Origin of the sequence: Actinacidiphila alni, assembly GCF_900112845.1 — a bacterium.
GTDB lineage: Bacteria > Actinomycetota > Actinomycetes > Streptomycetales > Streptomycetaceae > Actinacidiphila > Actinacidiphila alni.
The window spans coordinates 57672-114626 of sequence record NZ_FONG01000025.1; the positions used below are offsets into that span (position 1 = coordinate 57672).

The window sequence follows — 56955 nt, forward strand, 5'->3', positions numbered from 1 at the left end:
GCGCGCCGTCGCCGCCCGCGCGCTGGACGCCGCCGCCCGCTGGGCCTTCGCCGCGCCCGCCGACGGCGGCCTCGGCGTCCACCGGATCAGCCTCGACCACTCCCTGGCCAACCCCGGCTCCTGCCGTGTCGCCGCCCGCGCGGGCTTCCCGCAGGAAGGCGTGATGCGCGACTTCTTCCTCGACCCGGCGGGCGAGCGGCACGACTCGCATCTGCACGCGCGGCTGGCGACGGACGACGTCGTACGGCCGACATCCGCCTTGTAAGGGCGGCGCTCTTTTATAGAGGTCAGCTCTCCTCCAGCACCGCCAGTACGTTCCCCGCCGGGTCGGTGAACCAGGCGATCAACGGGCCGCCGCCCCGGAAGATCCCCCTGTCGTCCGCGGCGACACCCTCGTACCGCTCGAACCGCACGCCCCTGCGGGCCAGTTCGTCCACCGCGGCCTCGATGTCGGGCACGGGGAAGTTGAGGATCGTGTACGTCGCCGGGGTGTGCGCGTCGCCCTTGGGGTAGACCAGCACGTTCCGGTCGCCGGCGAGATGCAGCGTCAGCATCCCGTTCGCCTCGGACACCCGGATGCCGAGCGTCTCCTCGTAGAACGCGCGCGCCGCCGGGACGTCGTCCACCGAGAAGCCACTGAACGCCTTGGTCGCTCCGAACATGACCGCCTCCTGTTTCCTTGCGCCCCCCTTTTCGCGGGACCTCCTTACGACCGGCGGGAGCGCGGAAACTCATCGGCGTGCGGCGGGCCGGGGCGCGTCCGCCTCGTCGGCCTCGTCCGCGGGTCCTCACCTGCGCGTGCGCACCAGCAGATAGATGAAGTACGGGGCGCCGATCGCGGCGGTCATCAGGCCGGCACCGAGCTGCGCCGGGGCGATGACGGTACGGCCGAGGAGGTCGGCGGCGCAGACGAGGGACGCGCCGAGCAGGATCGCGGCGGGCACGACCCGGACGTGGCGGCGGCCGACGAGGGCGCGGGCGGCGTGCGGGGCGACCAGGCCGACGAAGCCGATGGTGCCGGCGGCGGCCACGGCGGTCGCGCTGAGCAGCACGGCCAGCACCAGCAGACCGAGGCGGGCGCGCCCGAGGCGCAGGCCGAGCAGCCGGGGCGTGTCGTCGTCCAGCGAGACGAGGTCCAGTTCGGCGCGGCGGGCGAGGGCGACGGCGGTGCCGAGGGCGAGGACGGCGGCGACCGGCAGCACATCGGGCATGGTCCGCCCGTACGTCGACCCCGACAGCCAGGTCAGCGCCTTGGTCGCGTTGAACGGGTCGGTGAGCACGATCAGCAGGCTGATCAGCGCCGACGTACCGGCGGCCGCGCCGACGCCGACCAGGACCAGGCGGTTCTGCTCGAAGCCGCCGCGGGCGGAGAGGCCGAAGACGACCGCGGCGGTGATCGCGGCGCCCGCGAAGGCCGCGCCGGCCACGCTCCAGGTGCCGGGCGAGGAGACCGTCGTGACCAGCAGCACCGCGCCGAGCCCCGCGCCGCCGGAGACGCCGAGCACGCCCGGCTCGGCGAGCGGATTGCGGGTGACGGCCTGCACGAGGGTGCCCGACAGGGCGAGCGCGCCGCCCGCGAGCAGCGCCGCGAGCACCCGCGGCACCCGGGTGTCCAGGACGAAGGTGACGGCGTGGTCGCCGCGCCCCTGCGCCCAGTTGACGACATCGCCGAGCAGCAGTTTCGTGTCGCCGAGCAGCACCGCCGCGATGACGACGCCGACGAGGGCCAGCGTGAGGACGGCCAGGACGGCGGCGACGGCCGCCCGGCCCGGCATCCGCAGCCGGTCCGGCGCCGCCACCGCGCCCGCGCCGCGGGTGCGCAGCGCCAGCACCACCAGGAAGACGGCGCCGACGACGCTGGTGATCACCCCGGTGGGCACCGCGACAGCCGACTCGGCGCCGGCCGTGGCCCGCAGCGCCACGTCCGAGCCGAGTACGAGCACCGCGCCCGTGAGTCCGGCCACCGGCAGCGCCGCCCGCGCCCGCAGCAGGCCGCGGAAGCGGCGCGCCAGCGGGCGGACGAGCGCGGGCGCGCACAGCCCGACGAAGCCGATCGGCCCGGCGAGCGTCACCGCCGCCGCGGCCAGCAGCGTCGTGAGCATGACGACGGCGATCCGCGTGGAGCGGACCGGGACGCCCAGGCCGCGAGCCGCGTCGTCGCCGAGCGCGAGCGCGTCGAGCCGGCGGGCGGCGAGCAGCAGCCCGACGAGGGCGGCCAGCGCGACCGGCGCCATCTGCCGTACGCCGTCGAAACCGTTCTGGGCGATGCTGCCCTGGCTCCACTGGTAGAGGCCGTTGGTCCGTTCCGGGAAGAGCAGCAGCAGCGCGTCGGTGACGGAACCGAGGCCGAGCGCGAGCGCGTTGCCCGCGAGCACCAGCCGTACGGTCCCGGCGCCGAGCCCGGACAGTGCCAGGACGACGGCCGCCGCCGCGAGGCCGCCCACGAAGGCGACGCCGGAGGAGGCGAGCAGCGGCAGCGAGACGCCGGTGACGGTGAGGACGCCGAGCGCCAGGTACGCGCCCGCGTTCACCGCGAGCGTGTCGGGCGCGGCCAGCACATTGCGGCTCACCGACTGGAGCGCGGCGCCCGCCGCGCCCAGCGCGGCACCCACGACGAGGCCCGCCGTCATCCGCGGCAGCCGCGAGGCGACGACGACGGAGGCGTCGCCCGGCTCCGCGCGGCCGGTGAGCGCCTTCCACACCTCGCCCGCGCCGACCGCGGCCGTGCCCTGCGTGATGTCCACGACGGCCAGGACGGCGACGACCGCGACGAGCGCGAGGACGACGACGGCGGTCACGGCGGGCGCTCCCGGCGGCGCCTCGGGCGCTTTCCTGACCGGGGTCGGGGCGGGCGGTGCCGTGACGCTCATTCCCGGGTCACTTCGTCTTCGTCAGCGCGGCGACGACGGCGTCGACGTACGCGGCCATCGACCGCGGGCCGCCGAACATCCAGATGCCGTCGGGGAGACGCTCGACATGACCGGCCTTGACGAAGGGCAGGCCCTTCCACACGGCGTTCTTGGCGAGGCCGTCGGCGAACGGGTCGCCGTCGACGGTGTTCGCGATGTAGCAGAAGCGGACGGCGTCGGGGAGGCCGGTGAGGCCCTCGACATCGGTGGTGGCCAGGCCGTAGTCCTTGTCGCCCTTGACCTTCCAGGCGTTGACGAGCCCGATCCGGTCGTTGACCTCGCCGATCAGCGAGCCGCTGGTGTACGGGCGGACCGAGACCTGGTTGGCCTGCTCGTAGCCGTCGCCGAACGCGTACGGCGTGCCGGCCAGGCCCGCGTCGGCGAGCGCCTTGCGGCCGGCGGTGAGCTTGGTGTCGAACGCCTTCTTGGCCGCGTCAGCCTGCGCCGTCGTGCCCGTGGCCTGCGCGATCAGGTCGAGGGTCTTGGTCATCAGGCCGATCTGGCCGGTGGCGTCGGCGGACCGCACTTCCAGCACCGGGGCGATCTTGCGCAGCTGCGTCACCGCGGCGGCGGACAGGTCGGTGGTGGCGACGATCAGGTCGGGGTCGAGGGCCGCGATCGTGTCCATGCTGGGTTCGCCGCGGGTGCCGATGTCCTTGGGGGAGTTCTTCAGCGGGGCGGCGGTGTCCCAGGCGGTGTAGCCCTTCACGTCGGCGACGCCGACCGGGTCGACGCCGAGCGTGACGAGGTCCTCGACCACGTTCCATTCGGTGCCGACGACTTTGGTGGCGGGCTTGTCGAGGCGTATGCGGGTGCCGGTGGCGTCGGTGAGGGTGATCGGGGCGGCTTTCCGGCTCGGCTTGTCGGCGGTTTCCTCCTTCGCGGAGTGGGTGGTGCCGCAGCCGGCGACAGCGAGGGCGAGTGCGGCGGCGGTGCAGCCGAGGACGAGGCGCTTCATGGGGACGGTGGTGCCTTTCACTTCAGTTCACTTCAGTGACTCGGACGACTGTGGTGATGTGGGGTGACGGTGGTGGTGGCGGCCGACGGCGCGGGTGCGCAGCCGGCCGGTGGAGGGGTCGGTGTCGACGTCGATCCGGATGCCGTAGACCGCCGAGAGGCGGTTCGGCGTGAGGACGTCCTGCGGCGGGCCGTCGGCGACGATCCGGCCGTCGGCGAGCAGGGCGACGCGGTCGGCGACGGCCGCGGCCTGGTCGAGGTCGTGCAGCACGACGCCCACGGCGATGCCGTGGTCGTCGGCGAGATCGCGGATCAGGTCGAGGAGTTCCACCTGATAGCGCAGGTCGAGATAGGTCGTCGGCTCGTCGAGCAGCAGGACGCCCGTCTCCTGGGCGAGGCAGCTCGCCAGCCACACGCGCTGCAACTGCCCGCCGGACAGCTGCTCGACGTTGCGCCCGGCCAGCTCCTCGACGCCGGTCAGCGCCAGCGCCCGGTCGACCGCCGCCGTCCCCCCGGGGTCCGGCCGCCCCCAGCGCCCGCGGTGCGGATACCGGCCGAACTCCACGACGTCGCGCACGCTCAGCCCGCCCGGTGTCGGCCGGCCCTGCGTCAGCAGCGCCACCTCCCGCGCGAACTCCCGGGCCCCGAGCGCGAAGCCGTCCCGCCCCCCGAGCTCCAGCGCTCCGGCGCGCGCCGGCTGCAACCGCGCCAGGGCCCGCAGCAGCGTCGACTTCCCGCTCCCGTTCGGCCCCACCAGCGCGGCCACTTCCCCCGCCCGCAGCGCCAGCCCCGCCTCCCGCACCACCACCGCGCCCCGCTCGTACGCGACGGTCACCCCCGAGGCGACCAACTCCCGCACGACGACGCTCTCCGCAGCTCCCATGCGGATTAGGTTAGCCTAACCTTATCCCCCCTCCGGGGCAGGGGTGCACCTCACCCGAGATCGACGGCACCGCCGAGATCGGCCCGACGCCTGCCGCGACCGCCCGCGCCGCGGGCATCGTGCTCAGCCGCTGAAGTCCGCCTTGCGGAGGCGGTCGGCGGCATCCGTGAGGACTTCGGGTTTTTTGCAGAAGGCGAAGCGGACTTGGGTGCGGCCGGCGGTGGGGTGGTCGTAGAAGACGGAGTTGGGGACGGCGACGACGCCGCACTTCGCCGGGAGGGTGCGGCAGAAGGTGAGGGCGTCGGTGCCGGGGGCGAGGGCGGAGATGTCGGTGGTGATGAAGTAGGTGCCCTGCGGGGTGTAGGTGGTGAAGCCCGCGTCGGTGAGGCCCGCGGACAGGAGGTCGCGCTTGGTGCGGAGGTCGTCGCGGAAGGCGGTGTAGTAGGTGTCGGGGAGGGCGAGGGCCTCGGCGACGGCGTACTGGAAGGGGCCGGAGGCGACGTAGGTCAGGAATTGCTTGGTGGTGCGGACGGCCGCGACCAGCTCTCGTGAGCCGGTGACCCAGCCGACCTTCCAGCCGGTGAAGGAGAAGGTCTTGCCGGCCGAGGAGATGGAGACGGTGCGGTCGCGCATGCCCGGCAGGGAGATCAGCGGGGTGTGGGCGCCGTCGAAGACGAGGTGTTCGTAGACCTCGTCGGTGACGACGAGCAGGTCGTGTTCGACGGCGATGGCGGCGATGGCGGCCAGTTCGGCGGGGGTGAGGACCATGCCGGTCGGATTGTGCGGGGAGTTGAGGAGCAGGACGCGGGTGCGGCGGGTGACGGCGGCGCGCAGGGCGTCCAGGTCGGGCCGGAAGTCGGGCGCGTGCAGGGTGAGCGGGACGCGCTTCGCGCCGGCCATCGCGATGCAGGCCGCGTAGGAGTCGTAGAAGGGCTCGAAGGCGATGACCTCGTCGCCGGGTTCGAGCAGCGCGAGCATCGCGGCGGCGATCGCCTCGGTGGCGCCCGCGGTGACGAGAACCTCGGTGTCGGGATCGAAGTCGAGCCCGTAGAAGCGGCGTTGGTGGTCGGCGACGGCGGCGCGCAGCTCGGGGACGCCCGGGCCCGGCGGATACTGATTGCCGCGCCCGTCGCGCAGCGCGCGGACGGCGGCCTCGCGTACGGACTCCGGCCCGTCGGTGTCGGGGAAGCCCTGCCCGAGATTGATCGCCCCGGTCGCGAGGGCCAGCGCCGACATCTCCGCGAAGATTGTCGTACCGAGCCCGTCGAGACCGCGGTTCAGCAGCGGCCTGCCCTCCATGCGCCCACCCTCTTCCTGTGCCGGCCCTCGTCCGTGTGCGGCCGAACTCCACCTGCGGGAACGGTACGGGAAGGGCGCGCGGTCCGGCGCGGCCGGCGTGCGCGGGCGCGCCCGGAAGCGGTGCGGGTACGGCGTGGTGAACACCTGAGCCCGTAAGCGCTCCATGGGATGGAAAGTACGCACAGAAGGGTAAAAACGCTGAGCGCTGCAGGTGTTTCATGATTCGGTTGCTCTTGGATCAACCGGACCCCACGTGGGCACGAGCCGACGCGCCACTCCGCCGGATGCGGGCGCGGGTCGGCCCATCACATCCACTGCGTGCTTGCGGAGCCGACCCATGCTCACCACCCTCCATACCGCCTACACCGACACCCGCGCCGGCGACCTCGCGTGGTGTCTCGGGAAGGACGCGCTGCCCGCGCTCGCCGTGCTCGACGTCGAGGTCGGCGACGCGCGCGGACTGCGGGCCAAGGTCGAGATGCGGCTGCTCGGCGCCTCCCATCAGGTGCTGGTGGACACCGGGCGCGACAGCGGCTGTTCGGAGACCGTCGCGTGCCTGCCGGGCAGTCAGGCGCCGCTGCCGTTCGGCGTCGCGCGCCGCGTAGGCGGCTGGGACTACGAGTTCGCGGCGCGGATCGAGACCCTGTCGCAGGGCTCCTTCGCTGGCCGCGCCCAGGAGTTGCTCGCGCTGGTCGCCGACCACCCCAACGGCCTGGCCGGGACCTTTCCCGGCGATCCGCACGCGTTCACGGCCATGCTCGTGCAGTGCGCCGAGGGCAGCGTGCGGTGGCGCACCTGGCACGCGTATCCGCAGGAGGGCCGGCTGGTGACGACACGGACCCGGGTCAACGCCCTGCCGTGAGGCGCCCGGACTCCAGCGACGGGAGGGTGGCGTGCCCGGACTCCCGCGACGGGACGGCGGAGCGTCCGATCCGTGCGCCGGGCCCGTACCTCCGTGCGCCGGTCCCGTCCGCGAAAGCGCCGTCAACCGCCCGTGATTACACCCCTGTGGGTGACTTGTGACGGCAGCGGACTGACATAGCGTGCACTCATGATCGACCAGCCAGGCCGCCCCGCGGCACCTTATGACCTGCGGCTTCCCGTGGCCGCGGGCGCGGCCCGCGCGCTGGTACTCGCCGCCGTCTTCGTCTGCGCCGCCTGCGGTCTGGTCTACGAACTCGAACTCGTCGCGCTCGCCTCCTATTTGGTGGGCGACTCCGTCACCCAGGCGTCGGTCATCCTCTCCGTGATGGTCTTCGCGATGGGCTGCGGCTCGCTGCTGGCCAAACGGCTGCGGGTGCGCGCCGCGGCCGGCTTCGCCGCCGTCGAGACGGCGCTCGCGCTGGTCGGCGGGCTGTCGGTGATGGCGCTGTACGCCTGCTTCGCCTGGGCCGGGCAGGCCCGGCTCGCGATGATCGGCTGCGCCTTCGCGATCGGTGTGCTGATCGGCGCGGAGGTCCCGCTGCTGATGACGCTCGTGCAGCGGATCAGGCGGCAGGACGCGGGCGGCGCCGTCGCCGACCTCTTCGCCGCCGACTACGTGGGCGCCCTGGTCGGCGGCCTGGCCTTCCCCTTCCTCCTGCTGCCGCACTTCGGGCAGTTGACGGGCGCGCTGGCCACGGGCGTGGTCAACGCGGCGGCCGGCGGCGCGACCGTGCTGTGGCTCTTCCGCGACGACCTGTCGGCCCGCACCCGGTGGTGGCTGCTGGCCGCGAACGTCTCGGTGCTCGCCGTCCTGGGCGCCGCCGCTGCCGCCGCGGGACCGTTCGAGGCGGCGGCGCGGCACGCGGTGTACGGCGGCCAGGTACGGGTCGCCGAGCAGACCGGGGTGCAGGAGATCGTGCTCACCGGGGGCGGCGGGACACGCGCGCCGCTGCAACTCTTTCTGGACGGCAGGCTCCGGGTGTGCGGCACCGACGAATTCCGCTACCACCAGGCGCTGGTGCACCCCGCGATGAACGGCCCGCACGGCCGCGTCCTGATCCTCGGCGGCGGCGACGGCCTCGCCCTGCGCGAGACGCTGCGCTACCGCGGGGTCCGCTCCGTCACCGTCGTCGACCTCGACGACGAACTCGTCCGCCTCGCCCGTACCGACCCGGGCCTCGCCGCCCTCAACAAGCACGCGTTCGAGGACCCGCGCGTCACCGCCGTCACGGCCGATGCCTTCGACTGGCTGCGCGGCCGGCGCCGCGGACCGTACGACGTGGTGATCGCCGACCTCCCCGACCCCGGGATATCGCGCAGCGCCAAGCTGTACTCGGAGGAGTTCTACGGGCTGGCCGCGCGCACCCTGGCGCCCGGCGGGCGGCTCGCGGTGCACGCGGGGACGCCCAGCGAGTCGACGCACACCTTCTGGACCATCGACGCGACGCTGCGGGCGGTCGGACTGCGGACGGCGCCGTACTGGATCGACGGCCGGGAGTGCGGGGAGCGGCCCGGGCCCGACCGCTGGTCGGGCGCGGCGTCGCCGTCCACCACGAACTGGGGTTTCGTCCTGGCCGGGCTCGACCGCCCCCAGGTCGCCCTTCCGGTGCACCCGCCGTCCGGGCTCTGGCTGACCCCGGCGCTGCTGCGCGAGGCCGCGCGGGCGCCGCTGCCGAGCCGCCCGGAGGAGTCGCTGCCCGCCTCGACGCTGCTGCGACCGCGCGTGTCGTGACGCGGGCCTCGTGATGCGGGGCCTCCATGAGGGGCCCGGGAGCCGTAAAAAGTTCCTCTCGTACGACTGCTTGCCGCGTCCCCGGTGGGTAGGCTCCGGCGCATGGAGCACGAGGTCTTCGTCCCGGTCAGCCCCGCCCGTATCGGTCACGCCCTGCGCGACCCCGCGCTCGTGACCGCGAGCCTGCCCGGCTGGCAGCCGGATTCCGGCTCCGGCTCCGGCTCCGACGCCGCCTCGGACGACGGGGCGGGCGCCGCGGGCCGGCTGCGGCTGCGCGTCGGCGGCTCGACGATCACCTACCGCGGTACGGTCCGCGTCTCCGGTACGGCCTCGCCCTTCGCGGCCGAGGCGAGCGGCACCGAGGTACGGGGTACGGGCGCGGTGAAGGCCACGCTGGAGATCGCGGTGGCCGAGGCCACCCGGCCGGAGCCGGGCGCGCTGCTGACCTTCCGCGGCGCGGCGCAGGCCGAGGGGCGCCTCGCGTCGTACGAGCCGGACGTCGTGGAGTCGGCCGTACGGCGGCTGCTGGACCGTTTCGCCGCGGAATTGGCGGAGCGCGCGCCGGGGGAGGCCGCTGACGCGGACGGAGACCCGGACGGCGGTCCCGTCGACGCGGCCGGGGCGACGGTGACGGGCGAGGCCGCGCTGGACCCGCGCGCGGGTGTGGCGGCCGTGGCGGCGGGCGAGGACGCGCAGGACGGTCCCGGGGCCCCGGACGGTGCCGAGGCCGCCGAGGACGTGGACCTCGCGGACGAGCCGCTCCCCGCCGAGGAGGCCGACCTGGTCGATCTGGCCGACCTGCCGGACGGCGGCACCCCTGACACGGACACGGACACCGCTCGCGTCTCCGACCTCGACCTCACCCCCGACGAGCGGGAGCCGGAGCCCGAGGCCGACGTCGTCGACGACCTAGGCGAGCCCGTACCGTCCGCCGAGATGGACGACTTCGACCTGGTCGAGGTGGAGGTGGAGGTCCCCGAGAGCGCCGCCGCGCTGGACGACCTCGTGCCGCCCGCCGAGGCCGCGCACGCCCGCCGCACGATGATCGGCCGCAGCGCCGAGGAGGTCGACCACGCGCCGCCGCGCGGCCGGTACGCCCCGGTGCCCGCGCCGGACTCGGCGTCCGCCGCGGCCACCCTGCGCTGGGCCGCGCCCGCCGCCGCCGCGCTCGTCGCGTCGGCCGTCGTCGTCGGGCGGGTCCTGCGCCGCCGCAGGTGACACGGCCCGGTTACCCTCGTGGGGTGTCCAACGAGACGAAGCTGACGGCGGGCGACGCCGAACTGACCTTGCGCCCCGACCAGGGCTGCCGGATCGCCTCGCTGAAGGTCGGCGGGACCGAACTCCTGCGCCAGGGCGACAAATTCGGCGCCTTCCTGATGGTGCCGTGGTGCGGCCGTACGGAGAACGGGGTGTTCCGCAACGGCGGCGTCACCCACCAACTCCCGGTCGACGCCCCGCCGCACGCCATCCACGGCACCGGCCGGCACACCGCCTGGCGGGAGGCCGCGCCCACGACCGGGACCACCGCCGCGTACTACTTCGACCTCGCCGAGCCCTGGCCTTACCCCGGCCGGGTCACCCACACCGTCGAGCTGGCCCCGCAGTCGGTGAAGCTGACGCTCAGCGTGGAGGCCGCCGCCGACGGCGACTCCTTCCCGGCGCAGGCCGGCTGGCACCCGTGGTGGCTGCGCAACCTCGGGCAGGGCGGCCAGGACGTCGAGTTGGCCTTCAGCGCCGCCTGGCAGGAGGAGCGCGGCGACAACCACCTGCCGAACGGCAACCGCATCGACCCCGTGCCCGGACCCTGGGACGACTGCTTCGGCATGCCGGACGGCGTGGACGTCACGCTGACCTGGCCGGCCGAGATGAAGGTCCGGGTGAACAGTGCCGCCGAGTGGGCGGTGGTCTACACCGAGCAGCCGGAGGCCGTCTGCGTCGAGCCGCAGTCCGGCCCGCCGAACGGCCTCAACACCCTGCCGCGCCTGGTCACGCCGATCGACCCGCTGGAGATCAGCACCGTGTGGTCGTGGGAGCGGATCGGCTGAGCGGCACCCACCCCCGGGAGGAGCGGCCCGGAGGTCCGGCCCGGCTCTGAGGTCCGGCCCGGAGGGACCGGGAGGGGCGGCACGCGATACTGGTCGGCATGAGTGACCAGACGCGTGACGCGCTGCTGCGGCAGATCAAGGACAAGGCCGTGGTGCACGGCAAGGTGACCCTTTCCTCCGGCCTGGAGGCCGACTTCTACGTCGATCTGCGCCGGATCACCCTGGACGGTGAGGCCGCGCCGCTCGCCGGTCAGGTGATGCTCGACCTGACCGCCGAGCTGGACTTCGACGCGGTGGGCGGGCTGACGCTCGGCGCCGACCCGGTCGCCACCTCGATGCTGCACGCCGCCGCGGCGCGCGGGCAGCGGCTGGACGCGTTCGTGGTCCGCAAGGCGAACAAGGCGCACGGGCTGCAGCGCCGTATCGAGGGCACCGAGGTCAAGGGCCGCCGGGTGCTGGTGGTCGAGGACACCTCGACCACCGGCGGGTCGCCGCTGACCGCGGTCGAGGCGGTCCGGGAGGCGGGCGGCGAGGTGGTGGCCGTCGCCGTCATCGTGGACCGCGGCGCCGCGGGCGCGGTCGCCGACGCCGGGCTGCCGTATCTGGCCGCGTACTCGCTGGACGACCTCGGCCTGGCGTGACCGGCATGACCGGTGCGACAGGCATGACCGGCGTGATCGGTGTGACAGGCACGACCGGCGTGACCGGGCGCTGACACCGCGTTCCGCGGCGGGTCCTGACCTGCGGTTTTCCGGCCTCCGGAGTGTTCCACGTGAAACACTCCGGAGGCCGTCGTACGTCCGGCGTCCACCCCTTGTACGCGGAGGTGGTGTATCCGTTCGAGTCTGGGAGGATGGGGGCGACGATGACGTCGCCACGCCAGTCAGGCCAGCACGGCCGCAGCAGGACCACCCGCAGATCATGAGGAGCGGACACGATGCCCATCGCAACCCCCGAGGTCTACAGCGAGATGCTCGACCGGGCGAAGGCAGGCAAGTTCGCCTACCCGGCCATCAACGTCACCTCGTCGCAGACCCTGCATGCCGCGCTGCGCGGCCTCGCCGAGGCGGAGAGCGACGGCATCATCCAGATCTCCACCGGTGGTGCGGAGTTCCTGGGCGGGCAGTACAACAAGGACATGGTGACGGGTGCGGTCGCGCTCGCCGAGTTCGCGCACATCGTGGCCGAGAAGTACCCGGTCACGGTCGCGCTGCACACCGACCACTGTCCGAAGGACAAGCTGGACGCGTATGTGCGCCCGCTGCTGAAGGTCTCGCAGGAGCGGGTGGCCGCGGGCCGCGACCCGCTGTTCCAGTCCCACATGTGGGACGGCTCCGCCGAGAACCTGGACGACAACCTCGCCATCGCCAAGGAACTGCTGGCCGAGGCAGTCAAGGCCAAGATCATCCTGGAGATGGAGATCACCCCGACCGGCGGTGAGGAGGACGGCGTCTCGCACGAGATCAACGACAACCTCTACACCACGGTGGACGACGCCTTCCGTACGGTCGAGGCCGTGGGCCTGGGCGAGCAGGGCCGCTACCTGCTGGCCGCCTCCTTCGGCAACGTCCACGGCGTCTACAAGCCGGGCAACGTGGTGCTGCGTCCGGCGATCCTCAAGGAGCTGCAGGACGCGGTCGCCCAGAAGTACGGCAAGGCCAACGCCTTCGACTTCGTCTTCCACGGCGGCTCCGGCTCCACGCTGGAGGAGATCAACGAGGCGCTGGAGAACGGCGTCGTCAAGATGAACATCGACACCGACCTGCAGTACGCCTTCACCCGGCCGGTCGCGGACCACATGTTCCGCAACTACGACGGTGTGCTGAAGGTCGACGGCGAGGTCGGCAACAAGAAGACCTACGACCCGCGCGTGTGGGGCAAGGCCGCCGAGGCGGGCATGGCCGCGCGCGTCGTCGTCGCCGCCGAGAACCTGCGGTCGGCGGGCAACAAGCGGAAGTAACGCGTCACGCGCCCCCGGGGCGTGTCACGGATGCGGCCCCCGGCAACTGCCGGGGGCCTTTCCCGTCCCGGCTCGGGCAGACTGGAACCCATGGCCATCAACGAGAACCTGCTCGGGGGACCCGCCCCGACCCATCTGCCCGACGACCCGGAGCCGCGCGAGCTGCTCGCCTCCGGCACCGCGCCCGCCGAGGTCGCGGCCAAGTACCCGGCCTCCTCGCTGGTCTGGGCGCAGCTCTCCGACGACGCCTTCGAGGCCGGCCGCGTCGTGGAGTCGTACGCCTACGCCCGTACCGGCTACCACCGCGGCCTGGACGCGCTGCGGCGCGCGGGCTGGAAGGGGCACGGGCCCGTGCCGTTCGAGCACGAGCCGAACCGCGGCTTCCTGCGGGCCCTGCACGCGCTGGCCCGCGCCGCCCAGGCGATCGGCGAGCAGGACGAGTACGAGCGCTGCACGGTCTTCCTGCGGGACAGCTCGCCGACGGCCGCCGACACGCTGAGCTGACCCGGACGCCCCTGGCCCGGGCGCCGGCGCCCTCCGGCCACCCGGCCGACATTCCGCGTTCACGCGCGTCCCACCAGCGGGAACGCGGAATGTCGCAGTCCTGCCACAACGGCGGCCCACCGTTCCTGCTCCCGTACTGGTGTGCGATTCTGCTCCGTGTTGTTCACACGCAGCACGGGCGCGACCGGCCGGGGGGCCGGGTCCCGGTGATCGCTGCACAGGCGCAGGGGGAGTCTTGGCACAGCGACGCCGTCAGCAGGGCCGACGCCGGGCGAAGAGGCGTGCGGCCTTCGCCGTACCGGTCATGGCCGTCACGCTGATCATGGTCACCGCGGGAGTCGGCCTCGCCGCCTGGCAGCACGGCAGGAACGCCGACTCCGCCGCCGCCATCGACCACGGCCTCACCGCGAGCACCGGCCCCGCGGGCGACCGCAATGGCGCCGGTGCCGACGGTACGAGCGACGGCAAAGGTGACGGCAAGGGCAGCGGCGACGGCAGCGGCGACCCGGCGGGCACCACCCCGCCCGCCTCGCCGTCCACCCCGCACCGCACACCCACCGCGACACCCACCGCGACGCCGACCACGACCCACAAGGCGGCCCCGGCCTCGGTCCCGGTCTCCGGCTCCGGCCGCTTCAGCACCGCCGACGCCAACGGCAAGGCGTCCGGGCACGGCACGATCCGCCGCTACAAGGTCGAGGTCGAGGGCGGTATCGACCTGTCCGCGAGCGACGCCGCCCACGAGATCGCCGACATCCTCGCCGACCCGCGCGGCTGGACCGCGGACGGGCACGACGGCTTCCAGCTCGTTTCCTCCGGCCGCGCCGACTTCGTGGTCAAGATCGCCACCCCGAACACCGTCGACGCCATCTGCGGCGCCGCGGGACTGCTCACCCGCGGCGAGGTCAACTGCGACGTCGGCTCCACCGTCGTCGTCAACCTCAAGCGCTGGATGCTCGGCTCGCCGGAATTCACGGGCCCGATCGAGGGCTACCGCGCCCTGATCATCAACCACGAGGTCGGCCACCGCATCGGTCACGGCCACGAGGCGTGCCCCGGTCCCGGCCGGTTCGCCCCCGTGATGATGCAGCAGATCAAGGGCCTCAACGGCTGCAAGGCCAACGAATGGCCCTACGACGGACGGGGCAGGTACGTCGGCGGCCCGCACGTCGCCTGACCCGCGCCGGACGGGACGGCGGCTCCCGACGGCCGCCGACAGCAGCCGCGTGTCACCTCCTTCGGGCCTTGCCGGATCCGGCCGCACCGCAGATGATCGCGGCGTAGCCCGGTGACCCCGGGTCCCTTCTGGAGGTAACACCATGTCCGACGCACCGACCGAAGAGGCGGCGACCCCGAACCTCTCGTTCGAGGGCAGCACACCGTACGAGGACTACGTCCAGGCGTCCGTCCTGACCCACTTGCAGCACCCGTTGTCCGACGAGCCCGGCGAAATGGCCTTCCTGGTCACCACACAGGTGATGGAGCTGTGGTTCACCCTGCTGGTCCACGAATGGACCACGGCGGCGGCCGCGCTCCGCGAGGACGACCTGCCCACGGCGATGGCGGCGCTCCGGCGCAGCCTGCCAGAGCTGGAGTCGCTGAACGCGTCCTGGAAGCCGATCGCGCACCTCACCCCCGCCCAGTTCAACGCCTACCGGTCCGCCCTCGGCGAGGGCTCCGGCTTCCAGTCGGCGATGTACCGGCGGCTGGAATTCCTGCTCGGCGACAAATCCGCCTCCATGCTCGTGCCGCACCGCGGCACGCCCGGCGCGCACGCCGAGCTGGAGAAGGCGCTCACCGAGCCCAGCCTCTACGACGAGGTGCTGCGGCTGCTCTCCCGCCGCGGCTACGCGGTGCCCGACGAGGTGCTGGACCGCGACCCGGCGCTGCGTTACGAGCCGCACCCGGAGGTCGAGAGCGCCTGGCAGCACGTCTACGCCGACGCCGACCAGGACTCGGACCTGATCCGCCTCGGCGAGGCCCTCACGGACGTCGCCGAACTCGTCTGGCGCTGGCGCAACGACCATCTCGTCGCCACCCGCCGCGCGATGGGCGCCAAGGCCGGCACCGGCGGCTCCGCGGGGGTGGCCTGGCTGGAGAAGCGGGCCACGAAGAACGTCTTTCCCGAGCTGTGGACGGCCCGCAGCCATGTCTGAGCCGACTTCCGCGCGGACCGCGCGGGCCCAGCCGGATTCCGGGACGCCGGATCCCGGGACCCCGGCCGCCGCGGACGACCTCGCCGCCCGCGCCGCCGCGCTGGACGCGGCCGACCCGCTGGCCGCCGTCCGCGACCGCTTCGTGCTCGACGACGCCGTCTACCTGGACGGCAATTCGCTCGGCGCGCTGTCCGCGGGCGTGCTGCCCCGGCTGGCCGACGTCGTCACCCGCGAGTGGGGCGAACTGCGCATCCGCTCCTGGGACGAGAGCGGCTGGTGGACGGCGCCGGAACGGATCGGCGACCGGATCGCCCCGCTGGTGGGCGCCGCGCCCGGACAGATCGTGGTCGGCGACTCGACCAGCGTGAACGTCTTCAAGGCCCTGGTCGCCGCCGTGCGGATGGCACCCGCCGACCGCACCGAGATCCTGGTGGACGCGGCCACCTTCCCCACCGACGGCTACATCGCCGCCTCCGCCGCCCGGCTGACCGGCCACACCGTCCGCGCCGTCCCGGCCGCCGGCATCGCCGAGGCGGCCGGTGAACGGACGGCGGTGGCGCTGGTCAACCACGTCGACTACCGCACCGGACGGCTGCACGACCTGCCCGCCGTCACCGCCGCGCTGCACGCCGCGGGCGCCCTCGCCGTCTGGGACCTGTGCCACAGCGCGGGCGCGCTGCCCGTCGGCCTGGACGCGGCCGGCGTGGACCTCGCGGTCGGCTGCACGTACAAGTACCTCAACGGCGGACCGGGCGCGCCCGCGTACCTCTATGTGCGGCGCGAACTCCAGCCGCGCTTCGACTCGCCGCTGCCGGGCTGGAATTCGCACGCCGACCCATTCGGCATGGCGCCGGACTACGCGCCGGCGGACGGCGCCCCGCGCGGGCGTGTCGGCACCCCCGAGATCCTCTCGCTGCTCGCGCTGGACGCTGCCCTCGACGTCTGGGACGGCGTAGCCGTCGCCGATGTGCGGGCCAAGAGCCTGGCGCTGACCGACTTCTTCCTGGACTGCGTGGCCGCGCTGCTGCCGCCGGGGCGGGCCGAGTCGGTCACCCCGGCCGCCCACCAGGAGCGCGGCAGCCAGGTCTCGCTGCGCTGCGCGGGGGCGGGCGAGGTGATGCGCGAACTGACGGCTCGCGGCATCGTCGGCGACTACCGTCGGCCCGACGTGCTGCGCTTCGGCTTCACCCCGCTCTACACCCGTTACGCGGACGCCCTGCGCGCCGTGCGTGTGCTGGCCGATGTCCTCGGCGCGGGCGCCTCCGGCGCGGATCCCGCGGGCTTGGGCGACGGTGCCTCCGCCCTGCCGCGCGCCCAGGCCGCCGCACCCGTGGACGTACCGTCGTCCTCCGTACGGCGGGAAGCCGTACCCCAGGAATCCGTACCGCAGGAAGCCGTACCGCGGGAATCCGAATCGCTCGACGCCTCCGAAGGGACCGCTTAACCGATGTCCGCTGCCGACCCCTCCACGTCCCCGCCCGCAGCCGATGCCGCCCCCGGGCGACGGGCGGCGGCCGAGGAGGCGTCGGCGTTCGGCCACGCTCCGGTGCCGCCGGACGCCACGGCGTCCTACGGCGACCACCCCGACCAGCTGATCGACTTCTACCGGCCCGCCCCCGCGCCCGGCGCCCCCGCCGGCCGGCCGGCGCCGCTGGTCGTGCTCTTCCACGGCGGCGCCTGGCGCGCCGCCCACGACCGGACCCATGTCTCGCCGCTCGCGGCGCACCTGGCCACGCACGGCTACGCCGTCGCCTCCGTCGAATACCGCCGCGGCCCCGCCCCCGGCACGGCGGACGGCCCGCGGGACCCGCGGGACCGCCTCCCGCAGCAGCCGTCCGAGCCGGCGCACGACGCCGCCGCACCCGCCCAGGCGGAGCCGCTGCCACCGGCCGGGCGGTGGCCCGAGACCTTCGACGACGTGGCCGCCGCCGTCGACGCCCTGCCCGCGCTCGCCGTGACGGCGCTGGGCGCCGAGGCCGTCGACCCCCGCCGCACCGTGCTGACCGGCCACAGCGCGGGTGGTCATCTCGCGCTGTGGGCCGCCGCCCGTCATGTCCTGTCCCCGGAATCCCCCTGGCATCGCGCCACTCCTTCCCCCGTGCGCGGCGTCGTGGCTCTCGCCCCGATCGCCGATTTCGCCTCGGCGATCCGGCTGGGTGTCTGCTCGGGCGCGGTCGTCGACCTGCTGGGCGGCGCCGACGAACTGACGGCACGCCTGCCGGACGCCGACCCCGCCGCGCTGCTGCCCACCGGAATCGCCACGACCATCGTGCACGGCACCACTGACAATGTGGTTCCGCCGCAGGTCAGCGAGGCTTTCGCGCGTGCGTCGGCGGTCGCGGGGGAGGAGGTCGTGGCCGCGTGGCTGCCCGGCACCGGGCACTTCCCGCTGATCGACCCCTCGACGGCGGCCTGCGCGGCCGTGGCGGACGAGATCGCCCAGCTGGCCTGGTAAGCGGCGCCGCCCGGGGCAGGGCGGACCTACGGCCGGAGAACGCGAAGGCCCCCGCCCGGACGGTGCCGGGCGGGGGCCTTCGAAGCGGTGTGCGGCGCGTGCCGGAGTGCGGCGGTACGGCCGCGGGTCAGCGGGAGCGCTTGGCCAGCCGCTCCACGTCCAGCAGGATCACCGCGCGGGCCTCCAGCCGGAGCCAGCCGCGCCCGGCGAAGTCCGCGAGGGCCTTGTTGACCGTCTCGCGGGAGGCGCCGACGAGCTGCGCCAGCTCTTCCTGCGTCAGGTCGTGCACCACATGGATGCCCTCCTCCGACTGCACGCCGAAGCGCCGCGAGAGGTCGAGCAGGGCCTTGGCGACGCGGCCGGGCACGTCGGAGAAGACCAGGTCGGACATGACGTCGTTGGTGCGGCGCAGGCGGCGCGCGACGGCGCGCAGCAGCGCGGTGGAGACCTCGGGCCGGACGTTCAGCCAGGGCTGGAGGTCGCCGTGGCCCAGCCCGAGCAGCTTCAGCTCGGTCAGCGCGGTGGCGGTGGCGGTACGCGGTCCGGGGTCGAAGAGCGACAGCTCACCGATCAGTTCGCCGGGGCCGACGACGGCCAGCATGTTCTCCCGGCCGTCGGGCGAGGTGCGGTGCAGCTTGACCTTGCCTTCGGTGACGACGTACAGCCGGTCCCCGGGGTCACCCTCGTGGAACAGCGAGTCGCCACGCGCGAGCGTGACCTCCGTCATGGAGGCGCGCAGTTCAGCGGCCTGCTCGTCGTCGAGCGCCGCGAAAAGCGGGGCACGGCGCAGAACGTCGTCCACGAGCTCTCTCCTTGTCGACATCGCTGGGATGTCCCCATGATGCATGACGTCTCAAACAGTGCGATCAATCACAAGGATGTCTTATCCAGGCCCGTAGCCGTGCTCCGGGGGTCCGATCGGTGGTCTGTTCGGGGTGCGGAAACGGCTCAGGAACGGCCGAATGGGTGGCCGTGGAGCCGGATTCCGCTATGAGCGAACAACATAGCCGCTGTCGCGTCGGAGCGAGCCTCCCGCGTACGGCCGTACGGACCCCGTATGAAATCTCCCCGTCGCCGAATTGCCGGGTTATCGGGTTACCGAGTTACCGGGTCATCGGGCTCCGGCCGGCTCGGGTGCGGGCGCCGCGGTCAGGAAGCGCTCGGCCACCGACCGGTTGTACTTGGTGAACATCACGCCCAGCGTGTGCCGTTCCTCCTCGCTCCAGCCCTCCAGCAGCCCGGCCAGGCTCTCCGCGCGCCGGACGCGCACCTCTTCCATCCGCCGCAGGCCCTCACCGGTCGGCGTGATGATGCTGCGCCGCCGGTCGGTGGGGGCGGGGGAGCGGGCGACCAGGCCGAGGCCCTGGAGCGCGGCGACCTGCCGGCCCGCCGTGGACGGGTCAAGACCGAGGGCGGCGGCCAGCGAATTGATGTCCTGCGGCCCCGACTCGGCCAGGGTGCGCAGCAGCAGATACTCCGCCCGGTCCAGATCGTCGTGGATGTCGGTGCGCCGGTACAGCAGCTCGAAATTCCTGACGAGCACGGCGGCCTGGTGCTCGATCACATCGAGCGCGGCAGAGGTCGCGTCCACGGCTGACTCCAGATATCGGTACGATGCACGTGTTAATATCGGCATCATACCGATGTATGGAAAGGCCGGGTGGGCGGGGGACATGGTGGGGTCGAGCGGCCGGTTGCGCGAGGTCCGGGACCGTATCGTCGGATCGGACCCGGGCCTGCAAAGACTCCGTCAGGCGTCCAGCGCCGCCGTCGCCATGAGCACCACGCTGGCCCTGGAGTACGGCTACGGCCGCGCCACGCATCTGGGCGCGCAGGGCACCCTCGTCGGCATGCTGCTGGGCACCGTGATGGCGATGATGGGCTCGATGGCGCTGGACGGCACCCAGGTGCTGCCGAAGATCCGCACCGCCGTCTTCTTCCCGGTCGCGATCGGGAGCGGGATGCTCGTCGGCGTCGCCGTCGCCGGGCACACGGACGCGATGCTGGCGGTGTTCGTCGCCGTCATGTTCGTCGCGGTCTACATCCGCCGCTTCGGACTGCCGTACTTCTTCTACGGCTTCATGATCTGGATGGGCTACTTCTTCGCGGCATTCCTCAATGCCACGCTCTCCCAGCTCCCCGACCTGATCGTCGCCGTCGCGATCGCCACCGGCTGGGTGCTGCTGCTGACCACCACGGTGCTGCGCGCCCACCCGCAGCGCACGCTGGCCCGCGTCCGGCGCGCCTTCGGCGCCCGCGCCAGGGCGGTGGCCAGGGTCTGCGCCGACCTGCTGGAGACCGATCCGCACGACGTGCGGCGGCTGGCGCGGCTGCGCCGCGAACTGCACTCCCGCCAGCTGCGGCTGGCCGAGACGGCCCTGGTCATCGAGGGCTGGTCGGCACACCCCGGCACCCTGCCGCCCGGCCGGTCCGCCGCCGAGGTGCGGCGCAGGACGCTGGACGCGCATCTGGCCGTGGACGCCGTCGCGGCCGCCGCCGACGCGCTGGCGGGCACCGGCGGCCGGCTCGCGCCGGAGGCGGCGGCCATCGCCGCGCACCTGGCGCGCAGCGAATACGCGGCGGCCGAGCGGCGGTCGCGCTATCTGCTGGGGCTCGCGGGTCCGGACGGCGGCGACGCTTCCGACGGCCGGGCCGTCACCTTGGCGGGTCCCGCGGAACCCGACACGGATTGCTTCGCCTATCACCTGGCCACCGCCGCCTGGGAGTTCACCGTCCTGGTCCGGGAGATCCGCCGCGACGCGGACACGGGTCAAGGCGCGGTTGACGAAATCACGCACAAGGAGGGCGGTAAGGGTGCCGCCGCCAAGGCCGCACAAGGTGACGGATTCGCGGGGGAGCCGAACCCGAACCCGGACCCGAGCCCGGACCCGGTCCTGGAGCCGGACGGCGACGCCGACTTCGCGCCCGCCGTCACGCTCGCCATGGGCGGGCTGCCCGGCTCCGCGGCGGTCGCGGGCGGGGTGTCGGCGCGCGGCGCCTGGCGGCGCCTGAGCGGTCTGTCGCTGACCACGCGGCAGGCGATCCAGGTGGCCGTCGCGGGCACCCTGGCGATCGTGGCCGGCCGCGAACTGTCCGAAGCCCGTTACTACTGGGCGGTGATCGCCGCCTTCATCGCCTTCACCGGCACCGCCACCCGCTCGGAGACCTTCATCAAGGCGGCCAACCGCGTCGTCGGCACCCTGCTCGGCCTGGGCGCCGGTATCGGCCTCGCGCACCTGACCGCGGGTCACACCCTGTGGGTGATCACGGTCATCGTGCTGAGCATGTCCTGCGGCTTCTACCTGGTCAGTCTCTCCTACGCCGCCATGATCTTCTTCGTCACGATCATGGTGTCGCAGCTCTACACCCAGCTCCACGAATTCTCCGCCGGCCTGCTGATGCTGCGCCTGGAGGAGACCGCCATAGGGGCCGCGATAGGCATCGGCGTCGCCCTCGTCGTCCTGCCGACCAGCACCCGCGACACCGTCAACACCGCACGCGGCAGTTACTTCGCCGCCCTGGGCGAGCTGTTGCACGCCGCTGCCGCCCGCCTGGAGCACGACGGCACCGGGCCCGCCCCGGCCGCCGGGCAGGACGGCGCCGCCCCCGACCTCGACGCCCTGGCGCGCGTCGTCGACCACCGGCTCCAGCAACTCGCCCTCGTGGCCCGCCCGCTGACCCGCCCCCTGGTGTGGGGCAACGACCCCCGCCTCGTACGGCACCGGCTCACCCTCTACGCGGCCGTCACCCGGCAGACCAGGGCCCTGGCGCTCGGCCCGCGCCGCTCGCCCGGCCTCGCGCCCGCGCCGCACCTGGCGGAGGCCAGCCGCGCGCTCGGCCACGCGGCGACCGCGCTGGCGCTGGCCCCGGTCCCACAGGGCCGCCCTGCCCCCGAGGTCGCCCGCGCCCTGCGTACCGCCGACGCGGCGCTGCTGACCCGGCTCCCCGCCGCGGGCACCGTGCTGCCGCCGGTCACCCGCCCGCTGCTGCGGCTGCGCCAACTCCTGCACGAACTGGCCGTCCTGCCGCCCGGCCCGGTCGTCGGCCGCGGCTTCACCGGCCGCGGCGGCACGGCCCGTACCGCGGACGCGTCCCGCGTCGTCACGGGCTCGTACGCCGCCAGTACGTCGTACGCCGCCGGTACGTCGTACGCCGCCGGTACGTCGTACGGTGCCGGGTCCGGCGGGAGCGCTGCCGGGTCCGCGCCGGAGACGGAAGCCGTGACCGGTACCGAGGCCGGGGACGGCAGGCTCCGTCCCTGACCCGGGCCGCCGAGCCGACGCCGTACGCCGAGCCCGGTCGTACGGCCGCCCGGAAGCGCCGGCCCGTATGTACACCGCGCCGTAGGCGCGATCCGCCACCAGGCCCGTCCCTGACCGCCCCTCAGGGCGTTTCCGCGTCCAGGGCGACCGCTGCCGCGCGGACGGCGGCGGCGACGCGGGTGACCGGCTCGGCGGGCGGACCCGGCATGCGGGCCAGCAGCAGGCGGCGCAGCTCCTGGGGACCGCCGCGGACGGGCAGGACGCGGACGCCCTCGGGCGCGGCCGAGGCGAGCGAGGCGGCGACGGTCGTGATGCCGCAGCCCGCGGCGACGAGACGGAGCTTGGCCAGCCAGTCGCGGGCGACATGGGCGATCTCCGGACGTTCGTCGAGGCCGGGCCACACCCCCATCAGACCGGTGTCGGCCGTCGTGGAACCGGCGATCCAGCGCTGCCCGCGCAGGTCAGCGACATCGGCGTAGTCGCCCCGGGCGAGCGGATGCGTCACCGGGACGGCCAGCAGTAGGGCGCGCTCGGTCAGCGTGCGCAGCACCATCGGGGGCGACTCGTCGTCCGGCGGGCGGAAGGGCGGCGCCGACGCCAGCAGCGCCAGGTCGAGCGCGCCCGCCCGCAGCGCCCGGGCCAGCACCGGGGTGGTCCCTTCGCGGGTGAGCACCTCGATACCGGGTTCGGTGCGGCGCAGTTCGGCCAGGACCCGGGGGAGCAGCACCGCACCGGCGGACGGCAGCCAGCCCAGGCGTACGGTCGCGGTCCCCGCGGGCAGCCCCGACAGCTCGCGGGCGGCGGCGTCGATCTCGTCGAGCACGGCGCCGGCCCGGCGCAGCACCACCCGCCCCGCCGGGGTCAGCCGTACGCCCTCGCGCCGCCGTTCCAGGAGCTGTCCGCCCGCCGCGCGCTCCAGCGCGGCGATCTGCCGGGAGACCGCGGACTGGGTGTAGCCGAGCGAGGCCGCGGCGGCGGTGAAGGTGCCCTCGCCCGCGACGGCGCGGAAGACCCGCAGGGCGGTGAGGGAGACGTCCGAGAAGTCCATGACGTTTCAGCATATTACCCATGCCGAAGATTCGTTGGACTCATGGATCGCCCGATCCTACGGTCATATGCATGACCACTTCACGCATCGCCCTCGTCACGGGCGCCAACCAAGGTCTCGGCCGCGCCCTGGTGGAAGGTCTCGCCGCCCGGCTCGGCCCCGACGACCTCGTCCTGCTCACCGGCCGCAACGCGGGGCGCGTCACCGACGCCGCCCGCGAGGTCGCGGGCCTGCCCGGCACGGTGAGCCGGGTCGAGGGCCGGGTCCTCGACGTCACCGACACCGACGCCGTCGCCGCGCTCGCCGACGAGCTGCGCGGCACGTACGGGGGCGTCGACATCGTGATCTCCAACGCCGTCGCCAGGGTGCTGCCCGACGACTCGCAGGCGGAGCGCGCCGACGAGTTCATCGACGTCTCCAACAGCGCGACCCACGCCGTGCTGCGCTCCTTCGGCCCGGTCCTGCGGCCCAGTGGCCGGTTGCTGGTCGTCGCCAGCGGCCTCGGCACCCTCGGCCACCTCGACCCGCGGCTGCACCCGCTGTTCGACGGCGCCACCCTCGACCAGGTCGAGTACGCGGTGGAGTCCTGGCGCACCGCCGTGCACAACAGGACGGCGCAGGAGGCGGGCTGGCCGCTGTGGCTGAACGTCCCCTCCAAGGTCGCCCAGGTCGCCGCCGTACGGGCGGTCGCCGCCGAACGCCGTACGCGGGACCTGGCCGACGGCACCCTGATCGCGTCCGTCTGCCCCGGCATGGTGGACACCGCCACCTCGCGCCCCTGGTTCAGCGACTACAGCGGCGCCCAGTCGCCCGCCGACGCCGCGAGCGCCGTACTCGACCTGGTGACCGCCGAGGGCGTCGACGCCGCGCAGTACGGCGAGTTGGTCCAGTTCGGCAAGGTCCTGCCCTGGCACGACGGCACACCGCCGACCGCGCAGGACGCGCTCCTCAAGCCGTAGCCGTGGCCGTGGCCGTTGGCCCTCTCCGCGACCTCCGCAAGGAAGCACCAAAGGAAGCAGCACATGAGCACCCTCATCACCACCCCCTTCGGCTTCGCCAGCACCGCCGCCGAGGTCGTCGCCGGGATCGACCTCACCGGCCGCCGCGCCGTCGTGACCGGCGGCTCCTCCGGCATCGGCGTGGAGACCGCCCGCGCGCTCGCCGGTGCGGGCGCCGCGGTCACGCTGGCCGTACGGGACACGGCGGCCGGCAAACGCGTCGCCGAGGACATCGCCGCGAGCACCGACGCGGGCACCGGCGGCCGGGACGTCCTCGTGGCGCCGCTGGACCTGGCCGACCCCGGCTCGGTCGCCCGCTTCGCCGCCTCCTGGAGCGGCCCGCTGCACCTGCTGGTGAACAACGCGGGCGTGATGGCCAGTCCCGAGCAGTACACCGCGCAGGGGCACGAGCTGCAGTTCGCCACCAACCACCTCGGCCACTTCGCCCTCACCACCGCGCTGCACGGCGCGCTGGCGGCGGCGGGCGGCGCCCGTATCGTGCAGGTCAGCTCCACCGGGCACATGCTCTCGCCGGTCGTCCTCGACGACGTCGACTTCCGCTTCCGCCGCTACGACCCCTGGCTGGCGTACGGCCAGTCCAAGACGGCGAACGTGCTGTTCGCGGTGGAGGCCACCCGCCGCTGGGCGGCCGACGGCATCACCGCCAACGCCGTGATGCCCGGCGCCATCTACACCAACCTCCAGCGCCACACGGGCGGCAGCGGCACCGTACCGCCCGAATTGATCAAGACCGTCGAGCAGGGCGCCGCCACCTCCGTGCTCGTCGCCACCTCGCCGCTGCTGGACGGCGTCGGCGGCCGTTACTTCGCCGACTGCAACGAGGCCGCCGTCCTGGACCGGCGCGGCGCCCCGCTCCAGGGCGTGGCCCGCTACGCCCTCGACCCGGGCGCCGCCCGCCGCCTGTGGGACCTCTCCGAGCGCATGGTGGCGGAGGCGGCGGAGGCAGTGGAGGAGACGGTGGCGGGGGCGTGAGCGGGCCACGGACGCGCGAGCCCAAGCGGCGGCCCGGTGTCGGCGGCACCCCGTAGGCTTGCCGCCATGGCGACGAATGGTACGAGCGGGGCCGGCGGGCGGGCGCCGGTCAAGAAGGCGAAGGTCGCGCAGACGCACACCGGGCTGGTGCGGCAGGCACGGCGGATCAACCGTGAGCTGGCCGAGGTGTATCCGTACGCGCACCCCGAGCTGGACTTCGAGAACCCCTTCCAGCTGCTGGTCGCCACGGTGCTGTCCGCGCAGACCACCGACCTGCGGGTGAATCAGACGACGCCCGCGCTGTTCGCGAAGTATCCGACGCCCGAGGACATGGCGGTGGCCGACCCGGAGGCGCTGGAGGAGATCCTGCGCCCGACCGGCTTCTTCCGCGCCAAGGCGAAGTCGGTGCTGGCGCTGTCGGCGGACCTGCGGGACAAGTTCGACGGCGAGGTCCCGGGCACTCTCGAGGATCTGGTGACGCTGCGCGGGGTCGGCCGCAAGACGGCCAATGTCGTTCTCGGCAACGCCTTCGGCGTCCCCGGCATCACCGTCGACACCCACTTCGGCCGCCTCGCCCGCCGCTTCGGCTGGACGACGTCGCAGGACCCGGTGAAGGTCGAGGAGGACGTCGCCGGGCTCTTCCCGCCGTCGGACTGGACGATGCTCTCGCACCGCGTCGTCTTCCACGGCCGCCGCATCTGCCACGCCCGCAAGCCCGCCTGCGGCGCCTGCCCGATCGCCCCGCTCTGCCCGGCGTACGGCGAGGGCGAGACGGACCCGGTGAAGGCCGAGAAGCTGCTCAAGTACGAGAAGGGCGGCGCCCCGGGCCAGCGCCTGAAGCCGCCGCCGGACTACCCGGGGCAGCCCGCACCCCCGCTGGCGGCCTCATGACGCACGCTCGGGGGGCGGGTACGGGGCCGGCCGGCGCGGAGCCCGGCGCCGTATCCAGCGGGAACGGTACGAACGGTACGAACCGTACGGGCGGCGGGGTCGGGACCGGGGGCGTCGGGACCGGCGCGGTCGAGATCAGTGCCGCCGGGCTGCCGTCCTGGCTGACACCGGTGGCCGACGCCGTCGCCAGGGTGCGGCCGGAGCAGCTCAGCCGCTTCCTGCCGCCGGACGGCGGCGGGCGGCAGTCGGCCGTCCTGATCCTGTTCGGGGACGGCGACCGCGGCCCGGAACTGCTGCTGATCGAGCGCTCGCGCGCCTTGCGCTCGCACGCCGGCCAGTCCTCCTTCCCCGGCGGCGCCCTCGACCCGGAGGACGGCGACCCGGACGGCGACGGGCCGGTGCGCGCGGCGCTGCGCGAGGCCGAGGAGGAGACCGGCCTCGACCCGTCGGGCGTCCAGGTCTTCGGTGTGCTGCCGCGGCTCTACATCCCGGTCAGCGGTTTCGTGGTGACCCCGGTGGTGGGCTGGTGGCGCAGGCCGACGCCGGTCGGCGTGGTCGACCCGGCGGAGACCGCCCGGGTCTTCCGGGTGCCGCTCGCCGATTTCATCGATCCGGCCAACCGCGCGACGCTGGCGCACCCCAGCGGCTTCCTCGGCCCGGCCTTCCTCGTCGAGGGCGCGCTCGTCTGGGGCTTCACCGCGGGCCTGATCGACAAGATCGTGCAGTTCGCGGGCTGGGAGCAGCCCTGGGACCACGACCGCAAGGTCCCGCTGGCATAGCGGCGGTGCCGTGGTGGACGCGGTCGTGGCGGCCGTCACCTGGGCCGTACGGTGCCGCCGGGGCGGACGGCCATGAGACCGTGTCCCCGTGAACGTGCTGGACTTTCTGCTCATCCTCGCCGCCGTCTGGTTCGCCGTGGTCGGCTACCGGCAGGGCTTCGTCGTCGGCATCATGTCGGTGATCGGCTTCCTCGGCGGCGGCCTCGCGGCGATCTATCTGCTGCCGCTGTTCTGGGACAAGGCGACGGACAGCGCCTCGCCCGGCTCGGCGGCGGTGATCACCGCCGTGGTGGTCGTGATCGTGTGCGCGTCGGTCGGGCAGGCGTTCACCACGCACCTGGGCAACAAGCTCCGCACGCGCATCACCTGGTCACCGGCCCGGGCCATCGACGCCGGCGGCGGCGCGCTGGTCAATGTGTTGGCGATGCTGCTGGTGGCCTGGCTGATCGGCAGCGCGCTGGCCACCACGGCGCTGCCGACGATAGGCCGCGAGGTGCGGTCGTCCAAGGTGCTGCTCGGGGTCTCCCGGGTGGTGCCGCAGGAGGCCGACACCTGGTTCACCGACTTCAGTTCCACCCTGGCGCAGAACGGGCTGCCGCAGGTCTTCGGCCCGTTCGGCAGCGAACCGATCACCTCGGTGCCCGCGCCCGACCCGAATCTCGTGCACAGCGCCGTCGTCACCGACGCCCGCCGCAGCATCGTGAAGGTGGTCGGCACCGCGTCCGGCTGCGGCAAGGTCCTCGAGGGGTCCGGCTTCGTCTTCGCCAAGGACCGTGTGATGACCAATGCGCACGTCGTCGGCGGCGTCTCCGAGCCCACCGTGCAGATCGGCGGCAAGGGCCGCCTCTACGACGCCCGTGTGGTGCTCTACGACTGGCAGCGCGACATCGCGGTGCTGGCCGTGCCGCATCTGAACGCGCCCTCGCTGGACTTCACCAGCGGCGACGTACAGTCCCGCGCCGACGCCATCGTGGCCGGCTTCCCCGAGAACGGCGCCTTCGACGTACGCGCCGCCCGCGTCCGCGGCCGTATCGAGGCCAACGGCCCGGACATCTACCACCGGGGCACCGTCCACCGCGACGTCTACTCGCTGTACGCGACCGTCCGCCAGGGCAACTCCGGCGGGCCGCTGCTCACCCCGAACGGGCAGGTCGCGGGCGTGGTGTTCGCCAAGTCGCTGGACGACTCCAACACCGGCTACGCGCTCACCGCCGACGAGATCCGCCCCGACATCAGCGCGGGCAAGGCGGCCGACCAGCAGGTGGACACGCAGAACTGCGCACTGTGAGGCGTACGGCCGGGGGTACGGCCGGGGACGCGTCCCCGGTGCTCATTCGGCCCGGTACTCGATCGGCCTGGTGCTCACTCGGCCCTGGTGTGCCGCAGCCGGGCGCCGACCCAGCGGGCGCGCCGCCGGAGGATGCGCGGGATTCCGATCTGGCGCTCCCCCGGGGGGAGTACGGCCAGGGGTGCCGCGCGGTTGACGGCGGCGGCGGTGCTGCGGCGATCGCGTGACACGTCACGGTAGTCGTGCGTCCAACCCATACGAAGCTAAGTGCCCGCAGCCCTTGGTCGGTAATCGCCTGTCGGTCGCTCGGTTGGCGTATGCGCCCGGCATTATGCAGATCGTATGACCGCCGGATGACTCCCGTGTGACGGCCGTGCGGGGAGGTGCGGGGTGCGGCGCCCGGGGTGGTGCCGGGGGGTGGCGCCGGGGGTGGTGCAGGGCGGTGCGTCCGGCTCAGCGGTCGGGCTCGGGATCCTTCAGCCAGTTGATCAGCTCGGCGGAGAATGCGGCCGGGTCCTCCTCGTGCGGGAAGTGCCCCAGGCCGTCGAAGAGCCGCCAGCGGTACGGGGCCTCGACGTACTCCCCGCTGCCCGCCGCGCTGCGGCTGCGCATCACCGGGTCGAGCGAGCCGTGCAGATGCAGGGTGGGCACCCGGATCGGCCGCTTCATCCGGCGGTTGAACTGGATACCGTCCGGCCGCGCCATCGACCGCACCATCCAGCGGTACGGCTCGACCGCGCAATGCGCCGTGGACGGGATCTGCATCGCGCGCCGGTAGACGTCCACGGCCTCGTCGTCGGGCAGCCGCGGCCCCGACCACTCGTGGATCAGCCGGCCGACCATCTCCGCGTCGTCCGCGACCAGGTGACGTTCCGGCAGCCACGGCGACTGGAAGCCCCAGATGTAGCCGCCGGAGCGGCTCTGCCGCAGATCGGTCAGCATGGCGCTGCGCCAGCGGCGCGGGTGCGGCATCGACTCCACGGCCAGCCGGCGCACCAGCTTCGGCCGCATCGTCGCGGCCGTCCACGCCAGGTAGCCGCCCAGGTCGTGGCCGACGAGCGCCGCGTCCGGCTCGCCGAGGGAGCGGATCACGCCGGTGACGTCGAGGGCGAGATTGCCCGCGTCGTAGCCGCGTGGGGTGCGGTCGCTGCCGCCGACGCCGCGCAGGTCCATCGCCACCGCGCGGAATCCGGCCTCGGCGAGCGCGGGCAGCTGGTGTCGCCAGGTCCACCAGAACTGCGGGAAGCCGTGCAGCAGCAGGACGAGCGGGCCGTCGCCCATCTCGGCGATGTGGAAGCGGGCGCCGTTGGCGGCCACGTCGCGGTGGGTCCACGGCCCGTCGAGGCGCGGCACCTGCCCGCCGCCCGTACGGGCACCGCCGCCCGATTCGTGTGACGATCCGCTTCCCGACCCGCCGGAGTCCCTCATGGTGGAGAGAGTGTCACATCTTCAGGTCGGACGCTTTGGTCGAACCGGTCGCGGAACCGACGGCCGAATCCCGTACGGCGACGGCCTCCTTGGAGGTGCCCTTGGACGCGTCCTTGGACGTGCTCCTGGCGGCGGCCTTCTCCAGGCTGGTGCCCGGCTCCAGCTCGCGCGGGTGCGGCTTGGCCTTCTTCATCACCGCCGCGGTCTGCTTGGCCGACTCGATCGAACGCTCCGGCTTCTTCACCTTCTTGAAGCGGCCGATCGCGAGCAGCCCGAGCAGCGCGGCGATCAGCACGTACGCGCCCGCGACGATGAGGAACGACCACCCCAGGGTGATCCCGAGCGCGTGGATCCCGTAGGCGGCGGCCATGCTGAACATCGGTACGGCGAACAGCGCCAGGGCCAGCGCCCCGACGATCGCGCCGCTGCCGAACAGCGCCCGCTTCACGTCCTGCCGCAGTTCCACCTTGACGAGGGCGATCTCGTCGTGCACCAGGGCGGAGACATCCGCCGTGGCGGAGGCGAACAACTGCCCGAGGCTGCGCCCCTCGTCGTCGTGGGCTGCGCTCATCGCGTCCTCCGTCGTCAATGTCGTTGTCGTTCCGTCAGATCATGCCTCAGCCCGCGTCGTCCGTGCCGTCGCCCCCGGCCAGACGGGCGAGCCTGCGGTGTTCTGCGGCCTTTCGCTCAAGGATCTCCGCCATCCGCAGGTGGTACGCGGGCAGGTCCTGCTCGTACACGTCGGGGACGCCGTCCCCGTCCTCGTCGCGCTCCTCCTCCGCGCACAGGGCGCGGTATCTTTTGTTCCGCAGCTTCAGCAGAATTGTCGCCAGGACGACGGAGATCAGCGACCCGACGAGGACCGCGGCCTTCACCTCGTCGGCGAGTCCCGGGTCGTCGTCGAAGGCGAGTTCCCCGATCAGCAGGGAGACGGTGAAGCCGATCCCGGCGAGCGAGGCGACCGCGAGCACATCCGGCCATGCGAGGTCGGCGTTGAGTTCGGCGCGGGTGAAGCGGGCCGCCAGCCAGGTGCCGCCGAACACCCCGAGGGCCTTGCCGACGACCAGGCCGAGGAGGACACCCAGCGTCTCGGGCCGGCTGAAGACGTCCCGGAGCGCGCCGCCCGAGACCGCGACCCCGGCCGAGAAGAGCGCGAACAGCGGTACGGCCAGGCCCGCGGAGACCGGCCGCACCAGGTGCTCGATGTGCTCGCCCGGAGAATCGCGCTCACCCTCGCGCCTGGTGCAGCGCAGCATCAGGCCCATGGCGACGCCCGCGATGGTGGCGTGCACGCCGCTGTTGTACATCAGGCCCCAGATCACCAGTGCCAGCGGCACATACACGTACCAGCCGCGCACCCCCGCGCGCAGCAGCAGCCAGAAGACGGCCAGGCCGGCCGCCGCGCCGCCGAGCGCCGCGAAGTCGATCGAGGAGGTGAAGAAGACCGCGATGATCAGGATCGCGAACAGGTCGTCGACGACGGCGAGGGTGAGCAGGAAGGCGCGCAGCGCGGCGGGCAGGCCGGTGCCGATGACGGCGAGGACGGCGAGTGCGAAGGCGATGTCGGTCGCGGTGGGCACGGCCCAGCCCTGGAGCGAGCCGCCGCCGGTGGCGCTGACCAGGGTGTAGACGCCGGCCGGCACCGCCATTCCGCACAGGGCGGCGATCACGGGCAGCGCGGCGGCGGCCGGATCGCGCAGCTCGCCCGCGACCAGCTCGCGCTTCAGCTCGATACCGGCGACGAAGAAGAAGACGGCGAGCAGGCCGTCGGCCGCCCAGTGCGCGACGGACAGATTCAGGCCGAGCGCGGAGACGCCGAAGTGGAAGTGGCTGACGCTCTCGTAGCTGTCGTGCAGTGTGTTCGCCCAGATCAGCGCGGCCACGGCGGCCACCAGGAGCAGGACGCCGCCGACGGTCTCGGCGCGCAGCGCGTCCAGGACGTAGGTGCGTTCCGGGAGCGGGAGCCGCCCGAGCACGGTGGTGGCGCGGCGGCGCGGCTGCTCAGTCACTGGGGGCGACCTCCTGGGCGGTACGTCTGGCTGCGGACACACGTGTCCCGTGTGCCGACCAGACTTCCCGGCGCGCCTCTCAGTCTTGTCGCGATCCTGCCGCGACGTGTCGCCAGCCTAACCCGAAAGCGTGAGGGGCACCCCGGTCCTCCCGGGGTGCCCCTCACGCTCTGTGCGTCCGGTGGCCGCGTCCGGCGGCCGCTCAGTCCTCGCTGGGGGCGCTCGGGAGCTTGCTCTGGATGAGGTCCATCACCGTGGAGTCGGTGAGCGTGGTCACGTCACCCAGCTCGCGGTTCTCGGCGACGTCGCGCAGCAGGCGGCGCATGATCTTGCCGGAGCGGGTCTTGGGCAGCTCGTTGACCACGAGGATCCGCTTGGGCTTGGCGATCGGGCCGAGCGTCTTGCCGACGTGGTCGCGCAGCGCGGCGGTCAGCTCCTCGCTGTCCTCGGCGGTGCCGCGCAGGATGACGAAGGCGACGATGGCCTGGCCGGTGGTGGCGTCGGTGGCGCCGACCACCGCGGACTCGGCGACCTTCGGGTGCGAGACCAGCGCCGACTCGACCTCGGTGGTGGAGATGTTGTGGCCCGAGACGAGCATGACGTCGTCGACCCGGCCGAGCAGCCAGATGTCGCCGTCGTCGTCCTTCTTGGCGCCGTCACCGGCGAAGTAGCGGCCGGGGAAGCGGGACCAGTAGGTGTCGATGTAGCGCTGGTCGTCGCCCCAGATGGTGCGGAGCATCGACGGCCACGGCTCGGTGAGTACCAGGTAGCCGCCGGAGCCGTCGGGCACCTCGTGGGCCTCGTCGTCCACCACGGTGGCCACGATGCCGGGCAGCGCGCGCTGCGCGGATCCGGGCTTGGTCTCGGTGACGCCCGGCAGCGGCGAGATCATCATCGCGCCGGTCTCGGTCTGCCACCAGGTGTCCACGATCGGGGTGCTGCCGCCGCCGATGTGCTCGCGGTACCAGACCCACGCCTCGGGGTTGATCGGCTCGCCGACGCTGCCCAGCACCCGCAGGCTGGACAGGTCGAACTTCGCCGGGATGTCGTCGCCCCACTTCATGAAGGTGCGGATCGCGGTGGGCGCGGTGTAGAGGATCGTGACGCCGTACTTCTGCACGATCTCCCAGAACCGGCCCTGGTGCGGGGTGTCCGGGGTCCCTTCGTAGATCACCTGCGTCGCGCCGTTGGAGAGCGGGCCGTAGACGATGTACGAGTGGCCGGTGACCCAGCCGATGTCGGCGGTGCACCAGTAGACGTCGGTCTCCGGCTTGAGGTCGAAGACGGCGTGGTGGGTGTAGCTGGCCTGGGTGAGGTAGCCGCCGGAGGTGTGCAGGATGCCCTTGGGCTTACCGGTGGTGCCCGAGGTGTAGAGGATGAACAGCGGGTGTTCGGCCTCGAACGCCTGCGGGGTGTGCTCGGTCGACTGCCGGCCGGTGACCTCGTGCCACCACAGGTCGCGGCCCTCGGTCCACTCCACGTCCTGGCCGGTGCGGCGCACCACCAGGACGTTGCGGACCTGCGGGGAGCGGGAGACGGCGTCGTCGATCGCCGGCTTGAGCGCGGACGGCTTGCCGCGCCGGTAACCGCCGTCCGCGGTGATGACGAGCTTGGCGTCGGCGTCGGCGATCCGGGAGGCGACGGCGTCGGCGGAGAAGCCGCCGAAGACCACCGAGTGCGCGGCGCCGATCCGGGCGCAGGCGAGCATCGCGACGACGGCCTCGGGGATCATCGGCAGGTAGACCGCGACCCGGTCGCCCTTCTCGACACCCAGCTCGGTCAGCGCGTTGGCGGCCCGGGAGACCTCGTCCTTCAGCTCGGCGTAGGTGATGCTGCGGCTGTCGCCGGGCTCGCCCTCGAAGTGCAGCGCGACGCGGTCGCCATTGCCGGCCTCGACGTGCCGGTCGACGCAGTTGTATGCCACGTTCAGCTCGCCGTCGGCGAACCACTTGGCGAACGGCGGGTTCGACCAGTCCAGCGTCTGGGTGGGTTCGGTGGCCCAGCTGAGGCGGCGGGCCTGCTCGGCCCAGAACCCCAGCCGGTCGGCCGCCGCCTGCTCGTACGCGGCCGCCGTGACATTGGCGGTAGCGGCCAGTTCGGCCGGGGGAGCGAACCGCCGCTCCTCCTTCAGCAGGTTGGCCAGGCTCTCGTTGCTGCTCACGCCAGCTCCTTGTCAGGGTGTCCCAGATGTCCCAGCACTACCTCACCAGTCCTGGGCCACCCTGACAATAGCTACCGGCAAAAATGGTTTAGACCTTTGCGGCCTCCAGGGTGGTTTCCGGTGCTGTGTCCGGCCGTACGGCGCTGAAGACGCTCGTCGTACGGTCCAGGATGTACGCCTGCGCCTCGCCCACGTGGAAGTACATCCCGTGCAGGTGGAGGGTGCCCTCGCCGACCCGGCGGGCGACACAGGGGTGTGCCATCAGGTGGTCGAGCTGCTGCATCACATTGACCAGGCTCAGCCGTTCCAGATCGTCGGCGACCGGCCGGTCCGCCAGCGCCGCTTCGCCGCGGTCCAGCCTGCCGATCCGGCCCAGCCGCGCCAGGCTCGGCCGGCCGTGCCGCAACCAGCGGGCCAGCGGCGTCTGGGCGCCCGGCTCGTGGTCGGAGAGCAGCGCCTGCATCGCGCCGCAGCCGGAGTGCCCGCACACCGTGATGTTGGAGACCTGGAGCACCTCCACCGCGTACTCGACGGCCGCGGCCACCGAGTCGCAGGAGGAGTCCGAGCCCGGTGGCGGCATCAGATTGCCGACATTGCGCACGGTGAAGAGGTCGCCGGGTCCGCTGGAGGTGATCATGCTGGTCACCAGCCGGGAGTCCGCGCAGGTCAGGAAGAGCTGGCCGGGCGACTGTCCCTCGTGGGCCAGCCGCGCCAGCTCCTCGCGGACCAGCGGCGCCGTGTTGCGCTGGAAGGCGCTGACGCCGCCGAGCAGTTGGCCGTGATCGTGACCGTGACTCCGGCTCGGGCCCCGACCGCCGCCGGTGGCGGGCGCGACGGCGGGACGGGTGCAGTGGTGGTTGCGCCACGGTGTCCACGGGCGGCAGGCGTGCGCGCTCACCGGTTCGCTGACGGTCCGTCCGGCGGCGTCGCCGAGCGTGGCGTGGCCGCCGCGCGAACGGTGCCGCACGCACCAGGCGTTGAGCGCCTCGTAGGCCGCGTGGTCCATGAAGGAGCCGTCCAGCTCCACCACCGCGTTGCCCCCGTCGGGGACCTGGGCGAACGCCCGGGTCAGCCGCGGCACCGCGAGGAACGTCAACTGGCCGGTGACCCGCACCCGGTGGCACTCCGGCTCCTCCGTCACGGTGACCCGGGTGTGGGTGAGGCGGCGCAGCGCGAGGAAGAGGGCGACCACGACACCCACGACCACGCCCTGGAGCACCCCGAACAGCACCACCGCGCCGAGCGTGGCCGCGTACACCGGGAATTCGCGGTGCCGCCGCACATGCCTGATGTGCGCGAAGCTCACCATCCGCACCCCGACCAGCATCACCAGGGCGGCCAGCGCGGCCAGCGGGATCAGTTCGAGCGCCCAGGCCGCGAGTCCCGCGCACAGCAGGACCCAGACGCCGTGCAGGACGGTGGCGCGGCGGGTGACGGCGCCCGCCTCGACGTTGGCCGAGCCGCGGATCGCGCCGCCGGCCACCGGCAGGCCGCCGAGCAGTCCCGACACGACGTTCGCGGTGCCCTGGCCGAGCAGTTCGCGGTCGAGCCGGGCCGGTGGCGCGTGCGGTCCCGGGCGCCGCGCCTGGAGGGTGTCGATGGCGACCGCGGACAGCAGCGATTCCATGCTCGCCACCAGGGTGACGGTGAGGACGGCGGCGACGATTCCGAGCACCGGACCCGTGGGCATGGCGGGCAGGACGGGGGCGGTCCACGCGGGCAGGTCGACCCGCGGCAGCGACAGCCCCGCGCTCACGGCGGTCGCCAGGACGACCGCGGCCAGCGGCGCCGGGATCACCCCCAGCAGCCGTCCGGCCCGGCCTCTCAGCCGCCGCCAGCCGAGCAGCACGGCCACCGTGATCGCGCCGATCGCGGGCGTCGTCGGGTCCGTGACCGCCAACTGGCCCGGCAGCGCGGTGACATTGGCGATCGTGGAACTCTGCGGACTGCCGCCGAGCACCACATGGAGCTGGCCGACGGCGATGACCGTGCCGATGCCCGCGAGCATGCCGTGCACGATGGCGGGACTGACGGCGAGCGCCGCTCTGGCCACCCGCAGCACACCGAGCAGCAGCTGCGCGAGCCCGGCGAGCACGGTGACGGCGCAGGTGGCGCGCCAGCCGTAGCGGTGGACGAGGTCGGCGGTGACCACGACCAGGCTGGTCGCGGCGCCGCTGACCTGGAGAGGGGCGCCGCCGAGCGAACCGGCGACGATGCCGCCGACGACAGCGGCGACGAGGCCGGACTGGAGGGGTGCGCCGGTCGCGAGGGCGAGACCGAGCGACAGTGGGACGGCGATCAGGAAGACCGTGATCGAGGCGGACAGATCGGACCGGTGGAATCTCTGCATTTTCCCGTCTCCTTCGGTGGGCGGCGGGACGCGGTAGCGGAGCGTTATCGCTCGCTATGTTCAAGGGTCAGTAAATGGAGAGTAATATCCCGACTGCGGAGAGTGAAGTCGAGAGGTCTGATCGAGGTGTTATTTACGGCTATCGAGTGAATTGGCAGATGAACGGCCAGGTCGCGGCGGCCGCAGTCGGGACGCATGTCACTTTTTGGTCAAATCCCCCTTATGTGATGTGAGGTACTCATGTACTCGCTGCGCAAGGCTCCGGCGCTACTCGCCGTAGCCGCGCTGGCCGCGGGCGCGGTCGCGTGCTCCGCCGCGTCAGGACCCGAGGCCGCACCGGGCCCTGGACCGCGCTCCGCCGCCGGTTCCGGCACCGCCGGCCGGACCGGGGCCGCCGCTCCGCAGGCGCCGCACACCGTCCGCCCGATCGGCGACGGCTCGACCGCCGACACCGGACCGCAGCCGCGCCAGCCCGTCTTCACCCGACTCGCGCCGGGCGAGCGACCGCCCCAGCTGGTCGTCTTCTCCTGGGACGGGGCCGGCGAGGACAGCCAGAAGCTCTTCTCGCACTTCCGCGCGGTCGGCGAGCGCTACCACGCGGCGATGACGTACTTCCTCAGCGGCGTCTATCTGCTGCCCGGCGACCACAAGGACGTCTACGCGCCGCCCCGGCACCCGCGCGGCGCCTCGGACATCGGCTTCAACGACCGGCAGGGCATCACCGACACCCTGCGCGAACTGCGGCTGGCCTGGCAGGACGGCAACGAGATCGGCACCCACTTCAACGGTCACTTCTGCGGCCCCAACGGCGGCGTCGGCACCTGGACCAGCCAGGAGTGGGCCAGCGAGATCCGGCAGGCCGAGGGCTTCGTGCAGCGCTGGAAGACCAACTCCGGTCTCACCGACCTCGATCCGCTGCCCTTCGACTACGCCAAGGAACTCGTCGGCGGGCGCGCCCCCTGCCTGGAGGGCCAGCACAATCTCATCCCGGCCGCCAAGGCCGCGGGCTTCCGCTACGACGCCAGCTCGATCGGCGGGCGGCAGACCTGGCCGTCGAAGATCGACGGCGTCTGGGACTTCCCGCTCCAGGACATCCCCGTCCCCGGACGCGCCTTCGAGACGCTCTCCATGGACTACAACTTCCTCGCCAACCAGTCCGGCACCGTCCACGGCGACCCCGCCAAGCACGCCGCCTGGGGCAAGCAGATGCACGACGGCCTCATCGCCGCCTTCGACCGGGCCTACCGCGGCAACCGCGCCCCGCTCTTCGTCGGCGACCACTTCGAGTCCTGGAACGGCGGCGTCTACATGAAGGCCGTCGAGGACACCATCAAGGAGGTCTGCGGCAAGGAAGGCGTGCGCTGCGTCAGCTTCAAGCAGGCCGCCGACTGGATGGACGCGCAGGACCCGGCGGTGCTGGCGAAGCTGCGCACGCTCGACGTCGGCCAGACGCCGAAGAACGGCTGGAGCGCCTTCCTGGGCGGCCCCGCCACGGGCAGCTCCGCGGCGGGGACGGACGCGGCCCCGGCAGCCGCGCGGATCAGGCCGGTCGCGGGGTAGTTCAGGCCGTGGCGACGGCGGATTCCGCCAACTGCCCCTCACCGAGCACGAAGTCGGGGTCGACCTGGGCCGCCAGGTCGGCGCCCGTCTTCTCGTTCCCCCAGCTCTCGGCGTTCTTCAGGTGGAAGTGCACCATCTGCCGGGTGTAGCGGGCCCAGTCGCGGCGCTCGTACGCGGCGTCGGCCCGCTCGTGCAGTGTCCTGAGCGCCCGGCGGTTGCCCTCCTCCAGCGCGGCGAACCGCGGCGGCCGCCCCTTCTCCATCGCACGCACCCAGTCGGAGTGGCCGACGGTCACCAGCAGGTCGTCGCCGACCTCGGCGCGCAGGAACGCCACGTCGTCCTCGCCCTGCACCTTGTTGCCGATCACGGCGAGCTCGACACCGAAGTCGCGGGCGTACTCCTTGTACTGCCGGTAGACGGCAACGCCCTTGCGGGTCGGCTCGGCCACGAGGAACGTCATGTCGAAACGGGTGAACATCCCGGAGGCGAAGGAGTCGCTGCCTGCCGTCATGTCGACGACCAGATACTCCTCGCGGCCGTCCACCAGGTGATTCAGGCACAGCTCGACCGCGCCGACCTTCGAGTGGTAGCAGGCGACCCCGAGGTCGGACTCGTTGAACGGGCCGGTGACCATCAGCCGTACGCGGTCGCCGCCGTCCACCGGCCCCGCCGCCGTCTGCACCGCAGATCCCGCCACCGAGCCTGCCGCCGGCTCCGGTACGTCGAGGCGGATGGTACGGGCGCAGGCCGCGTACACCGGATTGTCCTCGGTCAGCCGCAGCAGCCGGGAGCCGCTGCCGGGCGGCGTGGTCTTGATCATCGTCTCGGCGGAGCCGATCCGCGGGTTGGCGCCGCGCAGATATTCCTTGATCATCGGCAGGTGCGCCCCCAGCGCGGGCAGCGCGGCGGCGTCGTCCTCCGCCAGCCCGAGCGCCGGACCGAGGTGCTGGTTGATGTCCGCGTCGATCGCGACGACCGGGACGCGCGAGGCGGCGAGATGGCGGATGAAGAGGGAGGACAGCGTGGTCTTGCCGCTGCCGCCCTTCCCGACGAAAGCGATCTTCATATTCGCCAAGCGTAGTGGTGTGAATACCCTTCGTGAGTGTTTGACGTGGGGAAGGCCACTCTTTCGTGGGCGTTCCGCACGGTGGGGGGTGACTAGGGTCGGACGCATGGCTAAGAACGCTGATCCCTCTCCCGCCACCGGGCAGACGGACCCGCTGGCGGTCCTCGGCGCGCTGCCCGGGGTGCCCGAATCGGTGGACTCCGTACGGCAGGCCGTGGACAAGGTCTACGGGCACCGGGTGATGCGGCGCCGGTCCAACGAGGTCGCGTCGGAGGCGGCGCTGCGGGGTGCCCGCGGTTCCGCGGCACTGGCCGGCGCCGACTGGCCCCTGGAGGAGATCCGCCGGCGCAGCGACTTCTCGGCCGACGACGACGCCCGTACGGTCGGGGCCGCCCTGCGGCTGACGGCCGAGTCCGGTCAACTGCTCAGTGTCTGGCGGCAGTCACCGGTGCAGGCGCTCGCCCGGCTGCACCTCGTGGCGGCGGGCGGCGCGGCCGACGAGCCGACCGTGGGCCGTCCGCGCGTGGCAGGGGAGAAGGTGGACGAGCCGTTGGTCGGCATCGCCGAGATCCCGCTGCCCGAGCCCGCCGAGGTCGCCGCCCGGCTGGACGGTCTCACGGGTCTGCTGCGGGCGGGCAGCGCGGCCCCGGCGCTGGTCGTCGCCGCCGTGGTGCACGGCGAACTGCTGTGTCTGCGCCCCTTCGGCTCCTTCAACGGCCCGGTCGCGCGGGCCGCCGAGCGGATCGTGCTGGTCGGCAGCGGCCTCGACCCCAAGTCGATCTGCCCGGCCGAGGTCGGCCACGCGGAACTGGGCCGGGCCGGCTATCTCAAGGCCCTGGAGGGCTACGCCTCCGGCACCCCGGAAGGCATGGCCGAATGGATCGGCCACTGCGGTCGCGCCCTGGAGCTCGGTGTCCGCGAGAGTGTCGCCGTGTGCGAGGCGCTGCAGCGCGGCGCGGCCTGACGGCAGGCCGCCGGTCGACGGCGGTGGCCTAAAAGAGATGCGGCGGCACCCTGGGGTGCCGCCGCTGGCATGTCCGTCAAGTTACCAATGCGTGCACGATATTTGCCCATCAGGCCGGGATCTTCGCCCGTCACCTGGTGTGGCTGGCCCGGTAAGCGGGTCGGCTGCGCGTGGGTGCCCGACTTTCATGCTCGGTCCGTGGGGCCTGGTGCTGTGAACTGCGGTCTTCCTCTCGGAACTCCGTGGTCTCGCGGGCCGCTACACCCTTTGTACTCCCGCCGGGGGCGCAGTGGAACCCCTCACGCGACTTCTTTACTTTTGGGTCGAATCAGGACATAAAGACAGGTCGGCGGCGGGCCGCGAACCACACCAGTCCCGCCGTCGCCGCCGCGGCGCCCACCGCCGCGGCGACCAGAACCGGCCGCGGCGGCATCGACAGCGACGGGATCCGCTGATTCAGCCGCACCGGCCGGCTGAAGGTCAGAACCGGCCAGTCGCGCGACACCGCTTCCTTGCGCAGCGCCCGGTCCGGGTTGACCGCGTACGGATGCCCGACCGACTCCAGCATCGGGATGTCGGTCACCGAATCGCTGTAGGCGAAGGACCGCTCCAGGTCGTATCCCTCCGACTTCGCCAGCTCGGCGATGGCGTCCGCTTTTGCGGGACCGTAGACGTAGTGCTCGATCTCCCCGTTGTACGCGCCCTCCCGTACGACCATCCGTGTGGCTACGACATGGTCCGCACCCAGCATCTCGCCGATCGGCTCCACGACCTCGGAGCCCGAGGCGCTGACGATCACCACATCGCGGCCCGCTGCGTGATGCTCCTCGATCAGCGAGGCCGCCTCGTCGTAGATGATCGGGTCGATCAGGTCATGCAGGGTCTCCGCCACGATCTCCCGCACCTGCTGGACATTCCAGCCCCGGCACAGCTCGGAGAGGTATTTGCGCATGCCTTCCATCTGGTCGTGATCCGCACCGCCGACCAGGTACACGAACTGGGCATATGCGGTACGCAATACCGCGCGTCTGTTGATGAGACCGCCCTGGTAGAAGGAGCGGCCGAAGGCGAGCGTGCTCGACTTGGCGATCACGGTCTTGTCGAGATCGAAGAACGCCGCGGTGCGCGGTGGCAGGTGGTTTTCCACGTGACGAGCATAGGCAACCACCATTCGGCGTAAGCTCGGGCGTGTGGGTTTGCCTGAGAAGGGCTTCGGGTACACCATGGAAGTCACGGATCGTTCGCGACCGTGCTAACCCGGTCTGGCTCCTCCCCCCCCGAGTCGGACCGTGGGGACGACCCCCGCTCTCCCCCCCGGCGGGGGTCGTCGCATGTCCGGATGCCTTTTCCCGGTCCTTGCCGCGCCCCTGCTCCCGTGTGTTCATGACGATCTCCCTCGCGTTCGTATCGGCTCTCACGCATACGACAAGTGACGGACCGTAATCGTGAGGCGGTGACGACGAACTCACCCGTGAGAGTGGTGGAGTTATCCACAATCACCTAGTTGTCCACAGATTCTGACCAAGATCATCTCAATTCCCCTTCCTGCGCCAACCTGATCGCAGGCGATGCACACACGTGCTCGCGCCACAAGCGACGGGGGACAGAGAAATGGCTGGATCCACGACACCCGACCAGCGGCCGACCGCCATCGAAGGACCGGGCGGGCCGTTGATTGTCACCGAGGACGAAACGCTCCTCGACGACCTGCTGCGACTGTGCGCCGCGGCAGGTACGGAACCGGAAGTGGTCTTCACCGCGCCTCCGCGCGCGTCGAGTTGGGACAGCGCGCCGCTGGTCCTGGTCGGAGCCGAAGCGACCGAGCGGATCCGCGACGCGCCGCGCCGCAAGGGCGTGCTTGTCGTCGGGCGCGATCTGCACGACCACGGCGTGTGGCGCAGAGCCGTCGCCGTCGGCGCGGACCATGTGCTCTTCCTGCCCGACGCGGAGTCCTGGCTGGTCGACCGGATCGCCGACATCGCGGAGGGCGCGGGTGAACCGGCCCTGACCGTAGGGGTGGTGGGCGGCCGGGGCGGCGCCGGCGCCAGCACGCTGGCCTGCGCGCTCGCGGTCACCGCGGCAGGCGACGGCCGGCGCACCATGCTCATCGACGGCGATCCGCTCGGCGGCGGCCTCGACATCCTGCTCGGCGCCGAGCGCGTCGGCGGACTGCGTTGGCCCGACCTCGCGGACTCGCGCGGGCGCGTCAACAGCGGTGCGCTGGAAGAGTCGTTGCCGCGACTCGAGGCGTTGAGCGTCCTGAGCTGGGACCGCGGCGATTCGGTGCTCATCCCGCCGCAGGCGATGCGGTCCGTGCTGGGCGCCGCCCGGCGGCGCGGTGGGGTCGTCGTGGTCGATCTGCCGCGCCGGGTGGACGAGGCCGTCGCCGAGACGCTCGCCCAGATCGACATCGGACTCCTCGTCGTACCGGCCGAGTTGCGGGCGGTCGCCGCGGCCGCCCGTGTCGCCGCCGCGGTGAGCATGGTCCTCAAAGACCTGCGCGTCGTCGCCCGCGGCCCCTTCGCGTCGGGCCTCGCGGACGAGGAGGTCGCCCGTCTGGTGGGACTGCCGCTCGCGGGCCAACTCCCGCCGGAGCCGGGCCTGTCGGACGCGCTCTCCGGAGGCGGACCACCGGGCTCGGCCGCCCGCGGACCGCTCGCCCGCTTCTGCTCCGCCTTCCTCACCCAGGCCCTGCCGAGCGGCGGGAGCGTGACGGTATGAGCCCCGAACTCCTCGACGCGGTACGGCTGCACCTGGCGGAACACGGCGGCGAACCCACTCCCGCGCGCGTGGCGGCGGCGCTGCGCGCCCGCGGCCGACTGCTCGGCGACAGCGAAGTCCTCGATGTGGTCGCCGTGCTGCGCTCGGAACTGGTCGGCGCGGGACCGTTGGAACCACTGCTCGCCGACCCGGACGTCACCGACATCCTCGTCAACGCGCCGGACGAGGTGTGGACCGACCGGGGCAGCGGCCTTCAACGGTGCCCGGAGATCCGGTTCGCGGACGCCACCGCCGTCCGCAGGCTCGCCCAGCGGCTCGCGACCACGGCCGGGCGGCGCTTGGACGACGCCCATCCCTGGGTCGACGCACGGCTGCCCGACGGCACGCGGCTGCACGCCGTCCTGCCGCCGGTCGTGGTCGGCTCGCCCTGCCTGTCGCTGCGCGTGGTGCGCTCGCGGGCCTTCACCCTCGCCGAACTCGTCGCGGCCGGCACTCTCGACACCGAGACCGCCCGGCTGCTGCGCGCGATCCTCGACGCCCGCCTGTCGTTCATGATCAGCGGCGGCACGGGGACCGGGAAGACCACGCTGCTGAGCTGCCTGCTCGGCCTGGTCGACCCCGCCGCGCGCATCGTCCTGGCCGAGGACTCCGCGGAGTTGCGCCCCGACCACCCGCATGTGGTCAGGCTGGAGACCCGCCCCGCCAACCAGGAGGGCGCGGGACACGTCACCCTGCGGGACCTGGTCCGGCAGGCGCTGCGCATGCGGCCCGACCGGCTGGTGGTCGGTGAGGTCCGTGGGGCTGAAGTGACGGATTTGCTGAGCGCGTTGAACACGGGACACGAAGGTGGTTGCGGCACGGTCCACGCCAATGCCGCGGCCGATGTGCCCGCGCGTCTCGAAGCGCTCGGCTCCACCGCCGGGCTCGACCGGGCCGCCCTGCACAGCCAGTTGGCCGCCGCGCTCGCGGTCGTGATCCACCTCGTCCGCGACGCCTCGGGGGTGCGCAGGGTCGCCGAGATCCATGTCCTCGAACGCAGCGCGGACGGACTGGTCGTCACCCGGCCCGCGTTGCTGCGCGACGCCCGTGGCCACCATGAGCGCGGCCCCGGCTGGCAGCGGCTCGCCGCGCTCTGTTCTGTGGGCGTGTCATGAGCGCCGTAGTCATCCACCAGCCGTCCCTCACCTGGACCGCGGTCCTGTGCGCGGTGCTCGCGGTTCTCGCGGCCCGCACCCGCACCGACCCGCGCCGCCGCGCACGCGACCTCCTGCTCGGTACCGCCCCCGAGCGGGCCGGTACGGCCGGGACGACCACGGCGCCGGGGCGCTCGCATCCGCCATCGCTGGACCGGCTGTTGGAGACGGCGAAGTCGGCCCTGGCGGCGTGGAACACGGTCACCGCATGGACGGCCCGAAGGCTCATGGCGGGGCGGCTCACCGGGGCGGTGCGCGGCAGGCTCGGCCCGGAGGCCCTGTGCCTGCCGGTGGGCGGCGCGCTCGCGCTGCTGACGGCCTCACCACTGCCGCTGGTCGCGGGAGCGGCGGCCGTGCCGCTGGTGGGGCGAGCGCTGCGCAGACGCCGTGAACGGGCCGCGGCCGAGCGGGGAGCGGACGCGGTGAGCACGCTGTGCGGCACGGTGGCGGGGGACTTGCGCGCCGGCCGGCCACCGCATGTGGCGCTGGCCGACGCCGTCGAGGCCGCCGGTTGGCCCGCTTCACCGGACCTCGCCGACGCGGCGCGGACGGTGCTGTCGGCGGCGCGCTTCGGCGGCGACGTGCCGCACGCCCTGCGGGAGGCGGCCCGGCTCGGCGCGGGGACGCACGGGCTCGCCGCGGTCGCCGCCTGCTGGCAGGTCGCGGTGGACGGCGGCGCGGGACTGGCCGCGGCGCTCGACCGGGTCGCCGCGGCGCTGCGGGCGGACGCCGACCAACGCGACGACCTGCGGGCCCAACTGGCCGGACCCAGATCGACCGCGGTGCTGCTCGCGCTGCTGCCGTTGTTCGGCGTCGTGCTCGGCGCGGGCCTGGGCGCCGACCCCTCGAAGGTGCTGCTGCACACGCCGGCGGGGCTGCTCTGCCTGGTGGCGGGCGGCTGCCTGGAGTGGGCGGGACTCGCGTGGACCGCGCGGATCATCCGTGCCGCGGAGGGCGGTGCCGGTATCGGCGCCGGTGCCATCGACCGGCATCGGAAGGGGAGCGCCGGGTCCGCCGGTCGGAAGCGGAGTGCGGGCGGCGCTGGCACGCAGGAAGCGGCGGACTCGGCCGGGCGGACGGGGGAGCGGTCGTGAACGGCGCGCGTGTCCACAGCCTGGGGACAGTGCTTGCCGCGCTGGCCGCGGCGGCCGCCATCGGCAGCGCCCTGATCGGGGCAAGACGGGAGAAGGCGGCGGCGCGGCGGCTGCGCGACGCCCTGAGGGCCCGGCACCGGCGTCGGCCGCGGTGGCGCCCGCCGGCCGGCTCGGGCACCCGGCTGCGGGACTGGGGACCGCCGGTGGCGGCCGGGCTGGGGGCCGCGACGTTGATCGGCGGGGTGCTGGGCGGCCTGGTGGGCGCCTTGACGGTCCTCGGGGTCAGGAAGGCACTCCGGGGGCGGCAGAAGGCCACTGAGGGCCCCGGGGCGGACGGGACGGGATCGCCCGCACCCGATCCGGCGGAACTCCCGCTCTGCGCCGACCTGATGGCCGCCTGTCTTGCCGCGGGCGCGTCGCCCGGGGAAGCGGCGGGCGCTGTCGGCCGGTCCTTGGCCGGCCCGATCGGGGACGCGCTGATACGGGTCAGGGCCGAGCTGCGACTCGGCGCCGATCCCGCGGACTGCTGGCGGCGGTTCGGCCGCCTGCCCGCCGCCCGTGAGATGGGGCGCTGCCTCGCCCGCGCCTCCACCACGGGCAGTGCGCCCGTCGCGGAGATGTCCCGGCTGGCGGCCGACTACCGGGCGGGGTACGCCCGTTCGGCGCTCGGCCGGGCCCGGCGGGCGGCGGTGCACGCCACCGCGCCGCTCGGCGTCTGTTTCCTCCCGGCCTTCCTGCTGGTCGGCGTCGCGCCCGTCGTGATGAGCCTGGCAGGCGGCGTCCTCGGCAGGACGGGCTGACCGGGCGGCCCGATCTCACGGCCCGATCGGGCGGGCGCCGCCCGGACGGCGCCGCCTCTCCGTGGAACGCCCGGCACCCGGGCGTCCAGACCCGCGCGGTCGGCCACCCCCCGGGGTCCGCAAACGATCCACCACCTCGCATCACACCTGACCACTCACAGCTCAAGTCCACTCACACATCAAGGAGATTCCGATGACACATCACACGACCCACGCACAGCTCGCGCCGACCGCGACGGTGCCGATCACTGCGGTGCCGGCCACTGCGATGCCGACCACTGCCATGCCGGTCGCGCCCGTACCGATTCCGCGTGCCGCCGACGCGGTCCGCAAGGCGCGTGCCGACCGGCGGCGGTACATCGGGCGGCTGCGGCGGCGGGCGGCACGTTGCCGGGACGCCACCCGTTCGGCGGCGGAGGCCGGGATGAGCACGGCCGAGTACGCGGTCGGGACGATCGCGGCGTGCGGCTTCGCGGCGGTGCTCTACAAGATCGTGACGAGCGGACCGGTGCACTCGGCGCTGAACGGCGTGATTGTGAAGGCCCTCCATGTGCCCTTCTGAGGCGGGTTCCGGGGCCGGGGCCGCGCCCGGGCGTCGGCGGCGGCGCGGCCGCCCGCGCCCGGACGGCGGTTACGTCACGGCCGAGGCCGCCATGGTGATCCCGGTACTGGTGGCGCTCACCGCGGCGCTGATCTGGGGCCTGATGGCAGCGGCGGCGCAGGTGCGGTGCGTGGACGCGGCACGGGCCGGAGCCCGGGCCGCGGCCCGGTCCGAGGCACCGGGCGACGTGCGGCGGGTGGCGCGGGAGGCCGCGCCGCCCGGCGCCCGGGTGAACGTGACCCGCTCGGGCGACCTGATCCGGGTCACCGTCACCGTCCCGGCGCCGCGCTTCCCCATCACGGTGCGGGCCGAGGCCGTCGCGCTCGCCGAGGACTCCGTGGGCGGAGGTGGTCCACCGTGACCGGGACCGGGCGCGCGGGTCGCGACGACCGCGGATCGGCCACCGTGTGGTCGCTCGGCCTGATCGCGGTGCTGTGCGCGGTCTTCGCCGCGGTGCTCTTCATGGACCAGGCGATCGTCGCCCGCCACCGGGCCGGCGGCGCCGCCGATCTGGCGGCGCTCGCCGCGGCCGATCACGCCCTGGAAGGTCGCGCGACCGCCTGCGCTCTGGCCGCCGAGGTCGCCTCGGCCCAGAGCGCCCGCCTGGTGAGCTGCGCTGTGCGGGGCGAGATCTCCGACGTCACCGCCGAGGTCGACGGCGCCCGCGTCCGTTCCCGCGCGGGCCCCTCAGCCCTCCCGGACCCCGTCGCCGTCCCCGGCAGCGGAACCACCACCGCCCCGCTTCCCGACGGCCCCCTTCCGCCGGCCCCCGCCGCCGGACGTCGTCCCGTCGCCTGGCTTGGCCCGACTTCCGGCTCCGGCCGGGGTGGCGCCTTCGACCGAGCCCGAGCCCCCGTCGTCGGGCTTCGCCCGGCCTCCGCCCCCGTCCCGGGCGGCGGCCCCGACCGAGCCCGCGCCCGTGCGGGCGCCGCCCGCACCGCCCACCGCGGCACCGCCACCCTCCGCGACCACCGGGCGGGACGGGCCCGGGATGTGGGGAGCGGCGGCCGGGGCGAGGAGGCAGTCCAGGAGGCGGACGGCGGCGGCCTTGTCGAGCGGGTCGTTGCCGTTGCCGCACTTGGGCGACTGGACGCAGGAGGGGCAGCCGAATTCGCATTCGCAGGAGGCGATGGCCTCACGGGTGGCGGTGAGCCAGGTGCGGGCGGTGTGGAAGGCGCGCTCGGCGAAGCCGGCGCCGCCGGGGTGGCCGTCGTAGACGAAGACGGTGGGCAGCCCGGTGTCGGCGTGCAGGGGTATGGAGACCCCGCCGATGTCCCAGCGGTCGCAGGTCGCGAAGAGCGGGAGGAGGCCGATCGCGGCGTGCTCGGCGGCGTGCAGGGCGCCGGGCAGTTCCTCGGGATGGATCCGGGCGGCGTCCAGCTGCGCGTCGGTGACGGTCCACCACACGGCCCGGGTGCGCAGGGTCCGCGGCGGCAGGTCGAGCTTGCTCTCGCCGAGGATCTCGCCGGTGAGCAGCCGGCGCCGCAGGTAGGAGACCACCTGGTGGGTGACCTCCACGGAGCCGAAGTGGATCCGGGCCTCGCCCCACGGCTCCTCCAGGTCGCTGCTGAGCACCCGGATGTCGGTGGTGTCGCGGGCCATCGTGGAGTAGGCGGGGTCGGCGGGCTCGACCAGCGCCACACCGTCCTCCAGGTCGAGCCGGGTGACCAGGTAGGTGCGGCCCTGGTGGAGGTGGACGGCGCCGTCGTGGACGGCGGTGTGCGCGGAGGACGCGTCGACCGTGCCCAGCAGCCGCCCGGTCGCCGTCTCCACGACCTGCACGGGACGGCCGCCTTCGCCGCGGATGTCGGTGAGGTCGGCGGCCCGCTCCCGGCGGGTCCAGTACCAGCCGGCGGCCCGCCGCCGCAGCAGCCCGCGCTTTTCCAGCTGCGGCAGCAGCGACGGCGCCTCGGGCCCGAACAACTCGAGATCCGCCTCGGTGAGCGGCAGCTCGGCCGCGGCGGCGCACAGGTGCGGTGCGAGGACGTACGGATTGTCGGGGTCGAGGACGGTGGTCTCGACGGGCTGCTCGAAGATCGCCTCGGGGTGGTGGACGAGGTAGGTGTCGAGCGGGTCGTCCCGGCCGACCATGATCGCCAGCGCGCCCTGTCCCGTCCGCCCGGCGCGGCCCGCCTGCTGCCACAGCGACGCCCGGGTGCCCGGGTAGCCGGCCAGCAGCACGGCGTCGAGGCCGGAGATGTCCACGCCCAGTTCCAGCGCCGAGGTGGAGGCGAGGCCGAGCAGCCGCCCGGAGTGCAGGTCGCGTTCCAGGGCGCGGCGCTCGTCGGCGAGATAGCCGCCCCGGTAGGCGGCAACACGCCCGGGCAGCGAGGAGTCGACCTCGGCGAGCCGCTCCTGGGCGATCAGGGCGACCAGTTCGGCTCCGCGCCGGGAACGGACGAAGGCCACGCTGCGCACGCCCTGGACGACGAGGTCGGTGAGGAGTTCCGCGGCCTCGGCGGTGGCCGTGCGCCGGACGGGCGCGCCGTGCTCACCGGACAGCTCCGTCAGCGGCGGCTCCCACAGCGCGAAGTCGAGCCCGCCGCGCGGCGAGGTGTCCTCGGTCACCTCCGCCACCGGCACACCGGTGAGCCGGGACGCGGCCCGCCCCGGGTCCGCGGACGTCGCCGAGGCGAGCACGAAGACCGGCTCGGCCCCGTACCGGGCGCAGATCCGCCGCAGCCGGCGCAGCACCTGGGCGACGTGCGAGCCGAAGACACCGCGGTAGCTGTGGCACTCGTCGATCACCACATAGCGCAGCCGGCGCAGGAAGGAGGCCCAGCGGGCGTGCCCCGGCAGGATGCCGCGGTGCAGCATGTCCGGATTGGTGAGCACGTAGGTCGCGTACTGCCGGACCCACTCGCGTTCCTCGACCGGGGTGTCACCGTCGTAGACCGCGGAGCGGATCGCGGTGCCCAGCGGGGCGGCGAGCCGGCTCACGGCGCGGCGCTGGTCGGCGGCGAGCGCCTTGGTGGGGGCCAGGTAGAGCGCGGTGGCGCCGCGGCCGTTGGGCGCCTCCGAGCCGTCCAGCAGCGCGCTGAGCACCGGCGCCAGGTAGGCCAGCGACTTCCCGGAGGCGGTGCCGGTGGCCACGACCACCGACTCGCCGCGCGCCGCGTGCGCCGCGGCCAGTGCCTGGTGCTCCCACGGCCGGTCGATCCCGGCCGCGCGGATCGCGTCCACGACCTCGTTCCTGATCATGTCGGGCCAGGATGCATGGCGGCCGACCCGCGGGGGCAGGTGCTCCGTATGGGTGATGCGCGCGGCTCGGTCAGCCCCCCTGGTCAGCCGCTCCAAAGCGGTCCTGGGGGACGGGCGGCCGTGCGCCGACTGCGGAAGATGATCCTGGGCCATCGGCACTCAGTGTGTCACCGGCGTGACGGACAATCGCAGTAAGGCGTCGTGCTCGCCCGCTGCGAAGTGATTGAATGCCATCGCGGCCGTCGATCCGTCCTCTACCTTCTGGTGGGGGCCCCAGGGGGGCGCCGCGTCGATGCAAGGTGCTGGAGGATCCGTGGACCTGTCCCTGTCGACCCGAACCGTCGGCGATCGCACGATCGTCGAAGTCGGCGGCGAGATTGATGTGTACACCGCGCCCAAGCTGCGCGAGCAGCTCGTGGAGCTTGTGAACGACGGGAGTTATCACCTGGTCGTGGACATGGAGGGAGTGGACTTCCTCGACTCCACCGGCCTGGGTGTGCTCGTCGGCGGGCTGAAGCGAGTGCGTGCCCATGAAGGATCGCTGCGCCTGGTGTGCAACCAGGAGCGCATCCTCAAGATTTTCCGTATCACCGGTCTGACCAAGGTGTTCCCGATCCACACCTCGGTCGACGAGGCTGTCGCGGCGACCGACTGACGTTCGCCGACGAGGGGCACCGGACGGGTCAGCCGTCCGGGCCCCTGTGATGCCCAGCCAGAGGACCGAGGGGGAGGCCATGCCCACCGTAGAACTGCTCTTCAGCGCCCAGCCGGAGCATGTGCGCACAGCACGGCTCGTCGCGGCTGCCGTGGCGCGCCGGGCGGGGGTGGACGAGGCTGTTCTCGACGAAGTACGGCTCGCGGTCGGCGAGGCGTGCAGCCGTGCCGTGGGTCTGCACCGCGGCAACGGGGTGGAGGAACCGGTCCGCGTGATGCTGACCGAGGAGGAGAAGAAGTTCTCCATCGAGGTCGCCGACGAGGTCCCCGGCAATGCCGCGGGCGCCGCGCCCGACGCGGGCGGTGACGAACTGAGCGACGAGGGCGAGATGGGCCTCGCCGTGATCAGCGGCCTGGTCGACGACGTGGACGTCACCGAGACCGCCACCGGCGGAGTGATCCGTATGAGCTGGCCGATCGTCACCCCGGCCTGACCGCTACCGTCCGACCGTTTCCGCCTGATCCCCCGCTCTGCTCGCATGTGCTCGCGCCGCTGTGCCGCGCGAGCGCATGCGCATGCCATCGAGCGGGAATATCCTTTTTCCACGCGGCACCCTGTTTTGAAGTGCTGCGGCTCCCTACAATCCGTCCATCTTGCTCAGCTCGCCTGAGCGTTGCGGCTTGTGAGCCGTGAAGCCGCACGCCCATGCGCCAAACGTCAAGGAGGACGAATGGCGGGGCCACTTACCCCTCACACGCTTGCCGCGTCGCCGGTACTGACCGACGGAAATCGGACCCTGGTCTGGATCATCGCCGTCGTCGCCCTGGGCGCACTCGCGCTCGCCTGGGTGTTGGTACGTCAAGTGCTCGCGGCGGACGAGGGCACCGACAGCATGAAGAAGATCGCGGCTGCCGTGCAGGAAGGCGCAAACGCCTACCTCGCACGGCAGTTCCGTACCCTGGGGATTTTCGCCGTGGTGGCGTTCTTCCTGCTCATGCTGCTGCCCGCGGACACCACCTCACAGCGGATCGGCCGCTCGATCTTCTTCCTGGTGGGCGCCGTGTTCTCGGCGGTCACCGGCTATGTCGGCATGTGGCTGGCGGTCCGCAGCAACGTACGGGTCGCGGCCGCGGCCCGCGCGGCGACCCCGGCGCCCGGTGAACCGTCGGCCGATCTGACCGACGTCTCGCACCGGGCGATGCGGATCGCGTTCAGGACCGGCGGAGTCGTCGGCATGTTCACCGTCGGCCTCGGACTGCTCGGCGCGTCCGCGGTCGTCCTGATCTACAAGGCCGACGCGCCCAAGGTGCTGGAGGGCTTCGGCTTCGGCGCGGCCCTGCTGGCGATGTTCATGCGGGTCGGCGGCGGCATCTTCACCAAGGCGGCCGACGTCGGCGCCGACCTCGTCGGCAAGGTCGAGCAGGGCATCCCCGAGGACGACCCGCGCAATGCGGCGACCATCGCCGACAACGTCGGTGACAATGTCGGCGACTGCGCGGGCATGGCGGCCGACCTGTTCGAGTCGTACGCCGTCACCCTGGTCGCCGCGCTGATCCTCGGCAAGGTGACCTTCGGCGACTCCGGTCTCGCCTTTCCGCTGCTCATCCCGGCGATCGGCGTGCTGACCGCGATGGTCGGCATCTTCGCCGTGTCGCCGCGCCGCAGCGACCGCGGCGGCATGACGGCGATCAACCGCGGCTTCTTCATCTCCGCGGTGATCTCCCTGGTCGGTGTGGCCATCGCCGTCTACACCTACCTGCCGTCCTCCTACGCCGACCTCAAGGGCGTCGACTCCGACATCTCCGGCCACTCCGGCGACCCGCGCACCCTGGCGATGGTCGCGGTCGCCATCGGGATCGTGCTGGCCGCGGTGATCCAGCAGCTCACCGGCTACTTCACCGAGACCAGCAGGCGTCCAGTCCGCGACATCGGCAAGACCTCGCTCACCGGCCCGGCCACCGTCATCCTGTCCGGGATCTCGCTCGGCCTGGAGTCCGCGGTCTACTCGGCGGTGCTGATCGGCCTGTCCGTCTACGGCGCCTTCCTGCTCGGCGGCACGTCCGTCTGGCTGGCGCTGTTCGCGGTCGCGCTGGCCGGCACCGGCCTGCTGACCACCGTCGGCGTCATCGTCGCCATGGACACCTTCGGCCCGGTCTCCGACAACGCGCAGGGCATCGCCGAGATGTCCGGCGACGTGCACGGCGAGGGCGCCCAGGTGCTCACCGACCTCGACGCCGTCGGCAACACCACCAAGGCCATCACCAAGGGCATCGCGATCGCCACCGCCGTCCTGGCGGCGACCGCGCTGTTCGGCTCGTTCAAGGAGGCCATCGACACCGCGGTCGACAAGGCGCATCCGGCGGCGTCCGACGCCCGCTGGCTGTCGCTGGACATCTCCCAGCCCAACAACCTGGTCGGGCTGCTGCTCGGCGCGGCCGTCGTCTTCCTCTTCTCCGGCCTCGCCATCAACGCCGTCTCCCGGTCGGCGGGCTCGGTGGTCTACGAGGTGCGCCGGCAGTTCCGCGAGCACCCCGGGATCATGGACGGCACCGAACTGCCCGAGTACGGGCGGGTGGTCGACATCTGCACCAAGGACGCGCTGCGCGAGCTGGCCACACCGGGTCTGCTCGCCGTCCTCGCGCCCATCGCGGTCGGCTTCACCTTCGGTGTCGGCTCGCTGGCCTCGTACCTGGCGGGCGCGATCGGCGCCGGCACCCTGATGGCGGTGTTCCTGGCCAATTCCGGCGGGGCCTGGGACAACGCCAAGAAGCTCGTCGAGGACGGCCATCACGGCGGCAAGGGCAGCGAGGCCCATGCGGCGACCGTCATCGGCGACACGGTCGGCGACCCGTTCAAGGACACCGCGGGCCCGGCGATCAACCCGCTGCTGAAGGTGATGAACCTGGTGGCGCTGCTGATCGCGCCCGCGGTCGTCAAGTTCAGCTACGGCGTGGACGCCAATCCCGGGGTACGGATCACCGTCGCCGTGATCGCGATCGCCGTCATCGTCGTGGCGGTCTACCTCTCCAAGCGGCGCGGCATCGCGATGGAGGACGGCGACGGCGACGGGGACGGCGGGGACACCGGACGGCGTCATCCGGACACGGCCACCGTGGCCTGATCCGACCGCTCCGGAGGCGCAGGGCCGTACGGGTCCGCTCCGGAGGCGATCCGACGCCTCGTCAACAGTGCGGTGGGTGACCCTACTTGTGGGGTCGCTCACCGCACCTTGGTGCGAATGGCTTGAATATCGGACGAATCACCCCACGGATTGGCGGTGACCACCCGTCAGCCCTGTATGTTCCGGGGCCGTAAGGCCACGGAAGGGACCATCCGGTGAAGGTGAACAAGAAGCTCCTGGCCGCGCTCTCCGGTGCGGTCATGCTGCTGGCGCTGTCGGGGTGCAGCGACGACTCCGACAAGAAGCTGAACGACTGGGCGAAGGGCGTCTGCGACCAGGCCGCGGCCCAGACCAAGAAGATCAACGACGCCAACACGGCGATCACCCAGGTGAACAGCAACGGCAAGCCGCAGGATGTGAAGGCCGCCGACTCCGCCGCCTTCCAGTCGATCTCCGAGGCGTACAAGTCGCTCGCCGACATCGTCAGCAAGGCCGGCGCGCCGCCGGTCGACAACGGGGACAAGATCCAGAAGGACGCGGTGTCCGACCTCACCGGCCTGTCCACGCAGTACGCGACGCTGAAGAAGCAGGTCGACGGGCTCGACACCAGCGACCAGGCGAAGTTCGCGGACGGCCTCAAGGGCGTGTCCGAGTCGCTGGGCAAGGTCAGCAAGAACGGCGAGCAGGCCCTCGACTCGCTGCGCCAGGGCGACGTCGGCAAGGCCATGGCCAAGCAGCCCGGCTGCAAGCAGGCGTCGGCCTCCCCGTCCGCGTCCTAGGGCGCGCACAAGGCTCACGTCAGGGCTCACGTCAGGACCGCCGCGGCCCGCCGCCCCGCACGAAGGGCGCCGGGCCGCGGCGATTCCGCGACAATGGCCGGGTGAGTACGCCCCTCCTCCCCGCCGCCCGTACCGCCGAGGCGCTGCGCGCCGATCTGCGCGCCGCCGCCTTCACCGCCGACGGCTGCCTCGACCTGCTCGGCGCCGCCGCCTGGGCGGCCCTCTCCCGCGCCGAGACCGTCCCCGCACTGCGCGCCACCCGCGGCGGCAGCCCGCTGGAGACCCTGGTCAGACTCTTCCTCCTGCAACGCCCCGTCCCCTACGACCGGGCCCGCGCCGCCCTGCCGCGGATCGAGGAGTACGCCGCCGACGGCTGGCTGGAACGCGACGGTGACGACGTACGCGCCACCGTGGACGTACGGCCGTACGCCGGTGACGACGGCGCCGACTGGTGGGTGGTCTCCGACCTCGGCTGTGCGGTCGGCGGCGCCGGCGGCATCGGCGCGGGCGGCCCGCAGGAGGCGGGCGCTCCCGGGGTGGACCGCGCCGATCTGGTGCTCGGCGTCGGCGGCGCCTCCACCACCCTGGCCGGGCTCACCGTGCGCGAGCCCGTCGGCAGCGCCCTCGACCTCGGCACCGGCTCCGGCGTCCAGGCCCTGCACGCCGCGCGGCACGCCACCCGGGTCACCGCCACCGACGTCAATCCGCGCGCCCTGCGCTTCGCCGCGCTCACCCTGGCGCTGTCCGGCGCCCGCGAGCCCGATCTGCGCGAGGGCAGCCTCTTCGAGCCGGTCGCCGACGAGCGCTACGACCTGATCGTGTCCAACCCGCCCTTCGTGATCTCCCCGGGCGGCCGGTTCACCTACCGCGACGGCGGCATGGCGGGCGACGACCTGTGCCGCACCCTGGTGCGGCAGTCCGCCGACCACCTCAACGACGGCGGCTACTGCCAGCTGCTCGCCAACTGGCAGCACACCGAGGGCCAGGACTGGCGGGAACGCCTCGCCTCCTGGATCCCGCGCGGCTGCGACGCCTGGATCGTGCAGCGCGAGGTCCAGGACGTCACGCAGTACGCGGAACTGTGGCTGCGCGACGGCGGCGACCACCGTACGGATCCGGCCACGTACGCCGCCCGCTACGACGCGTGGCTCGACGAATTCGAGCAGCGCAAGGTGAACGGGATCGGCTTCGGCTGGATCACGCTGCGCAAATCCGGGGCCGAGCAGCCGGTGATCACCGCGGAGGAGTGGCCGCACCCGGTGGAGCAGCCGCTCGGGCCGCACATCGCGGGCTGGTTCGCCCGCCAGGACTTCCTGCGCACCCACGACGACGCGGCGCTGCTCGGCTCCCGCTTCACGCTCGGCGCCGAGGTCGTACAGGAACAGGTGGGGCTGCCGGGCGCGGAGGACCCCGAGCACGTCGTGCTGCGGGCGGCCCGCGGGATGCGGCGCGCCACCAAGGTCGACACCGTCGGCGCGGGCTTCGCGGGCGTCTGCGACGGGACGCTCACCGCGGGCCGGATCGTGGACGCGATCGCCCAGCTGCTGGGCGAGGACCCGGTGGTGCTGCGCGACCGTACGCCCGAGTCGATCCGGCTCCTGGTCGAACAGGGCTTCCTCGACCCGGTGGACTGGACGCCGCGGCCCGTGTGAGACGACCTGAAGGGCCTCCAGGGCGCGGACGGGCATCGCGCACCGCTACGGACATCGCGCACCGCTTTTGAACGCCGTTCAGAACAGGTTGCGGACGACCGTCCACGTCACGGCCACGCCCAGCACGGCCATCGACACGCGCGGGCTCACCACGAGCCGCCGCCGGCGCCCGCGCAGACCGTCGACCAGCCAGCGCCCGAGCAGCCACAGCGCGAGGGGCGCGGCCAGCAGCAGGACGGCATTGTCGTGGAACGCCCGCACGAAGTCGCCGTGCATGAGGTCGTACACCATCCGCGTACCGCCGCAGGCCGGGCAGAGCAGCCCGGTCGCCCAGTTGAACGGGCAGCGCGGCAGCCAGTGGCCCGGCTGGTGCGGGTCGGTGCCGTAGAGATAGACGGACGCGGCGGCCCCGGCGACCAGTGTCGCCAAGGGAGCGGTCGCCGGATGGCCGAGCACCGCCGACCGGCGGCGCGGCCGGGACGCACCCGGTCCCGCGCCGACCGTGGGCCCGGGTACGGGCCCGGTCGCGGGTCCGTGAACGGGCCCACGGCTACGCGGCCGGCCGGTGTCGAACCGGCCGACCGCAGGCCGACGGACTCCGTCAGCCACGCAGCACCCGGCCCTGCGCGTCCGTCGCGTCATTGCCGGCCAGCAGCATGATGCCGTCGATCAGCGCCCAGATGCCGCAGCCGCCGCAGGTGAAGAGCTGGCCGAGCGCCATGCCCGTGTGCCCGGTGTAGAAGCGGCCGATGCCGAAGCCGCCGAGGAAGAGCTGCAGCACTCCCGCGACCACCTTGGACTTGTCCGAATACGGCCGCCCGTAAGGGTCGTAACCGTAAGGCGCCGCCGGGTCACCGGTGTAGCTGCCGGCGGGCGGCGGCGGGTAGGCGCCGCCTTGCTGCGGGTAGCCGTATCCGGGGGCCTGGCCCCCGGGCTGCTGCGGGTAGCCGTAGCCCGGCTGCTGGTCCCCGTAAGGATTCTGCCCGTACGGATTCTGGTCGGACATGTCTCGTCCCCCTGCTGAACGCCTGGATGCGCTCGTGTGTGGCTGTCGTTGCCGGACATCTTTGCAGTACGGCACCTGCCGCGTCGCGGTTCACCCCGGATTCGCACATCCACTCGCACGTCGGCCCGATGCCCCCTCCGTCCCCTGACGTGCGGAGAATCACTGCCGTACCGCGGCCCGGCCACGGCTGTGATCATGGCCATGCCCGGGGAAGAGCCCCCGCGAACGCGCCCCCGCGCGCTTCCGGGAATCCGGCCGGGGATACCGTCCATGCGGCAGACAGACCGGTTGTCGGGTTACCGTTCCAGTGGCGTTGTGGACTTTTCCCGTTTGACACGGGACAGGGAGGTACGGTCACACTCCGCAGCGACACACCTTCTACCGGGAGAGAAGAGCGAAGTTGTCCCCGACCCGCGAGACCGCACGAAGCGGCCAGCGACTCGTCATTGTCGAGTCGCCTGCCAAGGCGAAAACGATCAAGGGATATCTGGGCCCTGGATACGTCGTCGAG

General features: G+C 73.0%; 51 protein-coding genes and 1 pseudogene (2 of these 52 running past the window's edge). 33 read left to right on the forward strand and 19 right to left on the reverse strand.

Annotated features, from left to right (window positions below; genetic code table 11):
• On the forward strand, nt 1-265 hold the 3' portion of the coding sequence (locus tag BM076_RS30745; RefSeq protein WP_093717019.1) for a GNAT family N-acetyltransferase. Its footprint begins 392 nt before the window's first position; the window shows 265 of its 657 coding nt (coding positions 393-657); its start codon lies off the left edge, out of view; it ends in the stop codon at nt 263-265.
• A 22-nt stretch (nt 266-287) separates the two neighbouring features.
• On the opposite strand, the gene BM076_RS30750 is transcribed toward BM076_RS30745, so the two are convergent.
• The 5 genes from BM076_RS30750 to BM076_RS30770 form a co-directional block, all read right to left on the reverse strand.
• A complete protein-coding gene (locus tag BM076_RS30750; RefSeq protein ID WP_093717020.1) occupies nt 288-662 on the reverse strand; it encodes a VOC family protein in 375 nt (124 codons plus the stop codon).
• 126 nt (nt 663-788) lie between these two features.
• Complete coding sequence (locus BM076_RS30755; RefSeq protein ID WP_093717021.1) at nt 789-2870, reverse strand: iron ABC transporter permease; 2082 nt, start codon at nt 2868-2870, stop codon at nt 789-791.
• Nucleotides 2871-2877: 7 nt separating this feature from the next.
• The gene (locus BM076_RS30760; protein WP_093717073.1) at nt 2878-3867 is read right to left on the reverse strand and encodes an ABC transporter substrate-binding protein; all 990 of its coding nucleotides are present in this window, start codon (nt 3865-3867) and stop codon (nt 2878-2880) included.
• 27 nt (nt 3868-3894) lie between these two features.
• Nucleotides 3895-4749 carry an ABC transporter ATP-binding protein gene (locus BM076_RS30765; RefSeq protein WP_322936693.1) on the reverse strand — a complete coding sequence of 285 codons (855 nt, stop codon included), beginning with the start codon at nt 4747-4749 and terminating at the stop codon, nt 3895-3897.
• A gap of 123 nt (nt 4750-4872) precedes the next feature.
• Nucleotides 4873-6048 (reverse strand): pyridoxal phosphate-dependent aminotransferase, encoded by a 1176-nt coding sequence (locus tag BM076_RS30770; protein WP_093717023.1) that lies wholly within the window; start codon nt 6046-6048, stop codon nt 4873-4875.
• A gap of 337 nt (nt 6049-6385) precedes the next feature.
• Between BM076_RS30770 and BM076_RS30775 the strand changes: the two genes are divergently transcribed.
• The 11 genes from BM076_RS30775 (at nt 6386) to BM076_RS30825 (ending at nt 17824) form a co-directional block, all read left to right on the forward strand.
• Nucleotides 6386-6910, forward strand: a complete 525-nt coding sequence (locus BM076_RS30775; protein ID WP_093717024.1) for a DUF2617 family protein — start codon at nt 6386-6388, stop codon at nt 6908-6910.
• 189 nt (nt 6911-7099) lie between these two features.
• Entirely contained in the window at nt 7100-8704 is a 1605-nt protein-coding gene (locus BM076_RS30780) for a polyamine aminopropyltransferase (protein WP_093717025.1), read from the forward strand.
• Between the two features lie 102 nt (nt 8705-8806).
• Nucleotides 8807-9922, forward strand: a complete 1116-nt coding sequence (locus BM076_RS30785; RefSeq protein ID WP_093717026.1) for an SRPBCC family protein — start codon at nt 8807-8809, stop codon at nt 9920-9922.
• 23 nt (nt 9923-9945) lie between these two features.
• Nucleotides 9946-10749 (forward strand): aldose epimerase family protein, encoded by an 804-nt coding sequence (locus tag BM076_RS30790; RefSeq protein WP_093717027.1) that lies wholly within the window; start codon nt 9946-9948, stop codon nt 10747-10749.
• Nucleotides 10750-10847: 98 nt separating this feature from the next.
• Nucleotides 10848-11390, forward strand: coding sequence for an orotate phosphoribosyltransferase (pyrE, locus tag BM076_RS30795; protein WP_093717028.1), 543 nt, complete (start codon nt 10848-10850; stop codon nt 11388-11390).
• A 296-nt stretch (nt 11391-11686) separates the two neighbouring features.
• Nucleotides 11687-12709 carry a class II fructose-bisphosphate aldolase gene (fbaA, locus tag BM076_RS30800; RefSeq protein WP_093717029.1) on the forward strand — a complete coding sequence of 341 codons (1023 nt, stop codon included), beginning with the start codon at nt 11687-11689 and terminating at the stop codon, nt 12707-12709.
• A 90-nt stretch (nt 12710-12799) separates the two neighbouring features.
• Nucleotides 12800-13213, forward strand: a complete 414-nt coding sequence (locus tag BM076_RS30805; RefSeq protein WP_093717030.1) for a DUF3151 domain-containing protein — start codon at nt 12800-12802, stop codon at nt 13211-13213.
• A gap of 304 nt (nt 13214-13517) precedes the next feature.
• Nucleotides 13518-14390, forward strand: coding sequence for a DUF3152 domain-containing protein (locus BM076_RS30810; RefSeq protein ID WP_093717031.1), 873 nt, complete (start codon nt 13518-13520; stop codon nt 14388-14390).
• Between the two features lie 142 nt (nt 14391-14532).
• A complete protein-coding gene (locus BM076_RS30815) occupies nt 14533-15369 on the forward strand; it encodes a tryptophan 2,3-dioxygenase family protein (RefSeq protein ID WP_093717032.1) in 837 nt (278 codons plus the stop codon).
• Complete coding sequence (gene kynU / locus BM076_RS30820) at nt 15362-16813, forward strand: kynureninase (RefSeq protein ID WP_245796549.1); 1452 nt, start codon at nt 15362-15364, stop codon at nt 16811-16813. Before BM076_RS30815 ends, kynU begins: the two co-directional genes overlap by 8 nt.
• Before the next feature lie 3 nt (nt 16814-16816).
• Nucleotides 16817-17824 carry an alpha/beta hydrolase family protein gene (locus BM076_RS30825; protein WP_093717033.1) on the forward strand — a complete coding sequence of 336 codons (1008 nt, stop codon included), beginning with the start codon at nt 16817-16819 and terminating at the stop codon, nt 17822-17824.
• A gap of 127 nt (nt 17825-17951) precedes the next feature.
• Here BM076_RS30825 and BM076_RS30830 read toward each other — a convergent pair whose 3' ends face one another.
• Together BM076_RS30830 and BM076_RS30835 are read right to left on the reverse strand one after the other, a co-directional pair.
• Complete coding sequence (locus tag BM076_RS30830) at nt 17952-18626, reverse strand: Crp/Fnr family transcriptional regulator (protein ID WP_033174884.1); 675 nt, start codon at nt 18624-18626, stop codon at nt 17952-17954.
• Nucleotides 18627-18935: 309 nt separating this feature from the next.
• Nucleotides 18936-19415, reverse strand: coding sequence for a MarR family winged helix-turn-helix transcriptional regulator (locus BM076_RS30835; RefSeq protein ID WP_245796550.1), 480 nt, complete (start codon nt 19413-19415; stop codon nt 18936-18938).
• A gap of 82 nt (nt 19416-19497) precedes the next feature.
• Here BM076_RS30835 and BM076_RS37110 point away from each other — a divergent pair, with 82 nt between their 5' ends.
• Nucleotides 19498-22086: an FUSC family protein gene (locus BM076_RS37110; RefSeq protein ID WP_245796552.1), complete on the forward strand. Its 2589-nt coding sequence runs from the start codon at nt 19498-19500 to the stop codon at nt 22084-22086.
• 121 nt (nt 22087-22207) lie between these two features.
• Here the strand turns inward: BM076_RS37110 and BM076_RS30845 are convergent, their stop codons facing one another.
• Nucleotides 22208-23134: a LysR family transcriptional regulator gene (locus BM076_RS30845; protein WP_093717034.1), complete on the reverse strand. Its 927-nt coding sequence runs from the start codon at nt 23132-23134 to the stop codon at nt 22208-22210.
• A 71-nt stretch (nt 23135-23205) separates the two neighbouring features.
• Between BM076_RS30845 and BM076_RS30850 the strand changes: the two genes are divergently transcribed.
• The 5 genes from BM076_RS30850 to BM076_RS30870 all read left to right on the forward strand — a co-directional run bounded on the left by BM076_RS30850 (nt 23206) and on the right by BM076_RS30870 (nt 28083).
• Entirely contained in the window at nt 23206-24093 is an 888-nt protein-coding gene (locus tag BM076_RS30850) for an SDR family NAD(P)-dependent oxidoreductase (RefSeq protein ID WP_093717035.1), read from the forward strand.
• A gap of 63 nt (nt 24094-24156) precedes the next feature.
• Nucleotides 24157-25125, forward strand: coding sequence for an SDR family NAD(P)-dependent oxidoreductase (locus BM076_RS30855; protein WP_093717036.1), 969 nt, complete (start codon nt 24157-24159; stop codon nt 25123-25125).
• 66 nt (nt 25126-25191) lie between these two features.
• Nucleotides 25192-26016, forward strand: a complete 825-nt coding sequence (gene nth / locus BM076_RS30860) for an endonuclease III (protein WP_093717037.1) — start codon at nt 25192-25194, stop codon at nt 26014-26016.
• Complete coding sequence (locus tag BM076_RS30865; RefSeq protein ID WP_093717038.1) at nt 26013-26795, forward strand: NUDIX hydrolase; 783 nt, start codon at nt 26013-26015, stop codon at nt 26793-26795. Before nth ends, BM076_RS30865 begins: the two co-directional genes overlap by 4 nt.
• 88 nt (nt 26796-26883) lie before the next feature.
• A complete protein-coding gene (locus BM076_RS30870) occupies nt 26884-28083 on the forward strand; it encodes a MarP family serine protease (protein WP_093717039.1) in 1200 nt (399 codons plus the stop codon).
• A 74-nt stretch (nt 28084-28157) separates the two neighbouring features.
• Here BM076_RS30870 and BM076_RS30875 read toward each other — a convergent pair whose 3' ends face one another.
• From BM076_RS30875 to BM076_RS30900, 6 genes are all read right to left on the reverse strand, one after another.
• On the reverse strand, nt 28158-28340 hold the full coding sequence (locus BM076_RS30875; protein ID WP_093717040.1) for a hypothetical protein: 183 nt from the start codon (nt 28338-28340) through the stop codon (nt 28158-28160).
• A gap of 196 nt (nt 28341-28536) precedes the next feature.
• Nucleotides 28537-29511: an alpha/beta fold hydrolase gene (locus tag BM076_RS30880; RefSeq protein ID WP_093717041.1), complete on the reverse strand. Its 975-nt coding sequence runs from the start codon at nt 29509-29511 to the stop codon at nt 28537-28539.
• Nucleotides 29512-29524: 13 nt separating this feature from the next.
• Complete coding sequence (locus BM076_RS30885) at nt 29525-30082, reverse strand: phage holin family protein (protein ID WP_093717042.1); 558 nt, start codon at nt 30080-30082, stop codon at nt 29525-29527.
• 46 nt (nt 30083-30128) lie between these two features.
• Entirely contained in the window at nt 30129-31520 is a 1392-nt protein-coding gene (gene nhaA / locus BM076_RS30890; protein WP_093717043.1) for a Na+/H+ antiporter NhaA, read from the reverse strand.
• Between the two features lie 202 nt (nt 31521-31722).
• A complete protein-coding gene (gene acs, locus BM076_RS30895) occupies nt 31723-33681 on the reverse strand; it encodes an acetate--CoA ligase (RefSeq protein ID WP_093717044.1) in 1959 nt (652 codons plus the stop codon).
• A gap of 88 nt (nt 33682-33769) precedes the next feature.
• Nucleotides 33770-36031, reverse strand: a complete 2262-nt coding sequence (locus tag BM076_RS30900) for a bifunctional SulP family inorganic anion transporter/carbonic anhydrase (RefSeq protein ID WP_093717045.1) — start codon at nt 36029-36031, stop codon at nt 33770-33772.
• 240 nt (nt 36032-36271) lie between these two features.
• Here BM076_RS30900 and BM076_RS30905 point away from each other — a divergent pair, with 240 nt between their 5' ends.
• Complete coding sequence (locus BM076_RS30905) at nt 36272-37591, forward strand: polysaccharide deacetylase family protein (RefSeq protein WP_093717046.1); 1320 nt, start codon at nt 36272-36274, stop codon at nt 37589-37591.
• Between the two features lies 1 nt (nt 37592).
• Here BM076_RS30905 and BM076_RS30910 read toward each other — a convergent pair whose 3' ends face one another.
• On the reverse strand, nt 37593-38657 hold the full coding sequence (locus BM076_RS30910) for an ATP-binding protein (protein ID WP_093717047.1): 1065 nt from the start codon (nt 38655-38657) through the stop codon (nt 37593-37595).
• Nucleotides 38658-38763: 106 nt separating this feature from the next.
• Here BM076_RS30910 and BM076_RS30915 point away from each other — a divergent pair, with 106 nt between their 5' ends.
• Nucleotides 38764-39621 (forward strand): Fic family protein, encoded by an 858-nt coding sequence (locus BM076_RS30915; RefSeq protein WP_093717048.1) that lies wholly within the window; start codon nt 38764-38766, stop codon nt 39619-39621.
• A 328-nt stretch (nt 39622-39949) separates the two neighbouring features.
• Here the strand turns inward: BM076_RS30915 and BM076_RS30920 are convergent, their stop codons facing one another.
• Nucleotides 39950-40792, reverse strand: coding sequence for an HAD family hydrolase (locus BM076_RS30920; protein WP_093717049.1), 843 nt, complete (start codon nt 40790-40792; stop codon nt 39950-39952).
• A 440-nt stretch (nt 40793-41232) separates the two neighbouring features.
• Here BM076_RS30920 and ssd point away from each other — a divergent pair, with 440 nt between their 5' ends.
• The 7 genes and pseudogenes from ssd to BM076_RS38370 all read left to right on the forward strand — a co-directional run.
• Nucleotides 41233-42342, forward strand: coding sequence for a septum site-determining protein Ssd (gene ssd / locus BM076_RS30925; RefSeq protein WP_093717050.1), 1110 nt, complete (start codon nt 41233-41235; stop codon nt 42340-42342).
• Nucleotides 42339-43496, forward strand: a complete 1158-nt coding sequence (locus tag BM076_RS30930; RefSeq protein WP_093717051.1) for a TadA family conjugal transfer-associated ATPase — start codon at nt 42339-42341, stop codon at nt 43494-43496. Before ssd ends, BM076_RS30930 begins: the two co-directional genes overlap by 4 nt.
• Complete coding sequence (locus BM076_RS30935) at nt 43493-44629, forward strand: type II secretion system F family protein (protein WP_093717052.1); 1137 nt, start codon at nt 43493-43495, stop codon at nt 44627-44629. The genes BM076_RS30930 and BM076_RS30935 overlap by 4 nt, the downstream gene beginning before the upstream one ends.
• Entirely contained in the window at nt 44626-45429 is an 804-nt protein-coding gene (locus tag BM076_RS30940; protein ID WP_093717053.1) for a type II secretion system F family protein, read from the forward strand. Before BM076_RS30935 ends, BM076_RS30940 begins: the two co-directional genes overlap by 4 nt.
• 193 nt (nt 45430-45622) lie before the next feature.
• Nucleotides 45623-45991 carry a DUF4244 domain-containing protein gene (locus BM076_RS38365; RefSeq protein ID WP_407640737.1) on the forward strand — a complete coding sequence of 123 codons (369 nt, stop codon included), beginning with the start codon at nt 45623-45625 and terminating at the stop codon, nt 45989-45991.
• Nucleotides 45978-46391: a TadE family type IV pilus minor pilin gene (locus BM076_RS30950; protein WP_093717054.1), complete on the forward strand. Its 414-nt coding sequence runs from the start codon at nt 45978-45980 to the stop codon at nt 46389-46391. Before BM076_RS38365 ends, BM076_RS30950 begins: the two co-directional genes overlap by 14 nt.
• A 68-nt stretch (nt 46392-46459) precedes the next feature.
• Nucleotides 46460-46648, forward strand: a pseudogene (locus BM076_RS38370) (Rv3654c family TadE-like protein); the annotation flags it as partial.
• A gap of 69 nt (nt 46649-46717) precedes the next feature.
• Here the strand turns inward: BM076_RS38370 and BM076_RS30960 are convergent.
• A complete protein-coding gene (locus tag BM076_RS30960) occupies nt 46718-49384 on the reverse strand; it encodes a DEAD/DEAH box helicase (RefSeq protein WP_245796554.1) in 2667 nt (888 codons plus the stop codon).
• 160 nt (nt 49385-49544) lie between these two features.
• Here BM076_RS30960 and bldG point away from each other — a divergent pair, with 160 nt between their 5' ends.
• The 5 genes from bldG to BM076_RS30985 all read left to right on the forward strand — a co-directional run bounded on the left by bldG (nt 49545) and on the right by BM076_RS30985 (nt 55438).
• Entirely contained in the window at nt 49545-49886 is a 342-nt protein-coding gene (gene bldG / locus BM076_RS30965; protein WP_031520166.1) for an anti-sigma factor antagonist BldG, read from the forward strand.
• Between the two features lie 79 nt (nt 49887-49965).
• On the forward strand, nt 49966-50379 hold the full coding sequence (locus BM076_RS30970) for an ATP-binding protein (protein ID WP_093717055.1): 414 nt from the start codon (nt 49966-49968) through the stop codon (nt 50377-50379).
• A gap of 237 nt (nt 50380-50616) precedes the next feature.
• Entirely contained in the window at nt 50617-53007 is a 2391-nt protein-coding gene (locus BM076_RS30975; protein WP_093717056.1) for a sodium-translocating pyrophosphatase, read from the forward strand.
• A gap of 221 nt (nt 53008-53228) precedes the next feature.
• Nucleotides 53229-53786: a small secreted protein gene (locus BM076_RS30980; protein WP_093717076.1), complete on the forward strand. Its 558-nt coding sequence runs from the start codon at nt 53229-53231 to the stop codon at nt 53784-53786.
• 101 nt (nt 53787-53887) lie between these two features.
• Complete coding sequence (locus BM076_RS30985) at nt 53888-55438, forward strand: DUF7059 domain-containing protein (RefSeq protein WP_093717057.1); 1551 nt, start codon at nt 53888-53890, stop codon at nt 55436-55438.
• A 78-nt stretch (nt 55439-55516) separates the two neighbouring features.
• Here the strand turns inward: BM076_RS30985 and BM076_RS30990 are convergent, their stop codons facing one another.
• Both BM076_RS30990 and BM076_RS30995 read right to left on the reverse strand, forming a co-directional pair.
• A complete protein-coding gene (locus tag BM076_RS30990; protein ID WP_245796556.1) occupies nt 55517-55894 on the reverse strand; it encodes a DUF2752 domain-containing protein in 378 nt (125 codons plus the stop codon).
• Between the two features lie 145 nt (nt 55895-56039).
• On the reverse strand, nt 56040-56444 hold the full coding sequence (locus BM076_RS30995; RefSeq protein WP_093717059.1) for a TM2 domain-containing protein: 405 nt from the start codon (nt 56442-56444) through the stop codon (nt 56040-56042).
• Nucleotides 56445-56844: 400 nt separating this feature from the next.
• Here BM076_RS30995 and topA point away from each other — a divergent pair, with 400 nt between their 5' ends.
• Nucleotides 56845-56955: the 5' portion of a type I DNA topoisomerase gene (topA, locus tag BM076_RS31000; RefSeq protein WP_093717060.1), read on the forward strand. The gene runs 2685 nt beyond the window's last position; 111 of the gene's 2796 nt are visible here — the first part of the coding sequence; its start codon is at nt 56845-56847; its stop codon lies off the right edge, out of view.

Excerpts from the sequence above, each read along its gene's own strand:
- BM076_RS30755 (WP_093717021.1), bottom strand. The coding sequence starts at position 2,870 with ATGAGCGTCACGGCACCGCCCGCCCCGACCCCGGTCAGGAAAGCGCCC.
- BM076_RS30765 (WP_322936693.1), bottom strand. The coding sequence starts at position 4,749 with ATGGGAGCTGCGGAGAGCGTCGTCGTGCGGGAGTTGGTCGCCTCGGGG.
- BM076_RS30785 (WP_093717026.1), top strand. The coding sequence starts at position 8,807 with ATGGAGCACGAGGTCTTCGTCCCGGTCAGCCCCGCCCGTATCGGTCAC.
- BM076_RS30850 (WP_093717035.1), top strand. The coding sequence starts at position 23,206 with ATGACCACTTCACGCATCGCCCTCGTCACGGGCGCCAACCAAGGTCTC.
- BM076_RS30900 (WP_093717045.1), bottom strand. The coding sequence starts at position 36,031 with ATGCAGAGATTCCACCGGTCCGATCTGTCCGCCTCGATCACGGTCTTC.
- BM076_RS30815 (WP_093717032.1), top strand. The coding sequence starts at position 14,533 with ATGTCCGACGCACCGACCGAAGAGGCGGCGACCCCGAACCTCTCGTTC.
- BM076_RS30975 (WP_093717056.1), top strand. The coding sequence starts at position 50,617 with ATGGCGGGGCCACTTACCCCTCACACGCTTGCCGCGTCGCCGGTACTG.
- BM076_RS30825 (WP_093717033.1), top strand. The coding sequence starts at position 16,817 with ATGTCCGCTGCCGACCCCTCCACGTCCCCGCCCGCAGCCGATGCCGCC.
- BM076_RS30760 (WP_093717073.1), bottom strand. The coding sequence starts at position 3,867 with ATGAAGCGCCTCGTCCTCGGCTGCACCGCCGCCGCACTCGCCCTCGCT.
- BM076_RS30780 (WP_093717025.1), top strand. The coding sequence starts at position 7,100 with ATGATCGACCAGCCAGGCCGCCCCGCGGCACCTTATGACCTGCGGCTT.
- BM076_RS30915 (WP_093717048.1), top strand. The coding sequence starts at position 38,764 with ATGGCTAAGAACGCTGATCCCTCTCCCGCCACCGGGCAGACGGACCCG.
- BM076_RS30920 (WP_093717049.1), bottom strand. The coding sequence starts at position 40,792 with ATGGTGGTTGCCTATGCTCGTCACGTGGAAAACCACCTGCCACCGCGC.
- BM076_RS30810 (WP_093717031.1), top strand. The coding sequence starts at position 13,518 with ATGGCCGTCACGCTGATCATGGTCACCGCGGGAGTCGGCCTCGCCGCC.
- BM076_RS30805 (WP_093717030.1), top strand. The coding sequence starts at position 12,800 with ATGGCCATCAACGAGAACCTGCTCGGGGGACCCGCCCCGACCCATCTG.
- BM076_RS30750 (WP_093717020.1), bottom strand. The coding sequence starts at position 662 with ATGTTCGGAGCGACCAAGGCGTTCAGTGGCTTCTCGGTGGACGACGTC.
- fbaA (WP_093717029.1), top strand. The coding sequence starts at position 11,687 with ATGCCCATCGCAACCCCCGAGGTCTACAGCGAGATGCTCGACCGGGCG.
- pyrE (WP_093717028.1), top strand. The coding sequence starts at position 10,848 with ATGAGTGACCAGACGCGTGACGCGCTGCTGCGGCAGATCAAGGACAAG.
- BM076_RS30960 (WP_245796554.1), bottom strand. The coding sequence starts at position 49,384 with ATGGCCCAGGATCATCTTCCGCAGTCGGCGCACGGCCGCCCGTCCCCC.
- BM076_RS30865 (WP_093717038.1), top strand. The coding sequence starts at position 26,013 with ATGACGCACGCTCGGGGGGCGGGTACGGGGCCGGCCGGCGCGGAGCCC.
- BM076_RS30770 (WP_093717023.1), bottom strand. The coding sequence starts at position 6,048 with ATGGAGGGCAGGCCGCTGCTGAACCGCGGTCTCGACGGGCTCGGTACG.
- BM076_RS30995 (WP_093717059.1), bottom strand. The coding sequence starts at position 56,444 with ATGTCCGACCAGAATCCGTACGGGCAGAATCCTTACGGGGACCAGCAG.
- BM076_RS30930 (WP_093717051.1), top strand. The coding sequence starts at position 42,339 with ATGAGCCCCGAACTCCTCGACGCGGTACGGCTGCACCTGGCGGAACAC.
- kynU (WP_245796549.1), top strand. The coding sequence starts at position 15,362 with ATGTCTGAGCCGACTTCCGCGCGGACCGCGCGGGCCCAGCCGGATTCC.
- BM076_RS30875 (WP_093717040.1), bottom strand. The coding sequence starts at position 28,340 with ATGGGTTGGACGCACGACTACCGTGACGTGTCACGCGATCGCCGCAGC.
- BM076_RS30910 (WP_093717047.1), bottom strand. The coding sequence starts at position 38,657 with ATGAAGATCGCTTTCGTCGGGAAGGGCGGCAGCGGCAAGACCACGCTG.
- BM076_RS30885 (WP_093717042.1), bottom strand. The coding sequence starts at position 30,082 with ATGAGCGCAGCCCACGACGACGAGGGGCGCAGCCTCGGGCAGTTGTTC.
- BM076_RS30880 (WP_093717041.1), bottom strand. The coding sequence starts at position 29,511 with ATGAGGGACTCCGGCGGGTCGGGAAGCGGATCGTCACACGAATCGGGC.
- BM076_RS30970 (WP_093717055.1), top strand. The coding sequence starts at position 49,966 with ATGCCCACCGTAGAACTGCTCTTCAGCGCCCAGCCGGAGCATGTGCGC.
- BM076_RS30950 (WP_093717054.1), top strand. The coding sequence starts at position 45,978 with ATGTGCCCTTCTGAGGCGGGTTCCGGGGCCGGGGCCGCGCCCGGGCGT.
- BM076_RS30935 (WP_093717052.1), top strand. The coding sequence starts at position 43,493 with ATGAGCGCCGTAGTCATCCACCAGCCGTCCCTCACCTGGACCGCGGTC.
- BM076_RS38365 (WP_407640737.1), top strand. The coding sequence starts at position 45,623 with ATGACACATCACACGACCCACGCACAGCTCGCGCCGACCGCGACGGTG.
- BM076_RS30905 (WP_093717046.1), top strand. The coding sequence starts at position 36,272 with ATGTACTCGCTGCGCAAGGCTCCGGCGCTACTCGCCGTAGCCGCGCTG.
- ssd (WP_093717050.1), top strand. The coding sequence starts at position 41,233 with ATGGCTGGATCCACGACACCCGACCAGCGGCCGACCGCCATCGAAGGA.
- nth (WP_093717037.1), top strand. The coding sequence starts at position 25,192 with ATGGCGACGAATGGTACGAGCGGGGCCGGCGGGCGGGCGCCGGTCAAG.
- BM076_RS30855 (WP_093717036.1), top strand. The coding sequence starts at position 24,157 with ATGAGCACCCTCATCACCACCCCCTTCGGCTTCGCCAGCACCGCCGCC.
- BM076_RS30775 (WP_093717024.1), top strand. The coding sequence starts at position 6,386 with ATGCTCACCACCCTCCATACCGCCTACACCGACACCCGCGCCGGCGAC.
- BM076_RS30845 (WP_093717034.1), bottom strand. The coding sequence starts at position 23,134 with ATGGACTTCTCGGACGTCTCCCTCACCGCCCTGCGGGTCTTCCGCGCC.
- BM076_RS37110 (WP_245796552.1), top strand. The coding sequence starts at position 19,498 with ATGGTGGGGTCGAGCGGCCGGTTGCGCGAGGTCCGGGACCGTATCGTC.